General features: G+C 40.3%; 47 protein-coding genes, 2 pseudogenes and 1 other annotated feature (2 of these 50 running past the window's edge). Of the genes and pseudogenes, 7 read left to right on the top strand and 42 right to left on the bottom strand.

The features are described from left to right. The 5 genes and pseudogenes from AC3WJJ_RS01220 to AC3WJJ_RS01200 all read right to left on the bottom strand — a co-directional run. Positions 1-882, bottom strand: partial view of a hypothetical protein gene (locus AC3WJJ_RS01220; RefSeq protein WP_492537271.1) — the 5' portion only. Its footprint begins 504 nt before the window's first position; the window shows 882 of its 1,386 coding nt (coding positions 1-882); its start codon is at positions 880-882; its stop codon lies beyond the left edge, outside the window. Next, positions 869-1,144, bottom strand: coding sequence for an acyl carrier protein (locus AC3WJJ_RS01215; protein WP_422656769.1), 276 nt, complete (start codon positions 1,142-1,144; stop codon positions 869-871). The genes AC3WJJ_RS01220 and AC3WJJ_RS01215 overlap by 14 nt, the downstream gene beginning before the upstream one ends. Positions 1,145-1,441: 297 nt before the next feature. Continuing rightward, positions 1,442-1,804 (bottom strand): VOC family protein, encoded by a 363-nt coding sequence (locus AC3WJJ_RS01210; RefSeq protein WP_422656770.1) that lies wholly within the window; start codon positions 1,802-1,804, stop codon positions 1,442-1,444. A gap of 63 nt (positions 1,805-1,867) precedes the next feature. Then, positions 1,868-2,206, bottom strand: a complete 339-nt coding sequence (locus tag AC3WJJ_RS01205; protein WP_492537269.1) for a hypothetical protein — start codon at positions 2,204-2,206, stop codon at positions 1,868-1,870. 60 nt (positions 2,207-2,266) lie between these two features. Beyond that, positions 2,267-2,326 (bottom strand): annotated as a pseudogene (locus AC3WJJ_RS01200) (hypothetical protein); the annotation flags it as partial. A gap of 398 nt (positions 2,327-2,724) precedes the next feature. On the opposite strand from AC3WJJ_RS01200, the gene AC3WJJ_RS01195 reads away from it, so the two are divergent. Continuing rightward, entirely contained in the window at positions 2,725-3,066 is a 342-nt protein-coding gene (locus tag AC3WJJ_RS01195; RefSeq protein ID WP_492537267.1) for a nitrous oxide-stimulated promoter family protein, read from the top strand. A gap of 21 nt (positions 3,067-3,087) precedes the next feature. On the opposite strand, the gene AC3WJJ_RS01190 is transcribed toward AC3WJJ_RS01195, so the two are convergent. From AC3WJJ_RS01190 to AC3WJJ_RS01170, 5 genes and pseudogenes are all read right to left on the bottom strand, one after another. Then, positions 3,088-3,789 (bottom strand): thioesterase domain-containing protein, encoded by a 702-nt coding sequence (locus AC3WJJ_RS01190; RefSeq protein WP_492537265.1) that lies wholly within the window; start codon positions 3,787-3,789, stop codon positions 3,088-3,090. Between the two features lie 155 nt (positions 3,790-3,944). After that, a complete protein-coding gene (locus AC3WJJ_RS01185) occupies positions 3,945-6,035 on the bottom strand; it encodes a CAP and S-layer homology domain-containing protein (protein ID WP_492537263.1) in 2,091 nt (696 codons plus the stop codon). A 139-nt stretch (positions 6,036-6,174) separates the two neighbouring features. Then, positions 6,175-8,919 carry an endo-beta-N-acetylglucosaminidase gene (locus AC3WJJ_RS01180; protein WP_492537262.1) on the bottom strand — a complete coding sequence of 915 codons (2,745 nt, stop codon included), beginning with the start codon at positions 8,917-8,919 and terminating at the stop codon, positions 6,175-6,177. 197 nt (positions 8,920-9,116) lie between these two features. Then, the gene (locus AC3WJJ_RS01175) at positions 9,117-11,561 is read right to left on the bottom strand and encodes a glycoside hydrolase family 38 N-terminal domain-containing protein (RefSeq protein ID WP_492537261.1); all 2,445 of its coding nucleotides are present in this window, start codon (positions 11,559-11,561) and stop codon (positions 9,117-9,119) included. Positions 11,562-11,890: 329 nt separating this feature from the next. Then, positions 11,891-12,138, bottom strand: a pseudogene (locus tag AC3WJJ_RS01170) (GNAT family N-acetyltransferase); the annotation flags it as partial. A gap of 95 nt (positions 12,139-12,233) precedes the next feature. Here AC3WJJ_RS01170 and AC3WJJ_RS01165 point away from each other — a divergent pair. Continuing rightward, on the top strand, positions 12,234-12,788 hold the full coding sequence (locus AC3WJJ_RS01165; RefSeq protein ID WP_492537259.1) for a nucleotidyltransferase family protein: 555 nt from the start codon (positions 12,234-12,236) through the stop codon (positions 12,786-12,788). Here AC3WJJ_RS01165 and AC3WJJ_RS01160 read toward each other — a convergent pair whose 3' ends face one another. Continuing rightward, complete coding sequence (locus AC3WJJ_RS01160; RefSeq protein ID WP_492537257.1) at positions 12,789-13,394, bottom strand: pentapeptide repeat-containing protein; 606 nt, start codon at positions 13,392-13,394, stop codon at positions 12,789-12,791. 159 nt (positions 13,395-13,553) lie between these two features. Continuing rightward, positions 13,554-13,788, top strand: a binding site (T-box leader). A gap of 100 nt (positions 13,789-13,888) precedes the next feature. Between AC3WJJ_RS01160 and AC3WJJ_RS01155 the strand changes: the two genes are divergently transcribed. Continuing rightward, positions 13,889-15,238: an amino acid permease gene (locus tag AC3WJJ_RS01155; protein WP_492537255.1), complete on the top strand. Its 1,350-nt coding sequence runs from the start codon at positions 13,889-13,891 to the stop codon at positions 15,236-15,238. A 392-nt stretch (positions 15,239-15,630) separates the two neighbouring features. On the opposite strand, the gene AC3WJJ_RS01150 is transcribed toward AC3WJJ_RS01155, so the two are convergent. The 5 genes from AC3WJJ_RS01150 to AC3WJJ_RS01130 form a co-directional block, all read right to left on the bottom strand. Further along, positions 15,631-15,777, bottom strand: coding sequence for a hypothetical protein (locus tag AC3WJJ_RS01150; protein WP_492537253.1), 147 nt, complete (start codon positions 15,775-15,777; stop codon positions 15,631-15,633). 14 nt (positions 15,778-15,791) lie between these two features. Continuing rightward, on the bottom strand, positions 15,792-16,271 hold the full coding sequence (locus AC3WJJ_RS01145; RefSeq protein ID WP_492537251.1) for an arsenate-mycothiol transferase ArsC: 480 nt from the start codon (positions 16,269-16,271) through the stop codon (positions 15,792-15,794). A gap of 140 nt (positions 16,272-16,411) precedes the next feature. After that, complete coding sequence (locus tag AC3WJJ_RS01140; protein WP_492537249.1) at positions 16,412-16,711, bottom strand: hypothetical protein; 300 nt, start codon at positions 16,709-16,711, stop codon at positions 16,412-16,414. Positions 16,712-16,847: 136 nt separating this feature from the next. Continuing rightward, positions 16,848-17,411 (bottom strand): hypothetical protein, encoded by a 564-nt coding sequence (locus AC3WJJ_RS01135; RefSeq protein WP_492537247.1) that lies wholly within the window; start codon positions 17,409-17,411, stop codon positions 16,848-16,850. Between the two features lie 105 nt (positions 17,412-17,516). Then, positions 17,517-17,990: an NUDIX domain-containing protein gene (locus AC3WJJ_RS01130; RefSeq protein ID WP_492539533.1), complete on the bottom strand. Its 474-nt coding sequence runs from the start codon at positions 17,988-17,990 to the stop codon at positions 17,517-17,519. A gap of 174 nt (positions 17,991-18,164) precedes the next feature. Here AC3WJJ_RS01130 and AC3WJJ_RS01125 point away from each other — a divergent pair, with 174 nt between their 5' ends. After that, entirely contained in the window at positions 18,165-22,247 is a 4,083-nt protein-coding gene (locus AC3WJJ_RS01125; RefSeq protein WP_492537245.1) for an S-layer homology domain-containing protein, read from the top strand. Between the two features lie 791 nt (positions 22,248-23,038). On the opposite strand, the gene AC3WJJ_RS01120 is transcribed toward AC3WJJ_RS01125, so the two are convergent. The 17 genes from AC3WJJ_RS01120 to AC3WJJ_RS01040 all read right to left on the bottom strand — a co-directional run bounded on the left by AC3WJJ_RS01120 (position 23,039) and on the right by AC3WJJ_RS01040 (position 42,229). Beyond that, entirely contained in the window at positions 23,039-23,503 is a 465-nt protein-coding gene (locus AC3WJJ_RS01120) for a hypothetical protein (RefSeq protein WP_492537244.1), read from the bottom strand. Positions 23,504-24,029: 526 nt separating this feature from the next. Continuing rightward, on the bottom strand, positions 24,030-26,072 hold the full coding sequence (locus AC3WJJ_RS01115; RefSeq protein ID WP_492537242.1) for a family 16 glycosylhydrolase: 2,043 nt from the start codon (positions 26,070-26,072) through the stop codon (positions 24,030-24,032). A 31-nt stretch (positions 26,073-26,103) separates the two neighbouring features. Continuing rightward, the gene (locus tag AC3WJJ_RS01110) at positions 26,104-26,937 is read right to left on the bottom strand and encodes a carbohydrate ABC transporter permease (RefSeq protein ID WP_492537240.1); all 834 of its coding nucleotides are present in this window, start codon (positions 26,935-26,937) and stop codon (positions 26,104-26,106) included. Further along, complete coding sequence (locus tag AC3WJJ_RS01105) at positions 26,934-27,815, bottom strand: carbohydrate ABC transporter permease (protein WP_492537239.1); 882 nt, start codon at positions 27,813-27,815, stop codon at positions 26,934-26,936. Before AC3WJJ_RS01105 ends, AC3WJJ_RS01110 begins: the two co-directional genes overlap by 4 nt. 99 nt (positions 27,816-27,914) lie before the next feature. Continuing rightward, the gene (locus AC3WJJ_RS01100; RefSeq protein WP_492537237.1) at positions 27,915-29,207 is read right to left on the bottom strand and encodes an ABC transporter substrate-binding protein; all 1,293 of its coding nucleotides are present in this window, start codon (positions 29,205-29,207) and stop codon (positions 27,915-27,917) included. Between the two features lie 305 nt (positions 29,208-29,512). Next, positions 29,513-31,087 (bottom strand): response regulator transcription factor, encoded by a 1,575-nt coding sequence (locus tag AC3WJJ_RS01095; RefSeq protein ID WP_492537235.1) that lies wholly within the window; start codon positions 31,085-31,087, stop codon positions 29,513-29,515. A gap of 1 nt (position 31,088) precedes the next feature. Further along, a complete protein-coding gene (locus tag AC3WJJ_RS01090) occupies positions 31,089-32,858 on the bottom strand; it encodes a sensor histidine kinase (RefSeq protein ID WP_492537233.1) in 1,770 nt (589 codons plus the stop codon). Between the two features lie 85 nt (positions 32,859-32,943). After that, positions 32,944-33,597 carry a M48 family metallopeptidase gene (locus AC3WJJ_RS01085; RefSeq protein ID WP_492537231.1) on the bottom strand — a complete coding sequence of 218 codons (654 nt, stop codon included), beginning with the start codon at positions 33,595-33,597 and terminating at the stop codon, positions 32,944-32,946. A 79-nt stretch (positions 33,598-33,676) separates the two neighbouring features. Beyond that, positions 33,677-34,792, bottom strand: a complete 1,116-nt coding sequence (locus AC3WJJ_RS01080; protein ID WP_492537228.1) for a GerAB/ArcD/ProY family transporter — start codon at positions 34,790-34,792, stop codon at positions 33,677-33,679. 28 nt (positions 34,793-34,820) lie between these two features. Beyond that, positions 34,821-35,054, bottom strand: coding sequence for a hypothetical protein (locus AC3WJJ_RS01075; protein WP_492537226.1), 234 nt, complete (start codon positions 35,052-35,054; stop codon positions 34,821-34,823). Between the two features lie 8 nt (positions 35,055-35,062). After that, positions 35,063-36,265: a Ger(x)C family spore germination protein gene (locus AC3WJJ_RS01070; protein WP_492537225.1), complete on the bottom strand. Its 1,203-nt coding sequence runs from the start codon at positions 36,263-36,265 to the stop codon at positions 35,063-35,065. Between the two features lie 4 nt (positions 36,266-36,269). Then, complete coding sequence (locus AC3WJJ_RS01065; RefSeq protein ID WP_492537223.1) at positions 36,270-37,829, bottom strand: spore germination protein; 1,560 nt, start codon at positions 37,827-37,829, stop codon at positions 36,270-36,272. A gap of 159 nt (positions 37,830-37,988) precedes the next feature. Then, a complete protein-coding gene (locus AC3WJJ_RS01060) occupies positions 37,989-38,849 on the bottom strand; it encodes a methyl-accepting chemotaxis protein (protein ID WP_492537221.1) in 861 nt (286 codons plus the stop codon). A 27-nt stretch (positions 38,850-38,876) separates the two neighbouring features. Then, the gene (gene yfmT, locus AC3WJJ_RS01055) at positions 38,877-40,334 is read right to left on the bottom strand and encodes a benzaldehyde dehydrogenase (protein ID WP_492539531.1); all 1,458 of its coding nucleotides are present in this window, start codon (positions 40,332-40,334) and stop codon (positions 38,877-38,879) included. 155 nt (positions 40,335-40,489) lie between these two features. Continuing rightward, on the bottom strand, positions 40,490-41,191 hold the full coding sequence (locus AC3WJJ_RS01050; RefSeq protein WP_492539529.1) for a Stf0 family sulfotransferase: 702 nt from the start codon (positions 41,189-41,191) through the stop codon (positions 40,490-40,492). A gap of 42 nt (positions 41,192-41,233) precedes the next feature. After that, complete coding sequence (cysC, locus tag AC3WJJ_RS01045) at positions 41,234-41,803, bottom strand: adenylyl-sulfate kinase (protein WP_492539527.1); 570 nt, start codon at positions 41,801-41,803, stop codon at positions 41,234-41,236. 162 nt (positions 41,804-41,965) lie between these two features. Further along, entirely contained in the window at positions 41,966-42,229 is a 264-nt protein-coding gene (locus AC3WJJ_RS01040) for a CD3324 family protein (RefSeq protein ID WP_492537219.1), read from the bottom strand. 382 nt (positions 42,230-42,611) lie between these two features. On the opposite strand from AC3WJJ_RS01040, the gene AC3WJJ_RS01035 reads away from it, so the two are divergent. Together AC3WJJ_RS01035 and AC3WJJ_RS01030 are read left to right on the top strand one after the other, a co-directional pair. Beyond that, complete coding sequence (locus AC3WJJ_RS01035; RefSeq protein WP_492537217.1) at positions 42,612-44,348, top strand: ABC transporter ATP-binding protein; 1,737 nt, start codon at positions 42,612-42,614, stop codon at positions 44,346-44,348. After that, the gene (locus AC3WJJ_RS01030) at positions 44,341-46,185 is read left to right on the top strand and encodes an ABC transporter ATP-binding protein (protein ID WP_492537215.1); all 1,845 of its coding nucleotides are present in this window, start codon (positions 44,341-44,343) and stop codon (positions 46,183-46,185) included. Before AC3WJJ_RS01035 ends, AC3WJJ_RS01030 begins: the two co-directional genes overlap by 8 nt. Positions 46,186-46,288: 103 nt before the next feature. On the opposite strand, the gene AC3WJJ_RS01025 is transcribed toward AC3WJJ_RS01030, so the two are convergent. The 6 genes from AC3WJJ_RS01025 to thrS all read right to left on the bottom strand — a co-directional run bounded on the left by AC3WJJ_RS01025 (position 46,289) and on the right by thrS (position 52,980). Further along, positions 46,289-47,539: an MFS transporter gene (locus AC3WJJ_RS01025; RefSeq protein ID WP_492537213.1), complete on the bottom strand. Its 1,251-nt coding sequence runs from the start codon at positions 47,537-47,539 to the stop codon at positions 46,289-46,291. 243 nt (positions 47,540-47,782) lie between these two features. Then, on the bottom strand, positions 47,783-48,538 hold the full coding sequence (locus AC3WJJ_RS01020; RefSeq protein ID WP_492537211.1) for a hypothetical protein: 756 nt from the start codon (positions 48,536-48,538) through the stop codon (positions 47,783-47,785). Between the two features lie 100 nt (positions 48,539-48,638). Further along, positions 48,639-49,613 (bottom strand): hypothetical protein, encoded by a 975-nt coding sequence (locus AC3WJJ_RS01015; RefSeq protein WP_492537209.1) that lies wholly within the window; start codon positions 49,611-49,613, stop codon positions 48,639-48,641. Then, on the bottom strand, positions 49,574-50,155 hold the full coding sequence (locus AC3WJJ_RS01010; RefSeq protein ID WP_492537207.1) for an RNA polymerase sigma factor: 582 nt from the start codon (positions 50,153-50,155) through the stop codon (positions 49,574-49,576). The genes AC3WJJ_RS01015 and AC3WJJ_RS01010 overlap by 40 nt, the downstream gene beginning before the upstream one ends. Positions 50,156-50,325: 170 nt before the next feature. Further along, positions 50,326-50,769 (bottom strand): SMI1/KNR4 family protein, encoded by a 444-nt coding sequence (locus tag AC3WJJ_RS01005; protein WP_492537205.1) that lies wholly within the window; start codon positions 50,767-50,769, stop codon positions 50,326-50,328. 297 nt (positions 50,770-51,066) lie between these two features. Beyond that, positions 51,067-52,980 carry a threonine--tRNA ligase gene (thrS, locus tag AC3WJJ_RS01000; RefSeq protein ID WP_492537203.1) on the bottom strand — a complete coding sequence of 638 codons (1,914 nt, stop codon included), beginning with the start codon at positions 52,978-52,980 and terminating at the stop codon, positions 51,067-51,069. A gap of 544 nt (positions 52,981-53,524) precedes the next feature. Between thrS and AC3WJJ_RS00995 the strand changes: the two genes are divergently transcribed. Beyond that, positions 53,525-53,698: a hypothetical protein gene (locus tag AC3WJJ_RS00995; RefSeq protein ID WP_492537201.1), complete on the top strand. Its 174-nt coding sequence runs from the start codon at positions 53,525-53,527 to the stop codon at positions 53,696-53,698. Positions 53,699-53,804: 106 nt separating this feature from the next. Here AC3WJJ_RS00995 and AC3WJJ_RS00990 read toward each other — a convergent pair whose 3' ends face one another. The 3 genes from AC3WJJ_RS00990 to treP form a co-directional block, all read right to left on the bottom strand. Next, a complete protein-coding gene (locus AC3WJJ_RS00990) occupies positions 53,805-54,953 on the bottom strand; it encodes an AI-2E family transporter (protein ID WP_492537199.1) in 1,149 nt (382 codons plus the stop codon). 171 nt (positions 54,954-55,124) lie between these two features. Further along, positions 55,125-55,838, bottom strand: coding sequence for a trehalose operon repressor (gene treR, locus AC3WJJ_RS00985; protein WP_492537197.1), 714 nt, complete (start codon positions 55,836-55,838; stop codon positions 55,125-55,127). A gap of 61 nt (positions 55,839-55,899) precedes the next feature. Continuing rightward, positions 55,900-57,671 carry the 3' portion of a PTS system trehalose-specific EIIBC component gene (gene treP, locus AC3WJJ_RS00980; RefSeq protein WP_492537195.1) on the bottom strand. Its footprint extends 268 nt past the window's final position, so only the last 1,772 of its 2,040 coding nucleotides appear in the window; the start codon falls outside the window, past its right edge; it ends in the stop codon at positions 55,900-55,902.

The following is a 57,671-nucleotide window of genomic DNA, read 5'->3' as shown; positions in this document are numbered from 1 at the left end:
CTTGCTAGATAATTCAGCTCTAAAAGCCTCATCTGCATGAATAGATCCACCGTAGTTTTGAAGATGATTCATCATGAATTGAACGGAAATAAGCTCTTTATCTCCGTTTTTCTGAATGATCCAGTGTGAACTGAAATCCGTTTTTTTGGCTAGCAGAGGCTCTAGCAGGAATAGAGATCGGAGTCCTCTATCCTCCTGAGTATGTATGTGCCTAGCAATTCTTTGCTGCATAGCCTCACTATCAATGAGTAGATTACCCTTACCAGAAACACCATAAGGATCTTTCAGAAGATATGGCCCCTGCATAAGAAGGGTGTTACCGATCGCCACCATTTCTTCTGCGCTCTTCACCTCAGTGCCATAGCTTTTCTGATTGATACTGTCCAACAGGCGATTAGAATAAATCTTGGAGTTTACACGTACCGCCGTCTCTAGATCTGGCAAAACACTTGATAAACTCATAACTTGTAGATACTCCTCTGTACCTGCCGTAATCGCAAAAGGAGAGAGAGCCTTAGCTTTATAGTTAACAAGTTGGTTTGCATTAGCAGTTGCCAGCTTAAAGATGCATCGATTAAATAAATTTATTTCGGGCAACGGCTCCTTCTCATCGTTCAAGTCATAACGATATTGAGCCTGAAAGGAGAAGCCTAGCCCGCTAAGATAATCATGTAATGCTTGATTGATCTTGCAACGTGTATATAAGACATCTCTATACTCGCAAAATGGAAAAAGCAACTCATCCATGCAGAGTACAATTGATTCCCGCTCCTTGTCAGGTACAGATGGCAGCCTTGTTAGATCCAAGTCCCGCCAACTTGTTTCGGGATCGAAGTTACCCATCACGATTTTGGAAACCTCATAAGGTTCAAGGGTTGACATTTTCGTACATTGGCAGCTCTTGCTGCTGACAGTGATTTAGGAAAGTGATAAAGGTTTGGATGGATTGGAGATGTTCGTAATCGAAGTTATCATAGTCAATGATCAAGTTTAATTGTTCTTCAACTTTGAGCATAAATTGAATCATTTGGAGAGAATCGAGGCCGATATCGTTATTCAGATCGGTTTCGAGAGATAGCGATTGACGGAGTTCTGGTTGATCTTCTTTGATAGAGCACAAAATGTCTACGAGTTTATCGTACATAACTACACTCCTTTAAAATATTTGATGATGAGTGGTTCACAGAATCCGTATGATATTTATTCTATCTTTGGCAAACGCCCAACTCCTCCTTATTCCATATTTACAATTATTATCTTTTTATAGTTAAAAAATGTCAATTAAAAATACAATAAAACACTATATTTTAACAAAAACGTGAATTCATAATTAAATAAGTAATAAAAAAAGTCGCTATATGGAATAGCTACATTTCAATGTTAGACACATAATCAACATTGAAACGTACCATTCTTAATGGCGACTTTTTTATATATTCATTCATTTGATAGATTCAGAGATATGCCAGCACACTCCAGCGGGATCAATCAGATTAATCTCCCGTTTTCCCCAGGGATATTGTTTAGGTTCGGTTAACTTAATAGGATATTTCTTCATTGAGTAAACAGATTGTAAGAGCGACCACCATTTATCTAAATCCTCAACTATAAGTTCTACCATGTAATTATCTTGAAACTCTTGATTAAAAAAGTTTTGGAGAAAGAATTCTTGTTCATCCATTTGAAAAATACTTAATCCTTCGTCCGAGTATATCTTCACAAAACCTAGATCTTCAAAAAAACATTGAGCCAGTATATAATCTTCGCCTGATGGTATAAATGGTCTAAGATTAGTAACTTTCATCTCATAATTTCCTCCCAAATGGAATTTATACTTATATATTAACTATGCATGAAGACAGTCTCGTTAGGTATGTTTAGCCGCCTTTATCGATAACCATTGAGGAAGAGCTGCCAAAGGGTTCAGTTGCCAGTCACATAATTTATCAAGCTGTTCTTGTTTATGTATATCGACTGTATGTTCAGATTCATCAACCCAAAATGAGCCATCTTCAGCATACATTTCTTCAAGTTGATGTATGCAAAGACCCGATGATATCATCGCATTCATTAAGTCCTGCATACGCCAAGTATACCTAGATACATTCTCGATCAGAAAAGGACCTATTGAGTTGTAGGGTCTAACAACTGTTAGTTTCTCAATATCATCTCCGAAGGGACGGGTAAAAGGATGTACATCAAACATTAAGTAGCTCCCATTATTTTTAAGAATTCGATAGATGTTTTTATACATCGACTTTAAGTCATCAATCCATATATGAACTCCATTTGAGGTATAAACAAAATCATATTCATTACTTGTTATAGTGCCTAAATACCTTGTATCATCGCATACGAACTCAATATCCCAACTATGTTTATTAGCTATTTCAGCATTACCTCTTCTGTTCTATATTTTTGATACCATGTTTCAGACCAATTATTCCAAATATTCTTCACACTAGAATTATCCATTTCAACCCCCAGTACTATTGATATAAGGAGTGTAACAAGCTCAGGATATTGATAGTAGATAATTTTTTATTTAGATTAATCTTTTACACTCAACAGTAATAATATGAATCTTCATTGCGCTCTCCCTCATTTATTCATATTGTTCGAAATTTCCAAGGTTAACTGTAATCATCATCACCGACATCCGAACAACCTTGTTGTTATAGTATCGGTGTATTGTCTAAATTTCTCGAAAGGGAGCTTTCCACCATGACACTTAAAGCTAAACGCCAATTTAATGATGGTCCCAAAATCCGAAGAGAAAAAGCAATTGTTACTAAGATGATCCATATATATTGTAAAAAGAAACATCATCAAAATGAGTTTTGCAAGGAATGCGAAGACTTACATGATTATGCCCGTAAGAGATTATCCCTCTGCAGATTTGGAGAAGAGAAAACAGCTTGTGCCAAGTGCCCTGTCCATTGTTATAAACAAGACTATCGTCAGAAAATCAAGGAAGTTATGCGATTTTCAGGCCCATGGATGTTACTATATCACCCCATCGAGTCTATTAAGCATATTCCTATAGCCAATAAGTTCAGAAAGTAAAACGGAACCGGTCTTGAAACGTTAGTTCCCTGGGTACAATTCATGGATTTTGTTGATGAGGTCTGCGGAATTGCTATGGAACATTTGGTTCGAATCCGTCCAGACAGACTCCAGAAAATACGATGCATGAAATCTCCACCCTTGATGAATCGGATTAAAATCCATCTGAATTTCACGACACGGCTTTCCTCGGTACTGTCTAGAGCCAGGCATGCGCCAGCTACCAATTCTTGTGATTCTATCTGAATTCTGACCCGTGATGTATGTAAAACGGTCATTGTATGGAATATCCTTCAGGTAGAATTTAGGACATCCTATAGCAAATATTTGAGCCCTTCCAACTCCATATTTCTCTTCTAAAAGAAGTCCCGTTCGATAGGCGATCACACCACCCGCGCTGTGCCCAATAAAGAGTATATTTTCCGCGTCTTCGGTATGTTCGCGGATGATTTGTGTTGCACTAATAACCCGCCGTGATCGGTCGCGAGTTAGGTCATAGCCTACTTGAGAAAGCTGTTTAGTTAACAAACGAAACAACGAAGAACCCTTCTTTCCATTTGCCATTCCATACGGAAAGATCGTAACGATTTTGACATTGGGATATTTTAGAGCAATCTCCCTAGCAGCCGCTTCGAAATTATTCCGATACGTTAGGATCCCAGCAAAAAAGTAAACAACTGTGCGACAATTTACTGTACATGTGCTGCTGGAGGATATAAACATTGTAATCAGATTCCCCCTCCTTCTTCCTAAGAATTGTGCGTTCGATAGCTACTAATACATGATTGTACGCGACATGATTCTTCGAAACAAGAATCAGCGAAAAAGCCTTGACTGCTGGGCAGCCAAGGCTTTTTATAGACAAAATTTAAAATAGATTATAATGAATACTTCTGCATATTAATGGTTCCCCGAGTCACTTCGATGCTGTAATAAGTGTTGATTTTTTTCACTTTAAGGTAAATGACCAGCATCTTTTCCTGATATGGGACAGCTGATTGATAAGAAAACTTACCTTGATCGTCCGCAGTAATCTCAAAGTCTTGAATGGCTTTCATTTTGCCGGTTTCGGGATCTTTTGTTTGGACCATTAATGTATGGGTTTCGCCTACTGAGCTTTGAAATTTCCCTTCTACGTTCAATTTCCCTTCAGCTGTGTACTCTACAATTATCGATTTATCTTCGAGCTTCGCAGGCTTTTGATAATATTCCTGAACAGGCATTTTGGGTAACGCCTCATCTGCTGTTTCAGACTTAGGACGTCCCTTGAGCTCTTTTAATTTAGGCTGAAGATAATGGAGTAATACAGCAGCGTCTGCGCGAGTAAGTATTTTATTGGATTCAAACCCTTGAAGGGATCTTGAAGTCACCCCTCGCATATAATCCATAGCTAGAACATACTGAACCGTAGCATTAAAGTTCTTACCATCTGCGGCTGTAATCATATCTGCGACTTTCTGTCTCGTCATGTTTTGATTTCTTAACTTCACATCTTTAATTCCTGCCAAAGGAATATTCCGGCTCTCAGCGATCTGATAAGCACCATCTGCCCAGTTCGTAGATTTCGCCGGCTTGTAAGCATCATAATGAATGTTTAACATTTTCAAGAACATAACCCAAAACTCTGCCTCACTGACTGTTTGTTGAGGTTTGAAGCTGCCATCCGCATATCCGGTCATGACTCCTGATTGCAGTGCCCATTCAATCGAAGACTTTTGTTCATGCTTTTGAATATCCTCATATTTAGATGCATTTGAGCCCGTATATTTTTTCATGATAAGCTTTTGAAGAACTGAGACTTTAATTTGGGTTTTTGCACCTTTAGGTGTACGAACCGTAACGGTATAGACCCCTGGACTTTTCCCCGTAACCAAACCTCCATCCGTAATACTCAGGCCACTATTCTTACTGCTAGTAAAGATAAGACCTGCAGGGTTTGTCAGCGTTGTTCTATCATCATATCTTCCTTGTATGTACAGCTGTTCCGGACTATTCGTATTGATAATAAGTTCAGGATATAACGTATCTATCGATTGCAGCTGTCTTCCTTTCCCCGTCTTAAACGACCAGGAACGGTTCACCTGTTTACCAGAATCGGCAAGTACGGCTTCTATAGACACTTTATAGGTATGATGACCTTCTAGTATCTCTTTAGGATATAAGAAGATTTTCTTACTCCCATATAATTCATGAAAATGAGGGACAACTCGTCCCTTTTCATCCTTTATAACTGCGTTATACGAGGCTATCTTCTCATTCGCAACTGCCGAAATAATGGTACCTGAAAAGTCAACGTCAAACTGCTGCAAGGGGTTAGGGATCTCATGACCGTAAAACCCAACAACAGAGTCCGTCATTCCATCATACGGATAGACCGTAAGATCATTAGTCACTTGAGGTGTACTTTGATATTCGCTTACTAGATCGACCACTGCCGTACCTTCCACTAAGCCGATCCCAATCTTCTGATAGCTGGAGTCCAGAATGATCACGCGATGGTAGGCAGTGTTAAGCCACTCTTTCATGGCGTCGGTGCTCGTTTTCTTTTGAAAACCCATCACTTCTCCGTATCCAAATCCAAATCGGCTCGGCGATTGATAACCGGCAGTTTTTATGCGATCTGAAGCGCTCTTCCCTGTAAAGCCTGGCTTGCCTTGCACCTGCTGGTGTGCACTCAGAGAAACCTTCTCTTCTTTATTCAGGTTATAGTATTTTGCATGGTCAATTGCTGCTTGCGTAACATGTGGATCCAGCGATACCGGTTTAAGACCGGCTTTGGATCTCACCAAATTCAGATAATCTAGTGCCTCAAGCTGATCCTTGGAGTATGATGTTACTCCTGATTCAGCATATGCTTGATATGTACCCGCTGATGAGATGCCATAAGAACTATGTAGTAGAATGCAGAGTGCTAGTACTCTTCCAATCCACCTTAATCGTGATTTTCTTTTGTCTAATGTTGATGCCACCTTCAAACCTCTCCTCTTTTAAATTATTTCATGTATACAATTGCTTCCAGCTATGTACAGGTACTATATCGGTATTTCAATGTGCTTTTCTTAGAGAAAAAAAGCATAGAAAAAAGCCGCCGTTAAGGCGACTCTCTTTCTACAAAATCGTAATATTACGGGTCTCGGACATATTCCCCTTATAATCCTCCAGTGCAATACTTAGGATTGAACCATTCTCAGGAACTGGTATCCCAATCAAATCATGAAAACCTCGAATGAAATAATCGGTTTCCATATCATTATACTTCTTCGTGGGTTGAAAGACTTCACCATTGATTGTAACGTACATATGCCACCAATCTTTGGAGGAGGGTACATCAATGCCTAGTGTATCTCCGTCAATATAGTAACTGCCATCGAACGGCTCCGAATACATATCTAGCATTTTCCCCGTAAAGCTGACCGTGTCAATGAATGAATCGTCCACTTCAAGACTGGATATATTCAATAGATATCGATCATCGTCTTTAACAGGAACTTCAAATGTGGTAGAACCCAAGTTCATATCAACAATCTGTGTGTAGGTATCTTTCCGACCATCGGTAAAACTTAAATCGAATCGAATTTTGCTACCGTGAGTTTGTTCACCCCATTGAATTAAAAAGCCTTCGCTATTCTCGTTAACGATCACATTCGATAAGAAGTATTCGCGATGAAGAGATATGATCGCTGGGTTACTTTCCGAATGATCAGAACCAACAGCCGTTAATTTAAGAGCTACAGCTTGTTTATCCAGCGATTTCACGTAGAATTGATCACCATATAATCCACCCAAAAACTGCTCTCTGCCATCCATCAGCTGTGCATATAGGTGATATTGCTTCACTATATTGTAATCTTCACGATTCCATATCAGATTGAACTCATTGGTATGGAACCGATTCTTAATCGCAAATCCTTCAGGTGTACTTGGTGTATAATCTTGTCCATCTGTAATTTTAAGTTCACCTATATTCACTTGATAGTTAAATATCGTCTCCCCTTTGGGATTGAAAATTAAACCGATCGCAGCAATCGTACGTTTCGCATAAGCACTTAAATCCAGCTGTGCTGTCTTGTATCCATAGGTTTTAATCCCACTACTTTGTATAGGAATGGCTTCAACATGATTCGGGGCATCTTTGAAGATCAATCCTAACTGAATCTCCGAACAGTCTTCCACTGACGTTTTATTGTATGTAATTAACGCAGTTGATGTACTTTTAACGTCCAGATCTGTTTTATAGAGGCGCAGGAAGTTCTTCGCATCTAAAGTTCCATTCACAACAAGTGAACAACCACCATTATAGGCGCCAATACGTTGATAGTTGAATTTATCGCCATTTTCTACAGCGTCCCCATAATCAAAATCGACTTGTAGCTTCGTTCCATCTGTATCAATCCACCACTGCCAAGTGGGAAGAATATCTTGTAAATTGATGTTGGACCATTTCTCATCATTCGAAACGGCTGCATTCACATAATATTTCATGCCATGACCCGTATTAAAGTTCGTTACGAAGGTACTTCCGTGAATGACTGAGCGTTCCGTAATATACCTGGATATCCCATTCCATTCAGAGGCATCTTCCACACCAATATCTGGCCTTGCATATCCAGGCTGTTTTTCTGTATTGGTTGGGTCCATCTTAACACCTGTGTACCACATGCGCTCACGCTCAGCAATTTTCCACTGATTATGATCATCTCTATTATTCTCAAGCGCAGACTGAACGAAATTCCCTCCTAGTGTAGCGATAGAAGTCAATGGATTACCTGTCTTTGGATCTAGAATTACGTCCATATTTCGTGTTGAGTTATGAGAACCACCAAATCCCCCCATACCTGCCTCAACACCGGAAAAGACAGTTTTTACAGGATCAATTCCTCTACGATGCGCTTCTTCTACGGTCTTCATAATGTAAGATTGATCTGTACTTGGTCCATTATTCCAACCATCTGGCGAATTCCAATTGTAGTTCATAAAGATAGAATGACACATAACCCCACCCATTTCTTCATCTCGAACAAATGAGCTATGAGAAGGAATCAATGAAGGCTGATAGGTCAGCTTGCCATGCTCATCATCCACCGTGTCATACCACTGCGTATATAAACCTGCATCAACTAAGGTTTTTGTAAAAGCCTTATAAATCTTAATATGTTCAGGCTTAATGGAGGTTTCCTGATTGATGAAATACCCGTCAAAGCCGAAGTACTCTTTCATTTCAATGAGCTTCTCTGCTACGGGGAATGTTCCATCTTCTCGCTGTTTTAACAATAGATCATAAGGCTGTCCACCACGGGGGATAAAAATACAACCTACGGATTTCACTCCATTCTTATGTGCAGCATTTGTATAAGCTGGATTAGGTAAATCTACAATTCCAAATTCAAATATTTTCTCCTCTCCGGTTTCCGAAGGGTCATATAAGTTTGGAGGTACATCTTCTGTTACCGTTCCATGCCATCCGCCATAATAATCCGTATATTGCCAAAAATTAAACAAGTAGTTCGAGAATTCGTTATTATAAGGCGTAGCACCTAGGAAATAAAAATCATAATCCCCTGTTAAGTTATATAACTCGGTATCAGGACTAAGTTTGGGATTGGCCTGCGTTGCTGCGAATGCATCATTTCTTTTTTGCAATGGTACAAAAGCTCTTAGGCGCTCAGCATTCGGATCCGTCTCTGGATTCCAATGCTCAATATCCACAGCTCGATATCCATGAGTAACCGGTTGATTCTCCCCGAAGATCACCTCTCTTGTTGGTCCTTTGTTATCTTCTGTCATCTCTTCTAACGCCAGGTTTGAAAGCGCACTCAAAACTGAGTTTGAAACTACTGAGTCTCTATGTTCCATGGATCGTTCCTCCTATTAAAGTCGATTTAATTGAGTCTAACCCCTAACCTTCCTCAATGACTATCAAACTCATATTCAACGTTAACCGCTTAAATCCTCTTCATTTGTTATGAAAGATCTATCCTAATAAAAAATGGCGGCCTCGTGGGCCGCCGTTTAAAAGTAAATTACGTCATCTCATCTACCACATTAATCAATCAGGATTCTTTAATCCGCCAAGCTAGAATACCAGCGTTCATACTGCGGCATGTTTCAAGCGCAGATACAGGTTGTGATAAATCTTCCCCCCAAGAAACAAAATACCGAAATTCGTAGAAACCACCCAGCGTGGCACGGAAATTTGTTTCCCAATAGTTATTCATCGGCCAAGCGTACAGATGTGCTGGGTCATCCTGCATACCTTCATCATCTTGCAGCATACGGAATTCATGCTTCAAGGAACCCAATTGAATAAGTGGTGTATCCGGCATTGCAATAGCAACCCCTTGATTCGCTTCGGTATAGACCGCCCCTTCACCCAAGCAATAGTAGTCTATTAAACTGCCCGGTAGTTGGTCGATACGCAGCCGAGTGGGTGCTTGAAGTTTATCTACCCAAAGTTCCTGTTGCCCCTCTTCGATCGGTCCACCGAATGGAATCGAAATATACATATTTTCTGGATCCCATACACTATTCTTATGCATACGCACCGCAACATCCATACGAGGTTTATCCGCATATGCAGTCACGAGCAGCGAGTAATGTTGACATCCGTCTACTTCATAAGTCAGTCTTACACTTGTGTATAGCTGACCTTTGTCTGCGACTTCTGCTTTTAGCAGTTTGCCAACAGAGACCCATGCATCTGGACTTTTACGATTGCGACCCATCTTGCGCCTGATATCATTCATTTCCTCCACTTTAGCCGCTTTTGTAACGTCGTAAACGGGGCTAAATGCATGATGATTTCGGTCTGCACGCAGCATCTCTTTACCTGTTTTCTTGTCCATCCATGAAACAATACCGTCTCCGAGGCGCCATTCCATCCGTACAAACGGTGTCTCAAGCGTTGTGTAAGTGACTTTGATAGCAGAAGTATCATTCGGGTCCGCAATGTCCGTTACTCGGTCTGATCCAAGTAAATCGGAACCGAATGCCGTGCGGTCTGCAGGTATCTGCGCGGCACGAATACGCAACGTGCGTTCTTCGCCAGGCTGCAATTTAACCGGAACCGTAACGATTGCACCTCGGTGTGCTACGCGAAGCTGGGCTGGATAAATATCACCCCTGACTTCATCGTATACTTCGAATCCATCACGGATTTCATCCAAATGCCAAAACTCCATAATAAAATGAGCGTAATCTTCTTGTACAAAGGAATACGGATTGTGAACACGGAAGCGCATTGGACGATTTGGTGCCAGCAGAGCATCACCTTTCGCCTCAAGTATGTCGTAGAGTGCTGTATGTGCCAGCGTACTTGCATTCGCTGCAAATGCATCTTTACGAACGCCAAGCTCCTGTACGAACGGATTCCACGGTTCCGAAACGGAGGAGTGATATCCCCAAGTATGCTCAGCGAACAGCATCAATTCATTCTCCATTTCCTTCATGGTCGTCTCCGATACAATTTCGCATGCAGGGTCTAAGCGTCTCACTTTCTCGTAAGCGCGCTGGGCCTCGCGGAATACTTGAACATGCATCGGTGTCGATCCCGTTCCGTCCGTCCACCAGTCTGGCCAGTCACCACGATAAACTGGAATATCATCCGAATACTTTCGAACCTCTTCAAAGAAATCATCCAGCGTTGCAGGCTGAATACAAATTTGGTCACCATGTTTCTCGTTCCACTTGTTTACAAAGTCCATCATTTCCGCATTTGGCGAACTGTTATCTGTAGGTAGCCCAGATAGCATGACTGGAATGAACGGGTATGGAAAACCATCCTTCTTCAGCCGCTCAAGATAACGATTGATTCGAATCTCTGCCATCTCAAACGTTACGCCGCCTTTAGAAGTGTCCATCTCGTCACGAATTGTATAATTACCACCAAGCCCCGGCTGGATACCGAGGTCATTACCGAACACGTAATGCTCGCCATTCCAGATCAGAATGCGATCACCTTTCGGTGTCTCCCACCAAAAAGGTGTCTGCTTCTTACGTAGAGGGAACATGGAGTGATGCGTATGAATACAAGTAATCATGTTGCGAATCCCCATGTCATGCAGTGATTGACCGTAGCCCCAGCTAAAGCCTGTAATATCTGCTGTCATTGCAGATTCTAGCTTCACATTAATTGATTTCGCATAGCTTCGAATTCGGCCAAGCATCGAGTCGAGTAATTCTTTACCAACCAACTCACTCATATTCAGGTAGGTTCCAGATAGACCGAAATCGCCTCTACGGAAAGCTTCTGCCAGCTCCTCGCGTTCTGTCTCGGTCGCTTTCTCCAAGAAGGTTTCAATCGGCCAAAACGTTTCACAAACCCATTTATATCCCTTCCAGTCTGGTCGATTACCAGATCGTATTTCTCGAATAATCCCAAGGGCTTGACGTATAAAATCAACATGATACTGACGTATCTTCTCTTGGCGCTCGGTGTAGCCTACATCTGTATGTGAGTGCTGTATCGCGTAGATCGTCCATTTAGCAGATTGTGTCATATGAAAAATCTCCTCTTATATAAGTATGGTTTACTATTTTTTCAGCTGTTGTCATCCTGGCAAGGAGATCATTCACTCGTTCTACTGTAGGCAATGATGCATTGCGATATAGATAATCCGTCACAGCTCGCCCTCCAATGTAATCCATAATTTTAATAGTTATCATACATTGTACTGAACTAGCTGGTACCATTCTTTAAAAAGATACGCCATTTTTTTGTACAATAAGGACATAATTATACGGAACATTGATATGCAGGATTAACACAAGAAATTAAAAGAGCTACCCATTTGCAGGCAGCTCATTCTTCGTGAATATTTATTGATCCTTATTTAGTAGTGATCGCATACAAACAGTGATCTTCCCGTACACCATTGATCTTTAAATAGTTGTGTGCAAGTCCTTCGTATCTAAAGCCTGATTTTTCTAGTACGCGAATCGACCTTTGCCATTGTGCTGCTCGTCTATGAAATACCCCAGGTACGCATTTTGGAAAGGACCTCTAACGATGCCCGTGAGTGCAATTCTTCCTATCAGTTCATCTCTCTCTTTCGTGAAGATTCCGTATGTATAGCCCGAATCCTGTAATCTGTTGTTCATTTCATATCATTCCATTCAAAGGTGAGTATAATATTCTATATATACAGTGTGATTAAGGAAGGAGTTTTAATGTGACTAATTACGAAACCCAATTGATCGACATTATTAATAGAGATAAATACATATTTTCAGTACTCGAAGCCGTTGAGGCACTAAATCTAAACGATGCCTGGGTTGCTGCTGGAATCCTTAGAAATAAAGTGTGGGATGTATTACACAATATACATACACCTATAAACGACATTGATGTTATATACTTCGATAGCACAGATACCTCATGGGAAACTGAAAAGGAATTGGAACAAAAATTAGAGACATTAATACCAAATCAACCTTGGTCTGTAAAAAATCAAGCACGTATGCATTTGAAAAATGGATTCGACCCTTTCAAGTCATCCATTGACGGAGTTGCTCATTTCACTGAAATCCCTACCGCAATTGCTGCCAAAAAGTGCAATAATGAGATGATAATTATGGCACCCTATGGACTTGAGGATCTATTTAGAAAGAAGGTTAAACCTACCCCATATTATCAAAAGAATAGCCAATTGCATTCAATTTATATAGAACGCATGCAAGAGAAAAAATGGAATGAAATTTGGGTTGATCTATCAATAGAAGTGTAATTAACCTACCTTCGCCCCATATGAAAGTGCAAACAATACAGCCTGCTCCCTGTCCATTTTCATACCATTCACCGAGAATGTTTTAAAATCCACACCTTCCATCTTCGCTCCTCTTACATCAGCACTCTGCAGCTTAGCTTTTGTTAGGACCGCCATGGTTAGGTCACAGTCTCTTAGATCAGCTTTTTCCAGATTGGCTCCCGATAAATCCGCTTCATAAAACTTAACCCCTCGTAAATCCTGTCTTACTAATCGGGTATGTCTCAAATTGGTGTATGACCAGTCTCCTTGAACGATGGACAGGCCATCCATATTAGCTTCTGTAAAGTCTGAGCCAGTCGTTTTACACACCTCGAATTTGGATACAAACAGATTGGCACCATTGAAAATGCAATTCTCAAATGCCGTTTCTTTATGAATAGAGCCATTTAATGTTGCTCCACGAAAGTCACATTCAACAAACCTACAATTGCTAGACGTGATTTCATCAAGTGATCCGTTAACGAATGAGCAATTCTTAAATGTACAACTTATGAGATCACCATATCTTAAGTCTTGTGTTCCAAAGTCGATACCTGAATACTGCTGATTACTATATTGAAACATTTGTTGCCTCCTAGAAAAGGTTAGTCATTCATCACTTATGATGGCTCTTCTTACTATACCATACGACTAAAAATGTACCTTAACGTAAAATTATCATTGACTTTATAAATACAAATTCGTATAGTACTAAATATTATAAAGATGATAAGAACTCATATAGATAACACAAAGATAGGGAATAGTAAGAGTGAATTATTAGGTAAAGAGAGCTGCGATTGGTGTGAAGCAGTCCAATAATACTCTGAACTCGCCCAGGAGTGGTAAGACAAAAAGAATAGGTCAACTATTCTCTATGTTTTAACGAGTAACCTTCGTTACAAGGTTTAAGAGCTGGGTTCATTCGTGAACCAACAAGAGTGGTACTGCGGTTTGCTTAAGGCATATCGTCTCTTCTTTCATAGAAGTATGAAGGAAGAGACGATATGCCTTTTTCTAATGCAATACGAAGAACATTTTAATTTATAGTTAAGATTATGATTGTTGGAGGAATTGTTATGGAGAGAGACAACCAGAAATTACAGCGGACAATGACTTCTCGTCATATTATGATGATGGCTTTAGGCGGAGCTATTGGAGCTGGCCTTTTTAAAGGAAGTAGTTCAGCTATTGATATGGCAGGTCCTTCCGTCATTATCGCTTATTTAATAGGAGGAATCATTCTACTATTCGTTTTACAGGGTCTCGCCGAAATGGCTGTACGTAATAGTAATGCTAGAACATTTAGAGATCTAGTAGAGTCAATCCTAGGAAGGTACCCCGCTTATTTTTTGGACTGGATCTATTGGAAAATGTGGGTGCTTAATATTACAGCCGAAGCCATCGTTGCAGCTATTTTTATACAGTACTGGTTACCAGAATATCCGATTTGGATTCTCGCTCTAGTTGTATCCATCATCGTAACTGCAATTAACTTATTATCCGTTAAAGTGTTTGCTGAAACAGAGTATTGGCTGGCTTTAATTAAAATAACGGTTATTGTTGTATTTATTATTGCAGGTTTTATTCTTTTACTCGTCAGCTTCGGTAATCATACAGCTGTTGGTTTTTCTAATTTAACAAATCATGGAGGATTCTTTCCGAATGGTCCTAGCGGTATTATTACAGCAATGCTTGTTGTCATTTACTCCTACGGAGGTACAGAAATCATAGGTGTTACTCTCGCAGAAACGAAGAACCCTGAAAAAGTTGTGCCTAAAGCGGTTCGTAATACGTTATTCCGGATCATTTCCTTCTATATTATTCCGTTCTTCATCATTGTCAGTCTAATCCCATGGACAGAAGTGAATGGCGTACCGGAAAGTCCGTTTGTGATGGTGTTTAACATGATAGGAATTCCTGGTGCGGATCACATTATGAATGCTGTTATCCTGCTCGCCATTATTTCATCGATGAATTCCGGTCTGTATGGTGCATCCCGTGTACTCTACACTCAAGCCATGGATGGACTGATCCCATCAATCTTTTCGCGTCTATCTAACAAGAAGGTCCCTGTGTACGCCATTTTAATATGTACTTCTTTTTTATATATTGGTGTGATCATTTCCTTATTTGCAGGTAGTAAGACATTCGACTATTTAATGGGGTCCCTTGGGTATACCGTGTTATTTATCTGGTTAATCATAGCGATTGCTCATCTGAAATCACGTAAGAAAATGCCTGGACATACTAGTGGCTATAAAGTGAAATTCTTTCCGTATACAACTTGGATCGCCATTATCGCTTTATGTGCTATTCTAATCGGTATTGTGTGTACGACATCGATCATTGTAACCAGTATTACGCTAGCCATTTACATCATCATTACGCTAACTTATATTTTCAAAGGACGCTTTCACAATATTTAGAGAAATGTGTCTCTCAGGTAATGTAGAATAAGGCAGTCACTCCCTCAAATCCGGGAGCGCTGCCTTATTTCATTGAGTGGACTTTACTTAAATTTAGAAGACCTAGTACGAGGAAGCACATACTGACGGCCCATACTATGCCAATCCATGCAAATGATAACGAGTTATACCATGAGCTAGTTTGTGCCCTTGTCTCGAGTATCCTTATACTTGCCAGTGCGCAAATACTGAATAGAACGAAGTGAGCAAGAATCCACCCATATCCCCTTTTCTTATGCTTCATCATTAAAGTAGTAACCACTATGATTGTAGGGACCATAACAATGAACAACCCAAGTCTTAAGAATAATAAGACCTCTTCTTCCAATAACAATTCTTTCACCTCATATTTCTTATCTATTCTTGGTTGATATCTTAATTGCTATGTACAATAGAAGCCCAAAGGTAGCTCCTCCAAGTAACACTATACCAATCTCACCTAAGAATAAAAGAATAAATGCAATACCCATGCCCATAATAATAAACCATAATATCTCCATCCAAAATTCCCTCCTTAATTAAGTCTTTTAACGTGAGTTCTATTTTCCTCTATGTTCCGAATCATTTGGGGCGTTGCTTCATAAAAGAAATGGACCAGCTTGTTCATTTGTTCCAAAAAATCTTTACTATCGGGCGGTCCTATATTCACTGAGGTTTTTTGACCGTTATATATTTCATTAAATAAAGGAACATCACGATTGTATTGCTCTTTAATATAAGTACGATGCAAATCACTCATAGCAATGATTACGTCATATTCATTAAAAAACCTACCATCAAACATTGTCCTGGTGAAACCAGTGGTGTCTATATTCAGTTCATTCATTATCTTAAAATGAATATTCGAATACTTGCTAATATCATTATTTGCTTGTATACCCGCAGAATTGACCTTTATTGAAGTATTACTACTTCTGCGAAGAAAATCCTTCATACAAAATTCAGCTATTACACTTCGAGTAAAATTATCAGTACACACAAACATAATATTCATTGAATGCAACTCCATTCTACTAATAAGTCTAATTAACAAGAATTTCAATCGGATCCATAGTTAATGTTCCATTCTGTAAACTACTAAACCCATCAAAATTCACAGATAGATCGTGTTTACCTTTTTTCGTGGCTATAAATTCATCTGCCACCTCCACGATTTGACCCCGTTAAGTACCCCTTATTCGTATAATTACGCTCTTCGTTACTACCTGAGAAGTAAAAGCGAATGATTGACTCTCCGTGAGTAACTTTTACGGGTTTAACACCCGTATAGGTTAGAGTTCCTTTCACTTCTAATACATCGCCAGTAGCTATAACTGTTGACGTTGTTACTTCGAGAACAAAATCAGATACTTCTATACGTTGAGTTATAGTATGTTCCGTTTTATCTGTTGAAGAACATCCTGCAAATACGGTGGAAACACCTATTACCAACATCAAGATGTAACTCCTAATATTCGCCACATATATCACCTCTCATTCTACAATGAATAATAGCTACCATGCATGATGGTAGCTATTTATATTGACTATGCATCCTTATGAGTCGAAGAATCATATTTTTCATTGCTAACTAATTATGTTCTATTAAATTTCCTTCGTTATCGTAATATTTATAATCAAATGCATAGCTTCCATCTTTTGAGTCAGGCAAATCGATCCAAGCAACTGATTTCTCATGGATATTAAAATTCTGCAGTATTTCTTGTTCATTTACTTGTAAGCGCATTTTAGCAATATCATTCGCTGGATTTGTAACTATCATGAAAGACATCGACTTGGATATATCTTTCGATTGCAGCACTAAAAAAGAAGCAAATGATTGATTCGAATTTTTCTCAATGTGTTTCCATTCGTAATTACCTTTTTGATTTTTGGTGAATTGAATATATGCAGGATTATTATCTATTAAAAAACCTACAACTCTAATGTCATTTATATCTTTGATCTCTAGTATTTCTATCGAATCATTTTCGTATCCTTCGATCGAGGTTATTACTTTTTTTATGGACTCTTCATCATTTCCATATGGTTTGTTCGACCTGTCCGAAGTGAAGTAAACTAACAACGCTATCAAGATTAGAATCGTCGTAATAAAAATAATACTGTTTGTGTTTTGTTTCCTTGTGAACTGCATGTGTCCCTCCTAGATCTTATATAATAGTAACCTCCACAGAGATTGACTTATTCACATAATAGACGAAGTACTCATGAAATAGTTGCATGATGAATTATTTGAGTATTATTCATACAAAGCCCTGTCGCTATGCAGATCTTTCATAAATAGTTCCTTAGGATATTGAATTGCTATTTCCGGAATTTCTTCTTCTGTAAAAAATCGAAGCTCTACTGCTTCTCCATCAAGTCCATTCAGTTCCCCATCAATAATTGAACATTCAAACACCGTTACAATATATTCAACTTGATGACCATTACGATATGTATACCGGTATTTCTCTCCACCAAAAACACCAAGAATCTGCTCAGTACTCACATGCAATCCCGTCTCTTCATATACTTCTCGCTTCACCGCTATAGACGGTGTTTCGCCCATTTCTATAGCACCCGCAGGTAACCCCCAAGTAACCTCATTTTCCTTACGTATAAATAAGATCTCATTCTTCTCATTTCTTACAACTGCTGCAACAGATGGCATAAACAATAAATCTGGTCCTAATTTATCTCTTAAATTCTTATAGTAATCTGACATTGGCATATTTCCACCCACAATTCTGTTTATTGTATGTTCTAACTTCAATTATAAGATAAAAGTAATTCTGCTGTTGTTAATTTTATACAACTAGTGATCATCCATAATACTCTAATAACAAATCATTGCTATGCTTCTGAAAGAAATACTATATTTTCCAAACTAAAAAGGAGTGTATTCATGTTTAACAAACGATTGAAAAAGGGCACGTCGATGATTCTAGCACTAGCTCTACTACTTGGGCTGGTTGTAATCCCGAAAAGCGCGCCAGTCTTTGCTGAATCATTAGAAGGTTGGGATATCTTACTGGAAAAGAATTCGGAATGGAAATACAATGACCAAGGAAATGACCTTGGCACTGTTTGGCAAGCCACCTACGATGATTCAAGCTGGAGTCAAGGAATGGCCCCCTTCGGCTACAAAGATAATGGCAGTATGATCGCCACAGATAAGTTTGGGCCACTACAAACAACTACCAGTTACGGCAGTGACAAAAAAATGAAGCCACGCACTACATATTTCCGCAAAAATATAAATGTGAATGCGGAGCAGATTCAAAACTATGGACAAATCCTCGGAACCTTTGCAATCGATGATGGTGCAGTCCTTTATGTAAATGGTCAAGAAGTGACTCGTTTCGGAATGCCGGATGGTCCGATCGACTTCTATACAAAAGCTATTTCGAGTAAAGATCTTCCCGTTATTTATTCAGATATCGATCTGACGAATTCTCTTAAAGCTCTACTACGGGATGGAGATAATGAGATCGGAGTAGAAGTTCATCAGCAGAGTGATGGTAGCTCGGATTTGTACTTTGATATGCGTCTGGATGCACATGAAGATGCTCCACCTGTACCTACGACTGAAGTAACAAAAGTTACGGTTACTTTTAAGGGTGACCCTAAGACTGCTAAAGGATTTACATGGTTCACTCCTAAGCAATCGGTAAACAGCGATCTTCAAGTTGTTCCAAAAGGAAGTGATCTACCTGATTTTAATTCCGCCATGAAGTTCGTAGGTAGATCAGAATCAGCAAAATACTCCGATGAAATTTCACATAAGGCAGAAGCTACAGGACTACAACCCAAAACTTCTTATTACTATCGTGTGGGAGACGAAAGCTTAAATATATGGAGTGAAGTCGGAGTATTCACAACGGCACCTGAGAACGGAGCCTTTACTTTTGTCGATCTATCCGATACCCAAGCTCAGAATGAAGAAGAAGCTGCACTATCTGCAGCCACGATCTCTAAAGCTATGCAGACCGTACCTGAGGTACAATTCTTCATGCTAAACGGCGACATTGTTGAACGTGGTTCTAATGAACAAGAATGGGATTGGTTGCTTGGCTTCTCGCAAAATAGCTTACTCAATACAACCATTGCTCCAGCAACAGGAAATCATGAGAAAGAAAAGTATTCTTTCAACCAACATTTCAATATATTATCTCCTCCAGGCTCATCTACTGAAACAGGTGAGTACTATTCGTATGATTACAGTAATGCTCATTTTATCGTACTGAATACGAATGAGAATTCCTCGGATTTTCGTAATTTCTCTCCTGAGCAAGTTGCTTGGCTGAAAGAGGATGTTCGTCAGGCTAAAGCTGCAGGAGCCAAATGGATCATTGTCAATTTACATAAAGGTCCTTATACAACAGCTAGCCATGCGACGGATAGCGATATCATGGGACCGGGTGGAGAACGTACGACGATTGCTCCTTTGATGAATGAGCTTGGTATCGATCTTGTACTTCAAGGACATGATCATATCTACGCAAGGTCTAAGCCGATTCTTGCAGATGGTACCGCTGAGAATGTAGAAAAAATCACCGAAACTTATCAAGGACATACTATTGAATATGCCGTTAAACCTAACGGAACAATCTATTACATTCCTTCTACGGCGGGTGCGAAAGTCTATTCCAAAAATAAAAGCTCTCTCTTGGGAGATAACTACTTCAATTTATTTGAGCGGGCTGAAGAGAACCATGCCTTTAAGAATGGAAGTCTTCAGCGCGGACTGGTTCAGAATTTTGCAAGCATTACAATTGACGGCGATAAACTCAGTGCATTAACCTATGAAATCGATCAAAGTATTAACAATGCGACCCCATTTATTGTAGATCAGTTTGGAATTACCAAACAGGATGAACCGGATTACAGCAATGAGAAGATTAGCAAAATAACTGCTACTTTTTATGGAGATACGAAGTCTTCCAAAGGCTTTACGTGGTATACGTCCACAAAGCTAACGGATTCAACTGTTCAAATCACGAAACAAACGGATTCAGAACCTGACTTTAGCAAAGCAACTATATTTACAGGCTCCTCTGCTCCATCTAGCAATTCCAGAGACGAACTCGTTCATAAAGCAGTGGCCACTGGACTTGAAGCGAATACTACGTATTATTATCGGGTAGGCGATAAAGAACGCGGGGTTTGGAGTGATGTTGGCACCATTCAAACTTCAGCAGCAAGTGGTGCTTTTACATTCATTGATCTTGCAGATACACAAGCTAAAACTTCAGATGAAGCTGAATTATCTGCACAGACACTTGAAAAAGCACTTCAAACCGTCAAGGATGCTCAGTTTGTCGTTCACAATGGAGATTTGGTGGATAAGGGCACTAAAGAAGAACAATGGGACTGGTTGCTTGGCTTCTCTCAAAAGAGTCTATTAAATACGACCTTCGTACCTTCTGCTGGTAATCATGAGGATGAGAATTTTGCTTTCTATGAGCACTTTAATATTAATGAACCTAAAGGTTCCGCTACGGAAACTGGAGCTTACTATTCCTATGATTACAACAATGCTCATTTTATCGTACTGAATTCTAACGAAGATTCAGAAAAATATGCAAACTTCTCCGAAGAACAAGTCGAATGGTTAAAGAAAGATGCCATTGCAGCCAAAAAAGCAGGTGCGAAGTGGATATTTGTCAATATTCATAAGGGACCTTATACGACCTCAAACCATGCAACTGACTCTGATATCATGGGGGCTAACGGAGTTCGACAGCAGATTGCACCCCTTATGGCTGAACTGGACATTGACTTTGTTATGCAAGGACATGACCATATTTATGCCCGTACCAAACCGATTACTAAAGATGGTAAAGCAACATCTCCTACAAAAATAAAAGAATCCTTACATGGAGAAACCATCGAATACAGTGTTAATCCAGATGGTAGCATCTATGTCATACCAGCGACAGCTGGACCAAAAGTATACTACAAGAACGCTAGTGATACACTTGGGGAAAGCTATTATAATCTCTTCGACCGAGCCGAGGAGAATCATGCTGCTATCTATGGTCCAGATCCAAGTGATAACCGTAGACCCAAACGGAGCCAGGTTCAAAACTTTATGGGTATTACAGTAGACGGTAACAAGTTTACAGCTGTTACTTATGAAATCGATCAGAATAAAAATGATGCGAAACCATTCATTGTAGATCAATTTGGTATTATCAAAAAAGATTCGGAGCCTTCTACACCGGGCCCTGGAACAGGTACGGACAATGGTAGCAATCCCACTACTCCAGGTTCTGGTTCTAGTGGCGGAAATTCTTCCGGTGGTGGAAGTAACACAGGATCAGGCAATACGAATGGCAACAATACTGGTTCGAATAACAACAATAGTGGAACCAACAGTTCGAACAACGGAAGTACTACTGGAAATGGAAGTAGTTCTACAGGGAATGAGGGAACCGGCACCACTCCGGTTGTACTTAAAGACATTTCAGGACACTGGGCAGAAAGCGCCATTCAAGCCGGTATTACAGCGGGGTACATTTCGGGTTACAGCGACCAATCGTTTAAACCGAACGCAACCATTAACCGCGCGGAATTTATTACGATGCTAGGTCGTGCCTTAGGGATGAATAACCAGATGAATAACCTTACATTTAAAGATGTGAAGAATATCCCAGCTTGGGCTAAGCCTTATGTTTCTTCCGCTATCGAAGCAGGAATTGTTAGTGGTTATGCGGATGGTACATTCAGAGCAGATAAGCAGCTCAATCGTGCAGAGGTAACCACCTGGATGGTTCGTGCTGCAGGACTAAAGGTAAATGCTAATGCATCCCTCTCCTTCTCAGATCGTAAATCTATCCCGGCTTGGGCAGTACCTTATATCGCAACAGCTGTTAAGGAAGGTCTTGTTGGCGGGGTAGGACAGAATCGATTTGCTCCTCAGCAGATTGCTACACGCGGCGAAGCAGCAGCCTTTATCGCGAAACTGTTAAAAGTGAAGAACTAGGCTTAGATCTAATGTAATGCGACAACACCTCCCTCTCAAAGTATAAAGAGGGAGGTGTTGTTCTTCTCCCCAAACATTCATTAAATCCTGGTGTATCTTTTATATATTTAGAAAAAAAAGCGTGAAAGGAATAATTTTATGTTTGGATTATGTGAAAAAAGACCCTATCAGCACTTTGGTCAACCCGAGAGGTATAGTCAACGCTCGCCCACGCGGAATTGGATTATATCCATTTGTCGATAACCATATTTTCCTTCGTAGCGTTTGTACACTATACAGATCAGCCGTTTGTCTTCGGCATTCCGGTCATTCACTTTTCGCTTCCAATAGCCATGGTATCCACTTGCAGAACTGGAAAAGTTCAGTTATTTGCCCTGGTTTCGCAGCTTCTTCGTAATTGTGAAGTGCTGTTTCTTATCTCGATCTTTATCTTGAATGTTGAAATGCTTGTTAATTCGCCCTATTCCAGTTTTCCTAAACATGCAGGCGAATCTCCTCTTTTTTACTTCTTCTGAAAATAATTTATACCTTTGACCGTCTGCTACATAAAAATGCACCCCCTATAATTCATCGGAATAACCTAGGGGTTTTTCCAATGTCTTATTCTAAGGGGTGCACTTCACTCGTCCATAAATTCCATTAAGGAATGGTTCATTTGGACGCCAAAGAGGTTCGTATTAAAATATTCGATTAGACCGAAGTAAGACTTCGAAAAGGTTCGTCATGAAGCGTTTATTGCAGCATCGAACTAATAAATAGGGTTAGTTTCTAAAGCAAATGGAAGAGTTTAATTAAAGCTCCCCTTGTGTAGTCGCCAATTTGACCGACAACAAGCCTGAAAGTGCTACACTGTTTGCTGTGGAGACTGCAACATAAAAATCTCCAGTTGACCAAGCAGCAGTTCCAATTAAGTACCCTTGACTATTAGCTGCTACTTTAAAATTCATCTTTTCCGTTCCCGTAAGACTGCCTTGAGTAACTCGGACAGTCATTTCCGCATTAGTATTATTTTGAACCCAGACTTTCACCCATCCATAGCCCTTTGGGATAGTGAATTTTGGTTTTACCCCATCTTTAAGTTGATTGTTATAAATCACATTTGAAGTATCATAAGGTGTGATTTCTGTTGAATCTATCAAACTTAGACTAGGGATTGGTGCAGGAGAAGCATTTTCGTTAGCAAATACAGAGGAACCGCTCACCAACAAAGTAGCAGCCATTGTAGCAGTTGTTGCAAATTTCATCATTCGATTCATCGTCTTATTATTCCCCTTTATCAAATAATTTTAGGTATGATTGGGATGTTTACCAAATCATTCCTTATAATTAAAAATATAACATCATATTTAATATTTTACAAAGCTTATTTTCTTTCATAGCAATTTCAATTTCGTTATTACGGTCTAATAGTAACAGCGCATAATGAAGACTTTTTAAGAATTACAAAGTATGAGGTATGGGGATGCCACTATTTTTATAGAAGGGATTATTTATCCATTCGTTTTAATCAAATCATACTAATCAAATTAGACACTATATATGTGTTTGAAGATTTCTGCTCCTTCACTTTTTAATCAATAAAAAAACCATCTCAAAATGTGATGGTACTAAATTTCTTAATATATTGTTTTTAGTGGGGATTCTAATTCGGATTGTCTTTAATAATATTCTTTCCAAGCAATCAGCTCCTACTGAAATCAATACATTGATTATAAACGTTAAAAAACCCAAAGTGGATCCTTTTCTCAAAGAATCCACTTTGGCTCTACGTTTCAAATTCATTTATTCTACAAATGCAATCTCACGCATTACGATTTTGTTCTCCCATTTCGTATTGACGGATTTGATATTGATTTTGATAGCAGAACTTGTTAATGGCTGTTGTAGATTAACCCTTACCGTTTCACCTGCTTCACGATCACCAACACTTGTCCAAGGGATTGTATACTCTACGCCTTGGTCTATCCAGCTACTGGTCTGCGCATTCCACGATGAAAGTGTGAACGAACGAATGCCCTGTCCATTCCCGTAATTGGCTGAGAATAACATAGATGATATCGTCTTTTGACTACCGAAATGATAAGAGATGAAAGCGTTGGCTGGGAGTGGATTCATAACAGCCGTCCAAGCCGACGAATTCGAAGTGGTATCGCCATCAAATAAGAGATCTAACTTGTTTGGATTTAGATTCGTATCCCAAGAGGTAGGGTTTATTGTCAACGTCGGTGTGCTCAATCCTTGCGTATTGGAAGGAATATTCGGGAGCACTCCATTCTTAATAATACTCTCTCCTCTAGCTAATTTCTCCAAATCCTGAGCTGAGATTGGATCCCATCGTACAAACTCTTGAGTGACGACTCCATCATTATAAGTAACATTCGTGTATGACTTCGTGCCAGGTAAATTCGGTTCTGTAAAAGTCTGTCCTTCTTGTCCAACCACGGCAGAGATATAAGATTTTGGTGTGGATGAAGGAGGTACTGACATCGTAACATTCGCTATATTAGTAATAGCAAGTTGTTCGGGCGGCAGTGCTACATGACCTTGAGGAATCGGCTTGTATACACGTACATAATCTAGACGGAATGTATTAGGGTATGGTTTACTCACCCATGGTCCTGTCCATCCCCCCGCTCTCTTCTCATATAATGAGAAAAGTTGAATCATTGGATAGCTAATATTCACGTTTCTTTCGCCTGTCTTTACACCATCAACGTAAAACTCCATTTTGTCAGGCTGGTTTCCACTCCCTGCACCCTCAACCCAATTAAAGCCGTACGTATGAAATTCATTATGAAAATCCTTATTGTTATTCGTGTAAGTAAAGCCATTGCCCTGAGGCGCATCAGGATCACCCCAGCGATGAAATGCAACTGGCACTTGATGAGCATTCAAACCCAAAATTTCAAAAATATCAACTTCTGCAGATTCTTTCGGTGTATCTTCAAATCCTAGAAGCCACCAAGCAACATGTCGTGATGAGCCAGGCTGTCCCATCGCACGGATCTCATAATAACCATATTTATTAATATGCGTTAACTCAGTCTCCAATGGATTTCTAACAACATTGTTTCCATTCCAATTATGAAGACCATTCCTGTTTCCTGTTGTAAAGCCTGATACTACGGTTTGTCCATCAAACTCAGGTGCCCATGGTTGGGTATTAGCCATGATTTGCAACTTCATGAGACCATTCTCCATCACGTATGTCGGCTGAGCCCACTGTGGGGTCTTCGTCCATGAAGATAGATACTTGTCTACCCACTTCTGTTCATCTAAGGTGTTCCCCTCAAATTCCTCCTGAAATATCAGCCGGTAACCCGGCTTCTCTATTGGAGACGGAGATGATTCACGAAACGTAATATAATCAAGACCAGGGCCATTCTGTCCCGTAGGAGCAAAGAATTTAATCGTGTTTTCCTGTCCCGCCGTAAGTTTCACTGGAAGTGTCTCAGTCGTAAATGTACCCCATCCGCCACTATTCAGAGAGGATATATGCTGCGGAGCCTGTTGATTAACAGAGAACATTAAATTTCGAATCTCTCCTGATCGGTAACGAATGCTCATGTCAAAAGTTGTACCTTGTGGAGGCGTGACTCGAACAGTTAGACTATTCGCTTCTCCGTTATCAATAAAACTAACGGTTTTCCCCGAATTCCCTATTACAACTTCCTCTTTTACTGTACCTGTCTTTGATCCACTTTCGGCTTCAACTTGCTGGGACCATTCAGTAGCTCCGTGGGCTAATGTTGCAGGAATCAATCCTGCTAATAATGCTAGCGACACTGGAACTCTGAGTACATTTCTTACCGATCTCCATGACATTTAACTTCCTCCTTAGACGAGTTTAAATATATTATCCTTTTACTGCACCAGCCACTACACCATCAATAATGCTCTTTTGCATGATGAGGAAGAAGATGACCAGTGGTAAAGTGGACAACACCAACATGGGGAAAAACGATGTCCAATCCGTAGAGAATGGACCGACATTTTTGTAAACCTCTTGAAGCAAGACCGCTTTATTCGGATCCTGTAAAAACAAGAGTGGTGTTAAGAAATCGTTCCATATGGCTAATGCATCCAAAATCGCCACAGTAGAAACAATCGGTTTCAGAAGCGGGAATATAATGCTCCAGAAGGTTCTAAATGTACCGTATCCGTCAATGCCTGCTGCTTCTTCGAGCTCGATCGGAACCGTATTAATAAAACCTCGAAACAAAAATATAGATAAGGGAAGATTGATACAAAACACATCAATTAATATGACACCAGGAAGTGTATTCATTAAATGTAAACCCGCAATGATTTTATAAAGCGGGATGATCGCAATTTGAAAAGGGATAATGAGTCCAACCATAAAGATGGCGAACATCCATTTAAAGATGCGCTTGTTGCTTCTTGCAATAACATAGGCTGCCATTGAAGAAATCAGCACAAGTACAACAACGGCAATACCTGTAATCAAAAGGTTGTTCATAAAGGCCCGTGGATAATTCATGGCATTAAACGCTTCGATATAGTTGCCTAAACTTAAGCTTTTAGGTATTCCAAGCGGACTTTCCGTCGCCTCAGCAGGTGTCTTAAATGTGGTTACGAGCAAGTAATAGATAGGGAGCAGCATGACCGCACCAATGACTGCAAAAAGAAGGTTCATGCCCATAGATTGTAATTTTCTCGTTTGGCTCATGCTATTTTCTCCTCCCATTTGTTTAAGAAGAAGGTGATTAATTGGGTCAGGACGAAGACGATCACGAAGAAGACAACGGCAAAAGCCGAAGCATACGCGGTACGTCCTGAATTAAATCCTTCCCGGATCAGCGTGGTCATGATGGTTTCGGTTGCATACCCCGGACCACCTTTTGTCATCGCGAATACGACGTCAAACACTTTCAGACCACCGATTAGGCTCATAAGAATATTGAATGATGCCGCCGGATATAACAATGGAAGCGTAATTCTACGAAAAGTCTGAATTTTACTAGCGCCATCAATGTCTGCAGCTTCATAAAGTGAAGAGTCGATGCTTTTTAGATTGGCGATATAGATAACCATGCTCCATCCTGTCCACTGCCATACTTGAGTGGCCAATACGGAATATAGTGCAATCTTTCCATTTCCAAGCCAGTTGACAGGTGTACCCCCGAAAAACTGGATGATATTATTTAAAAGTCCGTAATCGGCAGAAGTCATAATATATTGGAACAGAAAACCTACAACGAGAATACTGAGTACTGCCGGTAAGAAGAAAATCGACTTAACCATGTTAGCCATGATCCCTTTTCGATTAAGCAGTACTGCAAATACGATAGCAAGACCATTTTGGATGACTGTAATGACTAAAGCATACGTGACTGAGTGTTTAATCGCCGCAATATTCTTCGTGTCATTAAATAAACTTACGTAGTTATCCAAACCTACAAAATTATAATTCGGTTTATATACAGACCAGTTGGTTACGCTGTATCCAAAACTCATGACCGTCGGTAAAATGAATAACATTAAAAAGCCGATGAAGGCCGGGAGTATCATGAATAGGAAAACTCTGTCTCTTCGTTTAGCATTCACTGGTGTCTCTCCTCTCCTATTTAAGCCAGAGAGAAATAAAAACCGGGTAGCTCTGATTCAAGCAGCCGGTTTCTATTTCGCACAAGGCCCGTTCTCTCTTTATTTGAGCGACTCGCGCATGGTCTGATTGATATTATCAGCATCTTCAAGTGCTTGTTTCACCGTTTTGACGCCGGCTACAACCTCTTGAAGTGACTTTCCATAACCTTCTACCACAGGGTTACCTGAATCCCATGCTGCTGTCCATGGAGCATATACATTGCCCGCTTTAAAGGCTTCTTCACAATCAGCATAAATCTCACCTAAATCTACTTCTACACCTTTCAAGAAAGAGCTACCTGCATTGTCTTTAATAAGTGCTTGCTGTGCTTCTGGTGTTGCTGTTAAATCTAGAATTTGAAGTACCTCTTCTTTATGCTCTGTATTTGCATTTACTGCAAAAGCAGATCCAGGTCCTCCTACAAGCCAGCCGGGTCCTTCTTCAGAGCCAGGGATTGGGAACATACCTAGTTCGAAATCTGGACTTTTCTCCATAATCGTTCCGACAGCCCAAGGACCACTTTCCCACATTGCTGCTTTTCCTGTTGCAAATTCATCTAGTGCTTGGTCATAACTTAATCCGAGCATATCCGGTTTCAGAATACCTTCCGTGATTAACTGAGACCATTTCTCTACAGCAGGAAGCCATGCGTCTGCAAGTTTAGCTTCTCCCTTATTGAATTTCTTGTCAAAGTCTTTGTTATCTGGGTTAGAATAAAAATCATTGTTTACAAGGCCAATACTTTGTTTCATCATTGGTTCCCAAGATTGTGCGCCCATCGTCTGTGGTTTAATTCCTTTATCCGCTAACTGCTTATGGATTTGAATGAACTCATCAAAGGTTTTAGGTACTTCGATTCCATATTCTTGGAACATCTTTTTGTTATAGAAGATACCTTCATACCAACTTTGAAGCGGAGTAGCATACACTTTTCCATCTAGCGAGTAGGGTGCTAAACCAGCATCCGCATATTTCGATGTAAAGCCTTCGTTCGTCAGGTCCATAAGGAATCCTGCGTTAGCTAGCAACCTAGTCTCGCCACCTACTTCAATAATGTCAGGACCTTGACCAGCTTGAAGCTGAGAATTCAAGACGTTGTTGAAATTATCGAGTGCGACAAATTCAAATACAATCTTAATGTTAGGCAGCTTCTCATCTAGCATTTTTAAATAAGTCGCTCGGGAAGATTCCGCATTGTATCCCATGATCCGAATCTCAACCGGTTCCTTCACTTCCTTATCCTTTCCATCCCCGCTGGATGATTCGCCTTTTGGTGTGCCACTTCCACAACCAGCAATCAGAGCTGGAATCATGGTCAAGACAAGTAGCATAGATAACCATTTTTTCTTCATGTGTTGTATCCCCCTTTTATGTGCAAACCGTGTTTCTTGTTATATCATACCAGTGACACATTGATGTTCGAATAAACTGTATTCCGTTTGTATAGCATTAAATTAATGTGTTTTTGCAAATTATAAGTTGTTTTCGAGCGAGAAATGAAAGCGATTGCAGAATATTACGCCTCCTTTATCGTTTCTATCACTTTATTACGATCTGATTCAAATCACAGAAAAGGCTTACCCCGAGGTCAAAAGCTTAGATTACCGGAGGGTAAGCCTTCATAGGATTATATATTAAATGTTTCAGTAGCACTCCATTACGTTTCTGCAGCCCGGTATTCATTCGGTGTCTGCCCGGTGCTTTTCTTAAATAACTTCGAAAAATAACTAGGATTGTCATATCCGACCATATAGGCGATCTCATAACTTTTGTAATCGGTTGTTCGCAGCAACTCTTTGGATTTCGTTAACCGAATTTCAGTCAGATACGCCCACAGATTCCAGCCAGTCTCACGTTTGAATAAATAGCTGAAGTAATTTTTACTTACAGAAAGCTCTGAGCATATCTCCTCTAAAGAAAGATTACGATCAAAATTATCATTCAGATAATGAATACCTGCTTCCACCAAGTCACTATACTGTGGCCGGATTGTCTGCGAAGTCTCGCTCGAAAGAAGCTGTAATATTCGGTTCATGAACCGGCTCATTTCATCTGCTGTAGATATATCCGATATATCCTGATAGCTCATATTAAGGATGTACTGTTGCTGCTCTTTTAATCGATTTCCCTTAATAAGTCTCTCTCGTATCGCACAAAAAGCATTGTAGTAAAAATCAATAAATAAATGAAGAGAGGCAGGGTCCGATTTACAGGATAGTAACAAGACCTCTTCGATGATGCGTGCAGCTTCTCCCGCTTCGTTCTGATTCAGATATTCGCCCAACTGCTTCGTATAAGCTAAAAAATCTACCTGCTGAAATGTTGTTTCGACGATATTGTAGCCGTACCCGAGAACTTGCTCTTCTCCAATATATGCACTATATCGGTTTAGATCTTCTAAACGTTTATATACCTCAGGAAGTTCACTCAGCCGAAATCCATGAGAACTAAAGCACACTCGAATGTCCATACGAATATCCTCAGCGAAGAATGCTATCATCTTCGTAGCACATTCAGCGAGCCATTCATGGGAGTACTCACCGGTAAGAATTGCTGACCAAGCATAATCCTTGTAATCAAACACAATAGATGGACCGAAATTATCCATAACGTTGGACATCCGATCCATGATGAATCCCATCTGTGCGTCCAGCTGCAATCCGTTCTCGATGTAGTCGTTCATTGATTGGTCTGTAAGATTAAAGCTAAATAACGTGTACGATTTCATATCTAAATTGAGGCTACTCACGCTTTTTCCTGCGGCAAGCAGGTTGGCTCCGTTGGTCATAAATCGCTGTATGACTTGTCTGTCATGTTCCATACGATTCTTCACCGCGTTCTTCTCCGCTGTTTTCTTGTCACTGATCTTGGCAATGATCTTCTTTAAGGTCTGCTCTAACTCAAGTTCATCGATCGGCTTCAAAATGTAATTCGTACATCCGAGCTCAATTGCCTTTTTCACATAATCAAAATCCGCATAAGCACTGATTAGAACAAATTCTGCCTCGGGATTTGTAACTCTAGCTTTTTTAATAAATTCCAGTCCATTTAGATTAGGCATTTGAATATCCGTAATGATAATGTTCGGGTCATTCAAGTGACATAGATTGAGCGCTTCTAATCCATTCTGGGCTGTACCTACGATACGGATGCCAAGACTCTCCCAATCCAGAATATTCTCCATCATTTTAATCGATAAAATTTCATCATCTGCAATGATCGCTGATAGCATTTTAATCCTTCTTTCGCTTCGGTATTGTAATGACAATACTTGTATTCATGCCCTCTCTGGACAGCATTTTGACTCCAGCTTGCATACCAAAACAGCTTTTCAATCGTTGATTAAGATTAAGTAGGCCGATACTCTTGTTCTGTTTGTATGTATCCTGACTTGCTAAAACATTGTTGATTCGTTCTACTTCAGCTGAATCCACAACGGATCCATCATTAGTGACAGCTATATAAATCTCATTGCCTGCATCTTCTACCACGATCGATAGATTACCCTCCTGACGATCCTTAAAGCCATGCTCAATAGCATTCTCAACTAAAGGTTGAATCATCAGTTTTGGAACCGGATAATGGTCGAGATCATCATCACAACTCAAGCTGTAAATAATCATGCCATTAAATCGAATATTCTGAAGGGCTATATAATTTTCTGTATAACTCAATTCCTGTTTCAGTTCCACAAGATCATATGGATTGTATACGGAATACGATAATATTTTCCCGAGTAAAGTTGTTGCCTTTGAGATTGATTCGGTATCGCCGCTTATCGCCATGGATTTAATGGATTGTAGTACATTATTCAAAAAATGAGGATTGATCTGATGCTGAAGCACCTTGAGTTGCTCACTTGCCAGACGTTTCTGCTCCTCAACAATATCGTCAGTTAATTGATTAATGTTCTTAAGCATATGTTCAGCTGTTTCAGATATTAGGTTAATCTCCATACTCTTTGACTCTTTGAAGGAAATGTCCCTTCTTCCAGAAGCAATCTGATTGAAGCGCTGAAGCAGACGCTGCATAGGGTTTAGTATAGATTTTGATATAAGTCCAGACAACATAATGACCAATATGCAAGCGATTACAATCATAATGATAACAAAGGTCGTATTGGTAGATTTCATATCCTCTATTTCCGTAAGCGGCATAATACCTAGAATCGTCCAGCCTGACACTTGTGAAGTTTCGTTAACGACTAGATATGATACCGGATGTACATCACTCTTGGCAACTGTAAAAGACTTATCTCCATTAGCTAGCCCCTCACTGATTCTCTCTTTCTGCACGGTTGAAAGACTACTGTTGTTTGAAAAATAGACCGGATTTATTCCATCATAGATCGCGATTTGCATATCTCCTTGTCCACTTTTATCCGAAATAATAGGGTCAATATTAAAATCACTCATTAAAAAGGCACGACCCGCTGCATAATACTGATTCGCATTTATAATCGGTGTAATAACGGAAACGGTATTTCGATTGTTATGATCCAAGAGGTAATCTGCTGGGTGAAAATTCGTAAACCGTATATATTTCGTATCAATATAATTGGCGTCATTGAACCATTCTTGTTGATCAAAACGGTACCCACGAACAGGTGAACTTCCATAGTAGTATAAATACTCATAATCATTACCTATGATCAATGCGTTCGTTATATTGCCTAGTACATCAAGCTGCTTAATCTTGGATGAAACTTCTCGTTGATTATAGAGTTCAACAGCATAATCTACTTCCTGCACACTGTTGCGATAGGTTACTGCTTTTATGATGTCCTGGTCGTTAGCCACAATTTTGGACACCGTTATAAGCTGATCCAAGTAATTATCAATTAAGGAGATATTTGCTTTAACTACTTTGTTGATCGAATCATAACTCTGTTTCTGGTAACTCGATATATTATAGTTCAAAATTAAACTACCAAAAATCACAATCAAAACGATAAATACGGCAGAAAAGCTGATAATCATCTGCTGACGTAATGATACTTTCACTCTATGCCTCCCCCTCATATGCAACATAAGAAATAGAAGGCAGATTCCTGCCTCCTTATCCATTTTAAAAACAGGCTATTGAAAATTATAATGTCATCGCTTGACCATACCTAGCCAGATATTCTTCTTTTGATTTATAATCCTTCATTAGACTTCCAACAAGGCGCCAGAAAGAACGATCGTGATTCATATGTAATAGGTGACAGAGCTCATGAATGACCACGTAGTCAATGACTTCTAAAGGGGCCATGGCCAGACGATAGTTAAACGTAAGGTGCTTAGCTGAGTTACAACTTCCCCACTTCGTCCTAGACTCCTCAATTACGAAAGATTTAGGAGTAACTTTCAGTTGTTTTTGATAGATTTTGATGCGTTCCCCAATAATCTTCTTACAGCTTGCGAAGTAAAATTTCTTCAGATCTCGTTGAAGCTCTTCTATACTCCGATCGCTCGTTTCGATCAATTCATGAAGGGCATAGTACTTTCCTAAATGAAGGAATTTCCCTTCTGACTCGTATTCTTTTATTAGTGTAACTGTGCGAGCAGCTTCTAAAGCTTGTAATTGCTTCAAAATCTTATCTGCATGTTGTCTTACTGCATTCATTATCACTTCATCAGCTGTTCGAGTTGGCGCTTTCACCGTAACCCAGCCATTAGGATCGATATGAATGGATAATTTTTTTCGAGAGCCGTACTCTACATGAAATTGTATTTCTTGTTGTCCTATATTTATTTTCATGATCAACATCGTTTCTATAAGGATTTTCTTCTATTGTAGCAGAATTAAGAGAATTGTCCTTATTAGATGTTACCAATGGTTAAACAGATTTGTTTTTCTTCTTTTGGTGTCGATCTTTCAGAAGTTTTACAACCAGCAGAAATAACGGAAGAATTATGCCTACACAAGTGATTGATGCAATCCAATCCGAAGAGTTGAATTTAGCTTCATAAATTGAATTAGGGAATATATCGACCGATATAATCAATAAAATAAACCCCAAGGGCAGAAGCACAGCACGATCACTCTTCAATTTAGCGATATGGACAAAACCGGAGACAGAGGCGAAAAAATAGAGAGACAGTTTTACAAACGTCGTGATAAGCCACATTATAGCTACGATGGCCTCGACCCTTTCTAGAAATTTTCCAACGCTAATCTTTTGTGCAAGATAGTACACCGGAAATTGTTGTATAGAAGTTATGTTATATCCTAGGACCAATATCGTTAACGCTACGACAACGAATGTAATTCCTCCACCCATGAGCACAGCTCGATAGAAACCTTTGCGCCCTGACTTTGGCTTCTTCAGATATCTCGGGATAACAACTAAAAAAACTACCAGTGGTGTATATGTAATACTAATGACCAGTAAAATAGAGTAGATTAAATGATTGGTTTCAAAGTTAAAGAAGGGTTGGGCTTTCTGAAAATCAATCTGAGGCGACAGAAATACAACCATTAGGACGAAGAACAGTACAAACATGGGGAAGAGCAATTCCACCATGCGAGCAAATATATTCAGACCGCTTCGTATGGCAGTGACGACAAGTATTGCAAACAATAAATTGATAAATAAAATGGGGGTTTCCGGCATAATAACTGTCGTAATAAATCTTCCTACATCGTATAGTACCATGGCTGAAGCAAGAAAGAAGAATCCACTCACAAGAAAGGTAACTACTCCTCCGATCCACTTTCCTAATACCGATTCACATAATTCGAATAGCGTTACTCCAGGAGCTGCCTTGTTAATTCGATTATATAAAAACACAATGAGTAGCCCGGGTACCAATGCAATCAATGGAGCAAGCCAAGCATTTTCTTTCAACTCTGTGGCTAGTGCTGCAGGCATAATTAGAATCGTTGTACCTACGGTATATAAAACAACCAGAATTTGAAACTGGCGGAAACTGAGTGGTGATGGTTGTTGCATACAAAGACTCCTTTCTTTGAATTTCTTATTACTGAAGCATTCGTATCAGATCACTGATGGGTTTAAACAACCCGCTAATCATGTACAGTGGGGTTGTATGATACACCTTGAAAATTTTGGCCAATCCTAAGACTATAGCTAACGTCAGTAAGCTTAAAAATATGACGATATCCTTCTTTTTTCTTGTGTTTCGAAGACCAGGCATTTCAATCCAATATAAGAATCCTGCAGCCACAATAAATCCAATCACTTTAATTGTCATGATACGCCTCACTCTTTTATCTTCTCTAAGAAGGAGCCATCTGTCTTACCTGTATTACTTAATTTAACAGAAGCTTTAACCGTAATTGGAATTGAACTCAGTCTTTCTCCCCAGCCCTCTTTATATCTCTTCCAAGTGCTAGGACTGGCGCGATTAATATCCATACCCAAGCCGATAAAATCAGACTTAAGTGCGTTCACTTTGGCAAGTGCTTTATTCACCTTTTCTTCGATTGCCTTTTCGGTGAGATCCTCTAGTTGTGTAATTGTATCTGCCTCCGTAAGATCAATACGCCGACACAATACTTCTCCAACATTTCCTTCTGCCTCCACTTTGATGTGGATTTGAAGGGATTCATCTTTGTGTTCTACTTGAACCTTACTTTTAGTTCGAACAAGCTCTATGGACAGTTCCCCTTCCTCTTCTGGACATGAGATCGCTTTTACTGTCCCCTTTGATTTACCAGTAATATAGTTATATCCTTTGCTCTCATCTTCATCGAGCCATCCAACTAATTTATCCCCGCGGAAGACGGCAATCCCCTTGTACTCTAGCTGAGCATAAGGCTCAGTCACCTCTAAATTTTCCTTTTTATTTGCTTTCTCTTTGTCTCCAATATATTGAATACCTGTGATGGCTGGAGATTTCCCCTCTGTCACAAGATCGGATACCAGATCATCTATTTTATACGTTTCAGTGGCAGCGAAGAAACGACTGGACATTTCAAGGGAAGTAAATAATTTGTGAGCTGGAATATTCTCAATCGTCGTTAGCCCCTCTAATATTTCCTTGGCCGTGCTATGCCTAGCGATCGCAATAAAATAATCAGCTCTTAACTCATGATCACGATATAAAAATTCCGTCACATTAGCGATACCCTCTGTTTTTGCTGTTTCTTCTCCGACAATAAACATCCTTAAATGTGAGAAATAAATTTTGCGCGCTGCCACCGTCGTCATCTTCCTTAGAGCTGCGAAAATAGTCTCTCCCGTCTCTGAATAGATCGTTACAGGTGCATGACCACTTCCTTTTTTCGCAGTAATTTCACCTGGATCTACGACTTGTACCGTAACCAAATACCCTTCATCTACTTTATCTACCCCCATTCCCGAGGCAATCAGTAAATCATTGACTTCTCTTCGATTCCAACAACCTGTTAAAAGAAGCAGTACACAAATGGATATGAAGATACTTCGGATTCGTTTAGACATCTCCTTATCTCCTATTAAATTTCTTACCGATGGATTGCGACTGCATCCGAAGACCTACTTTAGGCAGCCTAAATAAACTATCCTTTTGATCTTCTAGATTAAAAGGCGCAAACGGAGCCATGTATGGCATACCAAACGACTTGAGACCACACAAATGGATGAGCATTAAACCAATTCCAATAAAAATCCCATATAAACCGACAGCTGCCGCTAACGCCATTAGCGGAAACCTTAAAATCCTTACAGCAATCCCAAAATTATAAGAAGGCATTGCGAAAGAAGAAATAGCCGTAATTGCAACAACGATAACCATTTCAGGGGATATTAATCCCGCTTCTACAGCTGCTTGTCCGATGACAAGTGCCCCTACAATCGATACGGTCTGTCCGATGGCTCTAGGCATCCTTACACCTGCTTCTCTTAAGATTTCAAATATCGTTTCCATAAGCAGCGCTTCAATAAATGCTGGAAATGGTACTCCTTCTCTACCTGCAGCAATGCTGATAATTAGAGGTGAAGGAAGCATCTCCTGATGAAAAGTAGTTATTGCAATATAGAGGGATGGCCCAAGCAAGGCTATACAGAAGCACAACGCGCGAAGCAATCGAAGTAAACCAAAGTCAGCACGTTGATAATAGTCTTCGGCTGCTTGAAAATATTGTATAAACAGAGCTGGAACTAACAGAACAAACGGAGTTCCATCCACTAGGATAGCTACCCGTCCTTCCATCAGTCCTGCAGCGATAACATCTGGGCGCTCCGTATTGTATATCGTCGGAAAAGGCGTTAGGGTTCGGTCTTCTATCAATTCCTCGATATTACCGCTCTCCAAGATCCCGTTAATATGGATATCGTCCAATCTTCGAGTGACTTCTTCCACCACTTTGTCCTCTGCGATCCCTTTGATATACATAATGGATACACTTGTTTGAGATATCGTTCCAATATTTTTAGTTTGTAACCATAAGTTTGGATTTTTGATTTTTCGTCTAAGTAAAGCTGTATTTGTTCTTAGGCTTTCAGTAAAGGCGTCTCTCGGCCCTCGAACAACGGTCTGATCTTCCGGTGCTTCTACACCACGTCCTTCAAATCCTAATGTCCCAGCTGAAATTCCAAGGTTATATTGATCGATAAGAATGACTGTATTTCCATTTAATAAAGAAGATAATAAATCATTGAATGTCGTCAATTCTTTAATTTCTGCTATCGAAACCGCATGATTTTTCATTTTCATATAGAGATCTTGAGCATCTGAGACATCTTGATTCTCACCCATAACGTCCTTACTGGTAAGTGTGCGAATAATAAACTCTTGTATCATCGTTGTGTCTGCTAATCCATCAATAAATAAAATGGCTGCTTGGTGTTCTGAGCCTTGGATTCCCACATTGAATATTCTTGTAATAAGATCTGTGCTATTTCCTAAAGACTCCTTAACAAATTGTAAGTTTACTTCAAGATTTTCAGAGAATTGTTCACTTTGCTTCATGTTGCTGCAATAGTCAGAGTAGTTGGAAGGTTTTGCTTTTGTTTTGTTCTTCCTATTTTTTGTGAATAATCTCAATGAAAATCCCTCCTGTTTACCTTTCAGTATTTCCTTCAGTCATGAAACTATGCGAAATTATTCCATTGTTCAATTAGAACTTGATAAAAAAAAGAGCCGCAAGCATGCGGCTCTTAAATAACAATTAGATGAAACTTCGATTAAAATGTAATCCTTACATTAACTCCTTGTATCTTCCGTATATAAAGTTTCTTCTGCTACTTGCGCGAGTTCTTCCGCTTTAAGACTGATTTCCTCTATTGTCGACGAGAATTCCTGAATCGCTCTTGATTGATTACCAGTTAATGTATGGATATCGGAAAAAGCATTATTCAGGCGGAGTAACAGCTCCTGAATATTTTTAGTGATACCATTAATTTGATCGACATTATCTTTAGAACTCGTCGCAAGCTTCCTAATCTCATCCGCTACGACAGAAAACCCTCTTCCAACTTCCCCCGCTCTAGCTGCTTCAATAGCAGCGTTAAGACCTAGCATATTACTCTGATCAGATATCTCTTTAACGACAGTAGAGATCTTGCCGATCTGTTGCGCACTGGTGCTTACATCGTTCATTTGATTGGTTACATCCGTAACACAGTTTGTCAGATGAGATACAGACTGACTAATCTCCTCAATGGAAGCCGTTGTTTGTTCAACAATTGCAGAAAAGCTCTCAGCCATTTCAAATAGCTTGTTTGCTTTCTCAAGGCTCGTCCCCATACCTACGCCGCCAATCACATTGCCTTGCTCATCGTGCAAAGGAATAGCTCGCGCTGCCAGCGGAAATCCGAACAATTCTTTCGGAACCACCGCAGTCAGCGAAGTATTGTTTCGAATAGCATTCGTAACAATATCACCCTCCACTAAAGGGTCTCCTGGTGTCACATTCAGTGAGAATGTTTTGCCTGGTATATTGATGATTAATTTCTCCGTGTCATAGATGCCAATTGTAATATCATCATTCGTGAGGTTATTAAGCAGTGGTGCTATTTGTACAAATGCTTTAATAAGGTCATGCTGTGTTTGTTCTTCGGTCATATCAATCACTGCTTCCTCTCCATTCTATTAGTACGGAAGTTGTCTCTGTCCGTAGTTTACTGAAATCCATTTCATCGTAGTGAATTCATCAAGACTCCAAGATCCATTCAACCGGCCTAGACCTGACTGCTTCTCTCCACCGAAAGCAACAATCGGTTCGTCATTAATAGTTACATCATTCACATGGATCATACCTGTCTGAACTTTTTTGGCCATCTCTACACCACGCTCAACATTAGATGTATGGATCGCTCCACTTAGACCGAAGCGCGTATCATTCGCGATATCGATAGCTTCTTCCTCTGTTTCGAATGGGATAATGCATACAACCGGACCGAATAATTCTTCCTGTGCCACAGTCATTTCGGGCTTAACATTCACGAGAACGGTTGGTTCGACCAATCTGCCACTGATTTTACCTTTAACTAGAGGAACAGCTCCTTCCTCAATTCCTTGGGCGATCAGTTTCTCCAAGGTATCTGCTTGACGGTGGTTAATAACGGGTCCAATAATCGTTTGCGGATCACTTGGATCACCCGTAGTAAGTGTCAACACCTTCTCCTTAAATCTATCTACAAAATCCTCGTAAATCGTCTTCTGAACGAGAATCCGATTAGCAGACATGCAAATTTGCCCCTGATGTGTAAATCTACTAAATGTTGCTGCTTGAACGGCGTAATCAAGATCGGCATCATCCATAATAATAAAAGCACTGTTTCCACCTAGTTCAAGTAGTGGCTTCTTAAAGTTTTTGACCGCCAGTTGACCAATATAACTTCCCACCTTTGTTGAACCTGTGAAGGAAATAATTCTCGGGATCGGATGCTCGACGAACGCATCACCTATCTCCTTAATATCAGTTACCACAATATTCAATAGACCTTTTGGAATCCCCGCTTCTTCAAAAATTTTACCAATCAATGTTCCGCCTGTGATCGGTGAATCCTCATGCGGCTTTAACACGACCCCATTACCAGCACCTAGAGCAGGAGCTACGGATTTCATAGACAGGAAGAAAGGGAAGTTAAATGGACTGATGACCCCAACAACACCTGCAGGGAATCGATATAAGCGGTTCTCTTTACCATTCTCCGTGGACGGCAATATTTTACCTTCCATTCGGAGTGGGAACGTGGCTGCTTCTTTAATCATATTCTTAACAAGGCCTATTTCAAAAGCTGCCTTAAGATAAGTACCACCTAGCTCCTGAACAATAATAGATGAAATTTCTGACTCATGAGCTTCAATATATTTCACAGCGTTCTCAAGGATATCCCTCTTCTGATAAGGATTAACCCGGTCCCACGCAAGCTTTGCTTGTTGAGCAGCCTTATAGGCATCATCGATGTCCTCGACATTTGCAATTTGAAATTCTGTAATGACTTCATCATTATAAGGATTGATATCAACCATTCTGGTGGCGCTTCTCCCATCTCTCCATTCTCCACCAATAAATTGCTGACCAAGTTTTGAGTAATCCATTATATAACCCTCCTATGTAAGTAAAAACTTATGTTCATTCCTACTATTATTTATCGACTATCTACCAAATTTTATGAAGTGAATTCCTAAAACAGTATGTAATATAAAAGACAATTGACAAAAAACCGCCATAAAGGCGGTCTTCTATTATGAGTATTTTACCAACGTTCATTTTCCCATTGTTGCTGGCTATCCCTGCGAAATCGCTGCACCCATTCTTCGGCTACATCATCTGCCAGTTTATCTAAAGCCGGTGGGGCAACGCTGACACAATCGGATGGAATATTGAGAAATTGGAGCGCTTTCATGACCGTACTCTCGTAATCCTGAATGAAATCCTCGTATACGATTGTCAGCGGAATAATACCCGACTCCGTTAAAAAATCCTCGATTGCTGCTTCGCGCATCATGCTCTCGTTGGCCAAATGACGGATCGCTTCGTAATTGTACTGACCAGATATGTCATGTTCCTTAGGTATATCTCCACACTCTCGATGCCATTCACCGGAGACAATTGCACGCCACCATGAAACGGCTAATCTGACTTTGTTACGGCGTGTCATATAAATATGCTTACAATTCGGAAATGCTGTACTCCACACTTCTGCACGTGATGTATGTGCTGGAAGTTCGAACATCGTGCGAAAGGTATCGATCCATTTCTGCTCAAAGCTCATCTTTAAACCGAATACACCATTCAATGTGGTTCCACTTTCCCATATTTGTCTAAGATCATCGATTTTTAAAGTATCGGGGCTTTTATGCTCAAAATGTAGCCATTCACTGGGGTTTCCTGCCACTCCTGTTGAGGCTAGTGCCTTATTCAAAAGTGTACTTCCAGTCCGCTGTGAGAACCAGATCGTATAGCTTAATTTTGGTTGTGTAATATTATTCCTCCTTTCTCAGACATTATGAATGGCGAACTTATTAATAATGAATGCAGTAAGTTCAGTTGCACATACATTGATAGATTTATGTTCCGTGTCTATGGTCAATTCAGACCGCGTGGGCACTTCATAAATAGCGTCAATACCTGTGAAATGTCGTATTTCACCCCGTCTTGCTTTATGATAAAGTCCTTTGGGATCACGTCTTTCACATGCTGTTAATGAGCATTTCACATAGATTTCCACATAATCTTTTGGTTGATATCGAAGTCTAATCTTCTCTCTTACTTCTCTTGAAGGTGAAATCAAGGGAAGAAGAACGATAAAACCAACACGCAAGAACATTTCAGCCACTTCGGCAGCTCGGCGTAGATTTTCTTCTCGATCTGCCTCCGAAAAGCCAAGGTCTCGATTTAATCCAGCTCTTAAGTGATCTCCATCGATAACAACACATTTAAATCCTTGGTCGATTAAGTTCTTCTCAACATTTTGACTAAGTGTTGTTTTACCAGAACCAGACAAGCCGGTGAACCACACGATCCCTCCTCTATGTCCGTTCAGGTGTTCATGCACTGATCTCTCTATTTCAATTCCCCCCTAGATTAGAAGACATCTCACTCACATCTGATCAAATAAATTCTAATATCATTCATCGCTCTAATATATGTAATGAACTTTTAGGAATCATTCTTCACATAAAAAAGGGCCACATTTGGATTCATATCCAATGTGACCTTCACAACATTATTATGATTTAGAATATACAATTTTCTTAATGCTATCATTAGAAAGAAAAAATCTTTCCGTGAGCTGATCTATCGTAATACCTTGTGCAAATTGTTGACGAATTTCTTGATTTCGTTGATTTATGTGTATTCTGCTGCCTGAATTTACGCCCCATCCCTTACGCTCTCCATCAGGTTTAGGAATATATATGGTGACTCCCTGAATATATTTCTGAACTTCCCTTAGCAGTTCCTCTGGTAGTATATCAGCCTTTACATATTTCATGATTACTCTACCCCTTAAATAATGAATTCTAAGGTAGCAAAGTCTTCATATAAACTGATCTTCCCATTGAAGGACTCCGGCGGCTTAATATATAGCTTTATGCAAACAACCGCCGTTGTTTATAATACAGACTCTGCATAAAGCTTATACTCTTTCTCGTCCAACATGCCTATTCTCCTCCTTCACCTAAAGTAGTGATTCAAGTATAGCACGATGTCTGTTCCATAAAAATCCTTTTAAAACAATGACTACAACAATTACTTATTCAATAACTTCTCTAAGATAGGCTCTGTTATCTCATTATTTCTTTGACAACTCCTTCAATCTTGGATTAACTTGGTATTTAGCTAAAATTAATTATCAAAGAAGGTGTTATGGACTCTTGCTTAAGCTATTTTCTTATTTACGCCCCCACTGGGCTGCTGCTCTACTTGCCCCGCTCTTAATGCTACTGGAAGTCGCCATGGATTTATTACAACCCATATTGATGGCAAGCATTATAGATAAAGGTGTTATGCAAAATGATCTTTCACATATTCAAACTATAGGCCTTATGATGGTCTGTGCAGCAATGATTGGGCTCATCGGCGGTGTCGGATGTACGGTATTTTCCTCTATCGCTTCACAACGCTTTGGTGCTGATCTCAGGCATGATCTGTTCCGTAAAGTCCAGACATTATCATTTCGCAATCTGGACGAATTGTCGACGGGCTCACTAATTACTAGACTCACTAATGATATTGTACAGATTCAAACAATGATCCAGATGCTCTTACGTGTTTTTGTACGTTCACCGTTCCTAGCCATCGGAAGTATTATCATGGCAATTATTATTAGTCCAAAGCTGGCCATTATCCTAGCCTTGGCAGTTCCTTTATTGTTTATTGTCATGTTCTTACTCATCCGAGCTACACTACCGTTATTTTCAGTCATTCAGCAAAAGTTAGATAAAGTAAACTCCGTACTTAAAGAGAACTTAGCGGGCATTCGTGTTTCCAAAGCTTTTGTGAGAAGAGATTACGAGAATAGACGTTTTAACAACGCTAATGAAGACTTCACTCAAGTGTCTGTTAAAACCCAACGGATCGTGGCCATCAATATGCCGATTCTAACGATGATTTTAAATATAAGTATTGTTGCTGTACTCTGGTTTGGAGGTAAGGATGCTATAGACGGTTCTTTCGAAGTAGGAAATCTGATAGCATTTATTAACTATGTAACTCAGGTTCTCTTCTCCGTATCTTCCGTTGCAATGATGCTAGTTCGGATTTCAACAGCTAAAGTTTCAGCGGACCGGATCCAAGAGGTGTTATCGACAGAGTCCGAGATCAAGACACCTATCTATCCTGAGAAGGATACTTATCATCATGGTGAGGTCACATTCGATCAAGTTACATTTTCCTATCAGCCGGGTGTCCTTGAGCCCGTTCTCCGCAATCTTAATTTTACAGCTCGGCCAGGTCAGACGATAGCTATTATGGGTGCAACTGGAGCAGGGAAATCATCACTCGTTTCTCTGATCCCTCGTCTATACGACGTGAGTGAAGGTCACATCCTGATCGACGGTACGGATGTTCGCAGCTATGATCTGTCCGCACTCCGAGGTTTGATAGGAATTGTACTTCAAGAATCCATCCTCTTCTCCGGCACGATTGCGGAAAATATCCGCTACGGTAAACCCGAAGCGTCCGATGAAGAAGTGATTGAAGCCGCTAAAGCCGCGCAGGCCCATGATTTTATCACCGAGATGTCGGATGGCTATGAAACAAAGCTGGGACAGCGTGGTATCAATCTTTCTGGTGGTCAGAAGCAGCGGATCGCGATTGCTCGGGCATTGCTACTGCGTCCCTCCATTCTGATTCTTGATGACAGCACAAGCGCTATCGATATGGGAACGGAATTTAAGTTGCAGAAAGAATTGGCTCAGCTTATGCATGGACGGACCTGCTTTTTGATCGCTCAACGAATATCTTCCGTTATCGATGCGGACAAAATCTTGATTCTAGATGAGGGCTATATCGTGGCAGAAGGAACTCACCAAGAGCTACTTGATTCTTGTGAAATCTATCAGGATATATATGAGTCCCAGTTCAGCAAGGAGGTGCCTTCTTATGGCTAAACCGGAAGAACAGCGACAATCAACAAACAGTGAGACACCGGATCTTAGCTTGAGAGGCGGCGGCCCGATGCGAGGGGTGACTGTAGGCAAAGCTAAGCCGAAAAACACGTTGCAAACATTGAAGCGGATTTGGGGATACATTCGTCCTCACCGTAAAGGTATGATCGCAGTATTTCTGTTTACCTTGATTACTACAATCCTATCCCTTACCGCCCCTTATCTTCTTGGAAAAGCGGTAGACGATTATATTATTCCTGGTAATTATAAGGGATTAATTGGCTTGTGTGCTTTTCTCCTTGCCGTTTATACAGGTACTGCTCTTACAGCCTGGCTTCAGCAGCATATGATGGTGAAAGTGTCACAAATGTCCGTTCAGCAAATGAGGCGAGATATTTTTACTAGACTGCAGCTGCTTCCCCTACGTTTCTTCGATACGAAGACTCATGGCGAGCTTATGAGCCGCACAACCAATGACATTGAGAATGTTTCAGGTACGCTTAATTCAAGTGTAACCCAGCTTATCTCCAGTGTGCTATCACTTATCGGGGCTATATCCATCATGCTGTATCTAAACATATGGCTAACAATATTAAGTATGGTGACCATTCCTTTTGTCATGCTGTTTACTAAGACTGTTTCAAGTCGTACACGAAAGCACTTTTCTAAACAGCAATCACACCTTGGAGAGCTTAATGGTTTTATTGAGGAGACGGTTTCTGGACAAAAGGTAGTTCAGATATATCGTAGGGAAAAATATGCTGCTGAGCAGTTTGATGAGATGAATACAAAGCTTACGAATGCCAGTATTGGGGCTCAGATCTATTCGGGGACGGTTGGTCCTGTAATGAACGTATTGAATAACTTAAGCTTCGCTCTCATCGCTGCCGTGGGCGGATATATGTCATTCAAAGGCTTTACAAGTGTTGGTGTGGTTGTGGCATTTCTGAACTACTCTAAGCAATTCCAGCGTCCGCTAAACGATTTAGCGAATCAGTTCAACTTGGTTCAATCCGCAGTTGCAGGAGCTGAACGGGTATTTGAAGTGATCGATACAGAGACGGAATATTCGGCTAACGGTGAAACGTTAAAATCCGGTGAAATCCGTGGTAACGTACAGTTCAACCGAGTGTCCTTCAGTTACAAGGAAGGAGTACCTATTCTAAATGAAATCTCGCTTACCGCAAGTCCGGGACAGACCATTGCGCTTGTCGGCCCAACAGGTGCAGGAAAAACAACCATCATTAATCTGCTTACACGTTTCTATGAGATCGAATCAGGTACAGTTACAATCGATGGTATCGATATAAGGCACATGAATAAAGACCACCTTCGCAGCAAGCTCGGAATCGTTCTTCAGGATGCTTATGTGTTCTCGGACACCATTCGAGAAAATATAAAATATGGACGCCTTGATGCTACGAATGAGGAGATTGAAACAGCAGCAAGACTAGCCAATGCACATGATTTCATCATGAAGTTACCTCAGGGCTATGATACACTCATTACCTCTGGCGGTGGTAACTTGAGTCAAGGGCAAAGACAATTAATTACCATTGCACGAGCTGTACTTGCGGATCCCGCTATTCTCATCCTCGACGAAGCAACAAGTAGTATTGATACACGAACAGAGATGCATATTCAAGCAGCAATGAAGACACTTATGGAGGGCCGTACTAGCTTTGTCATCGCTCACCGTCTCAGCACAATTAGAGAAGCTGATCAAATCTTAGTTATCAATGGAGGCGGTATTTCCGAACGCGGTACGCATGAGGAACTTCTCGCTAAGAAGAGTTTTTACCATAATCTGTATAACAGCCAGTTTAAGATATCTGGTTAGTTAGTAGATGTAGGTAACGTGATATAGATAGACAAAAAGACCCCGTGCTTAACGGGGTCTTTTTGTCTGGTTTACTTTCAATTTTTTAAAAATCCTGTCTTTGTTATTCAGCAGCGTGTACCTGTTCAATAGGCTTTCCAGCTTCAACTAATTTTTTGTTGGAGTAGAACAACAGGGTCAGCACAAGAATAATGATCCCTGTTCCGATCAACAGCCACTCGATGTCGATGACATCTGCGAGCGGCCCGAATATCAACATCCCGATTGGCATCATTGACGTTGAGATCATACTAAATACTCCGAAAATGCGTCCTAAATAATTAGCATCTACTTTTTCTTGGATCAGTACGGTTGTTGGAGTATTGAATATAGGCATCGCAATACCGAAGGCAGCCATTACAGCTAAATAGATCCAAAAGACTGGAACAATACCAAGTGCAACGGTACATACGCCCATAATTAGACTGGCGAAAGTCATCGTATACACTTTATTTTTAAAACCACCCCAGGATGCAATAATTCCCCCGCCTGCCATCATGCCAACGGAGAATGCAATTTCGATAGCGGTTAGTCTCCAGACGTCGTCCCCAAAAGTGCGTGTCACTTGAAGGGGTGTCAAGAAAGCCGCAGGCGCCATAAATATGAAGAAGAAGCCGAAGAAGATAAAAAAGGTTTTTAAAAAGGCATGTTGTCCTATATAGACTAGGCCCTGTTTGAAATCATCCAAGTAGCCTGTTGTTTGCGTAGCAGTAGCTTTTTGGTGTAATGGAATTTTGAGAAAAAAGAACAAAGTTAGAATCGCTATCGCCGCTGTGATGACATCAATAAATAATATCATTTCGATGGACGCCATCGATAGTATGGCGGCACTGACAATAGGTGCTACGAACATCATGAGCGCTTGCAGGCTGCCATTAATTCCGTTTACTTTAGTCAATTGTTCTTGCGGTACAATCTGCGGAAGAATGGCACCCACTGCAGGCGTCTGAATGCCTGCTCCAAGTGCACGTACCGCAGCTATGACGAACAGCAGCCACATGGCTTCGTATCCCATCATAAACGTAATTGCTAGAATCAGTGTAACGATTGCAATCATCGCATCCGATAGCATTATAAGGGTTTTACGGTTAAATCGATCCGCCCAAACACCAGCAAAAGGCGACAGTAAGAAGGTCGGGATGAATCCGCATATAATGTACAGCGTCATCATGATCCCTGACTGTGTTGTTAAGGTTATGTGCCACATGATGGCATATTGAACCAAGGCAGAACCAAACAACGAAAGAGTCTGGCTGCTTAAAAAGAGAATGATGTTTCTTTTCCAAAACCTCTGTTCGTTCTCATACTGAGACATTGCATTAATCCTTTCTTATTCAATCATTCATACATACTTATTCAACGATTATAACCAAATATTACTTACTTATATAACCATTGCGATGGTCATTCCCCCGTTCTTTTGTCATTAATAAAATAACTTTACCATACAAATCGGTTCTTCATTTCTTTTTAATTGCTCATGTTCGTTCTTAGCTCTCTCTTTATCCATATGAAGGAAAAGGCCCTCACCCATTACAGGAGAGAGCCATGATTCTATTTAATCTTCAAGTATTAATTTAGCGAAACGGAGAACGTCCGATTTTGCACTCTCCGCCCAGATCGTATAGCGAGTCTGATTATCCTCGTCATACCAGCTCAAACTATCCTTACCTTTCGAGTCAGTTGTGTACGTGCATTCTACACCGTTAATTTGTATGGTTTCTGCGGTTAGATTGGGCAGCACTGGCGTTCCATCAATTAGTTTTGATGGTTCCATGTAAGTAGCAACTAAGTCCACTTCTGTTTTACCTTTTACATATTGAAGAACAACACTTAAAGATTCGGTAACTTTAACCGATTTGGTGTAAATCTGTTTACTTCCTTTTGTCGCCTGTGCCTTTAATTCTTGCTCCAGCGATTTGTACAATGTGGATGATTCACTTGGATCCTTCAAGTAAACGATTCCGCTCTTGAATTGATAACCTTTTGGAGGATTTGATGGCATGGTTAGAGCTGGAGCATTAAGCTTCTGCGCATTCGTGATGTGGGATTTATACTCTTTCGCGACGTAGCCTTTCCCAGCAAATGATATGCGGCCCAGCGGATTAAACTTTTTATCCGGAACATAATAGGCTATCATTTGACCAGGCTTTAGATTGTTTTGCAACTTGTTAATTTCCTCTTGAATCGAGGATGCTTTCTTCTCAGAACTAATCTGAGCTGTTGATGAATTTGCTGCATATGCGTTCGTTGTTCCAACGACCATCATCGCTACAATAAGAGATAACACCATTTTCCTCTTTACTCTAATCATATAATTCGTGCTCCCTTCGCCTCTTCGGCTTCTCATTTTTTAAATTCACATCGTATAACAATGAACTCAAGTAAAAAGGGACGATTTTTCAGGGATTCTTTCAATCTCTTATTAATCCTTCAGCGATTTTTACGAATTCATTGTTCGTTAACGGTTCCTTAGGATCATCTGTGATGGTGAATAACACAGTTTCATCATGATTTAGCCAAGTTAATCTGCGATTTAGATACTGTTGGGCCGGATCGGATGATAAAATCAGTTCAGTTCCTTTTACTGATAGCTTTTCTGCTGAATCTGTAAGAACTTGTGCTGGCGAACCCGGCGTTCGTACAAAAGCAATAATCTTTAACTGGCGATCTCCTTTGTGATACTTGACCACTGTAGAGACTGCTTTCGAAGGAGGGACCATTTTATAGAACAATGCCTGATCGTCGTTAGACTCCGCTGCTCTATCCTTCAATTCCTTCAGGACAAGCTCGTATTCTGGAGTATGGGGAGCAGGCTCACTTGTTACTTGAATAAGACCAGATTCGAAGATGTATCCATCCGGAACAAATCCATCAAGATTATGTATCATAGGTGCTTTCAAACGTTGTATTTCTTTAGTAAGGTCATCATAAGTGGAGCTCACAACCGGTTCATAATAATAATGTAGAAGATTATACTGATCTGCTTCATTCATCTGTTCATCCTTCAGATAGAAAATGGCACTCTCTCCCGGTTTCAAGTTTTTCTTCAATTCCGCTTTATATTCATCTAATCGATTACCGTAACTTTCTGAGCGAGAGCTGCTCTGTTGCGGTCTTGTTTCAAGAATGATCTTACCCTCTTTGTTCTTAATCTGTATCCAGTGGGTGCTCGCATACACTGTCATGCTAGAGAGAATCAGAAGTGCGGATAGTGAGGCAATCAGTACTTTTCTGCGCCGTTTAACTGGATGATTTCTACTATTTCTCTGATGGATTCCCCTTACTTTCTGCATGATGGAGGAAGTCATGTCGAAATCTTCAGGGTTAGAGTTAATTTCCATGCTTCTCAAAATTTTATCTTTATCGGACTCATCTCGTTCCCACATTGCTCTTCACCTTCCTTCTCTCCGATCCATTTGATCGTTTTCTGTTTGATCCGCATATATTTTTTCTTAACAGCATCCGTATTCTTATCCAAAATCATAGCAATTTCAGCGAATGGCTTCTCTTCAAAAACCCTCAACACTAGTAAATTTCGTTCATCAGCTGAGAGCTTTGACATCGCATATTCGAGAGGCGCACTGAACCATTGTCGATCGAGCTTTTGCTCAGGACTCTCTGTAATACCTGAGGTTCTAAGGAGACGATGTACTCGCTGACGTATTACACGCTTACGCAGCAAGTTGAGACAGTGATGATACGCGATTTTATACAGCCAAGCTGAGAATGACACTTTCGGTTCATATGTAAACAGCTTTGTATATGCTTTGATGAATATATCCTGAACGGCGTCCTGTGCATCGTGTTTACAACCGAGCATACGGCAGCAATATACATAAATCTGTTTTTGATACATTTCGACGATGGACTGAAAATCCTCCACTTCACCAGCCTTTACACTTTTTACATACTCATCTATAGAATTCAACGCTAAGTCTCACCTCTACTTCTCTTTGTTTATGAGGTATAACACTTCATCTTTCGGAAAAGGGACACTTCACACAATAAATAGCCATAAAAAAAACTCACACCAAATGGTGAGTCTTTTTTATGACTTTTCACAAGTCTCGAAGATGAGGGCGTAGTTACGAACTTACCTTACCATTCGTAGAAATTCTCCTCGAGCAAATCTTCAAATGATTCCGCCAATAACCTAATCTCCCCTGTATCATGATACCCAATGTACACATGTCCTGACGGATTAATAAAGATCGGATCACCTGATCCATCCATCGATATGACATAACTGATATCTAAGATCTCAGCAAAGGGATGATCCTTGAACTGTTCTCGGAACGATCTTGTCAAATCAATGACCGTCTCCTTACCAAGGCTAGAACCATTGGAGAATCCGTGTACGGGAAGACCTGCGTAAGCGCCTCCAAACATCCGAAGAAACTGTACATAATCCTTATGAAAGCTTACATTTAACAGTTGTTCAGCATGATTGATTTCATCTTGGCTCGCTGGATGCCCAACGAGGGTAAGATTATCCTCTCGAAGAAGCATTAGCTTTAATCTCTCAATTAACGACTCTTTCATAGTAGTACCACCTTTCTCCGGAAGAATAGTAACGCTTCATCTAACTCCTTTCATCTTACACTTTTATCCATTTTATTTCTAGTTATCATATTTCATGTCGAATAAATTCCGGCCCCACCCCCAACAAGACAGACGAGCCATTAAATAGCCCGTCTGTCTTGAAACTGTATGTTATTCTGATTGTTCGCTAAACTCTTTTAAGATGATATCGCAGAATAAACATCCCAAGTATTAAAGCAAGAATCGGAACTATAGTAAGCCAATAATGTCCTGTAACTGCAATCAACACTATTCCTCTTACCGTTTATGACGAATCTCCTCTTGTATCAGCTCGGTAATCTCTTGCAAACTTTTTAAACCAAGATCACCCTCACCTCTTCTTCTTACTGAGACCTGATCCGAATTTTTCTCCTTCTCACCGAGGACAAATATATAAGGTGCTTTTTCAAGCTGTGCTTCACGAATCTTGTATCCAAGTTTTTCATTCCGCACATCTACCTCAGTACGAATCCCGCTCTCCTCTAGCCACTTCTTCACTTGAAACGCATAATCGAGGTAATTCTCGGATACAGGTAATAACTTCACTTGCACGGGTGATAACCAAATCGGAAAAGCTCCAGCAAAATGCTCAGTAAGAATACCAATAAATCGATCTATTGAACCATAAACAGCACGGTGGATCACAACTGGGCGATGCTTCTGATTATCTTCACCGATGTACGAAAGATCAAAGTTTTCAGGCATTTGGAAATCCAGTTGTATCGTTCCACATTGCCAACTCCGTTTAAGTGCATCCAATATATGAAAGTCAATCTTGGGACCGTAGAATGCCCCATCTCCTTCATTCACTCGGTATTCTATACCACGCTTATCTAGCACATTCCGTAACGAATCTTCTGCCTTCTGCCACAGTTCTTCTGAACCCATATAATCTTCTGGCCTTGTAGACAGTTCTATTTTATATTCAAAACCAAATACTTGATAAATATGACCAATCAGCTCAATAACTCGAGCGATCTCATCCTCAATCTGGTCTGGTAATACAAATAGATGAGCGTCATCTTGACAGAAAGTACGTACTCTCATCATCCCGTTTAACGCTCCTGAGAATTCATGACGGTGTACCTGACCAAACTCCGATATTCGAATCGGCAATTCTCGATAGGAATGCAAACTGTTTTTGAAAATCAACATATGTCCCGGGCAGTTCATTGGTTTAAGGGCAAACTTTGTTTCATCTACATTAGTAAAATACATATTGTCTTTATAGTGGTCCCAATGACCCGATTGCTCCCACAATCGATTATTCATCATAAGAGGTGTACGAACTTCATCGTAATCCCGCTGTCGTTGCAACTCGCGCGCATAGTTTTCAAGTTCTGTACGAATTGTCATCCCCTTGGGGAGATAGAAAGGCATACCGGGGGCTTCTTCAGAGAACATAAACAACTCAAGTTCTTTGCCAAGCTTACGATGATCTCGTTTCTTGGCTTCTTCTAATACATGGAGATGTCTCTCAAGATGCGCTTTTTTTAAAAAAGAAGTCCCATAAATTCTTTGTAGCATTTTATTGCTCGAATCTCCACGCCAGTAGGCTCCTGCTACATTCATCAGCTTGAAAGCTTTAATCCGTCCTGTTGAGGGAAGATGGGGGCCTCGGCATAGATCAAAAAATTCACCTTGATCGTAGATGCTAATGACAGCATCCTCCGGTAAATCGCGAATTAACTCCAATTTAAATGGTTCTCCAAGCTCTTCATAGATGGTTTTGGCTTCGGAACGGCTTACGACACGCCGGACGATGGGTAAGTTCTCTTGGATAATTCTTGTCATCTCTTCTTCAATTGTGGAAAGATCATCGATGGATAACGGTTTCTCTATATCCAGATCATAATAGAACCCATCTTCAATGACCGGTCCAATGCCGAGCCTTACATTCTTTTCTCCATAAATACGCTTTATAGCTTGTGCCAACACATGCGCTGTACTATGTCTATATATATCCAGACCATCCGAGCTATCAAGCGTAACTATTTCGATTAGACTATCCTGTTCGATCGGCTGCTGAAGATCAACAAGCTTACCGTTTATCTTTCCGGCGATGGCGTTCTTTTTCAGACTGGCACTAATAGACTCTGCCACTTGTTTTATCGTCGTTCCTTGCGAATACCCCTTCTTTGTTCCATCTGGCAAAATAACATTGATCTCCATGATTAGCCTCCATTTCTGTCTTTATCGTAATATTTGAACGCAAAAAAACGCCTCTCTCCCAAGCAAGGGACGAGTGCGTTCAGCTCGTGGTTCCACCCTGATTTGACCTATAACGCTACATGCACTGCGATTCAGCAAAGCATGAAAACGTAAGGTCCTCATTTGGGATCCGGTAACGGGGATCATTCGGTGACGATTACAGCCGTGAATACAGATCAACGGGTTCAACGCCGCAGCTACAAAGGGGTAATTTCACTACCGGTTACTGAAGAAGCTTGCAGCTTACACTTCTCTCTCTGGACAGTTCGTGAAGGAAATCATGTCTTTGGTCCATGCCTCATTTGTATTTCTTGGAATGAATCTTACATGAATACTTTCAAGAAAGTCAAGTAATAATTTTTTTATGATCAAATGTCGTTAAATGATAAGAACATCTGAAAATGACCATGGTAACGATAAAATAGGCACTATAAAAGGCTGTAATATAAACATAATCAGCGTCTTTTTCATACATTAGGATTAAACTGACTTTTGGGGTGAAATGATGGCCAAACCCAGAAAGAAAAGTAATGCTACTCTTGAAGATTTATCATCCATCGAATTAGCCAAGATTGGGCTTACTTTAGCGGCAATTGGAGATGTTATTGGTTATCTCTCCATTGTTAAAGCCGAAGAAGAGGAGCGACTCCGTGCAGCGGAGAACAATTCAAGAACTTAGGTGTATTTAAACACAAAAGAACCCCCGTCTTTTAGACTGTTCAGCCAATGGACGAGGGTCTACTTACATATACACTTTCTTTTAACCAACATGAATATTGTTATTACTACTGGTTATTGTTCGGTGGATCATATAAACCGGAAGTGTCTTTAAACCACTCAAAAATATGTGATACACAAACCTTCAGCACTGCATATCCAGGAACAGCCAGCAGAATACCTACCACACCAAATAAATTTCCTGAGGTAAGTATTACAAAAATAATGGTGATGGGGTGTATTTTGAGTGTTTTGCCCATGATTTGTGGTGATATGAATTTCCCTTCAATCAACTGTACAATAGTCCAAACCGCTACCATCTTCAATAACATGACCGGAGATGTAACTATGGCCACAATGAGCGCAGGCGTAATTGCAATTGCGGGTCCAAGATACGGAACAATGCTAGTGAACGAAGCAATAATAGCAAGGATTAAGGCATAGTCCAATCCAATAATCATATAACCGATATACAGTAGAATACCAATACAGAAACTGACGATAATCTGACCACGGATGAATGAACTGATCTGATGGTTTATGTCATGAAGTACATGCAATATTCCAGTGCGACTCTTCGTTGGCAAGAAAGAAAGAATCTTGTATGGCAGTTTCTTTCCGTCCTTCAGCATATAAAACAAAATAAAAGGTACCGTCACAATAGACAACACAATTTCTGTGAATGCTCCAAGAAAGCCGCCCACTCTGCTCCATGTCTGGTTAAGCAGTTCTGAAGCCTTCTTAGTAATCGTGCTCCACCAATCTTGCGAGCTAACGCTCACAGCTTCTTGCAATTGGCTAAACAGCTTGCTGCCTGTAAGCTCCTCAAATTGTTGCTTAACATTTTCGCTATATTCTGGGAAACTATCCACCAACCCTGTAATCTGGTTTCGTAGTACAGGTATGACCGCTAAGACAACCACTGTTAAAATACCAGCAATCAAGAGATATAGCATGAGAATAGACCAGCCGCGTTTGATGTTTCTTTTTTCCATAATATCTACAAGAGGATTGAGTAGGTAGTACAGTATACCCGATAAGATAATAGGCAACACGATTGTCTTAATCAGTACTTCAAGTGGATGTAGAACAAACGAAATTTTGCTCAGTACAAGTACATTAAGTCCCACCAAAAGCAGGATGAGCAATAGGAGCACAAACTTGTTGTTAAGAAAAAATCTTTTGAATCGATCCGGCCAGATGCGGGGTTGTTCCATAAATGTCCTCCCTCAGTTATGTATCCTTAATATTAAATAAATTAATATGGATATTCTTCGATATTCAATCAACGGATGAACATGCGCCTACTCCATTATACTGTCCTACAATCAAGAAAAGAAGACACCCTCATCAAGGATGTCTTCTTAGCTAGAATACGACAACTGTCACTAAATCCGTCTTGCAAAATCGACAAATTGAAACTTGTCTAATCGATGCCTTGACTCTGTGAATTGAAAGAGCGTTGTATCCTCCAAATGAACATATCCCCTGACGACTACGACATGTGTATCATTGTTTATATCCATGTATTCACGATCCATATCTGTAGCTCGTTCTACCGATATGATCTTCTCTGCATAACTTATCTTGAAATGCAGCTCCTGTTCGAGATACTCATAAATCGAATCTTCAGCGATATCCTTTGTCATGTTGGCAACGATATCGGCTACGAAGTAATCGATATCTAGAATGATACGTTCACCGTCAATTTCTCTTGCACGAATGACCTTCCATACGTATTGATCTGAACGAATATGAAGTTCATTTGCGATCAGATCACCTGCCAGAACACGTTCCGTTACATAAACAAGGGTTCGACTCTTTTTACCTAATCGTTCAGAAACCTCTTTGTAACTAACGAGTCCCGTGATCGGGAAATTCATCCTCCCCGTGTCCAGAACAAAGGAGCCTTTCCCTTTCACTTTGTTAATATAACCATTCTGGGCAAGCAGATTAAGACCCTTACGCACCGTTTCTCTGGACGTGTTGTAAGTAACGGTTAGTTCATTCTCAGAAGGAAGCTTACTTCCAGGTTTTAAAAGTCCTGCATCGATCTGTTCCGCATAATCCTTGTAAAGTGTTAAGAATATATTGTTTGTCATCTCATAATCACCATCGATATTGTACCATGATTTGATGTAATTTCATTCATTCTTATCGATGCTATTGTGAATCAAGATCAAGTGTCACTTGAAGAACGGTTGTCACACCGTGCGTGGCTTCACCTATATTTTCAATGACTTCTTGAATACCATCCTGACCGTCAGGAACAAGAATCGGCGTAATGATAGGGAGTCCTGCTTGTTTAATACGATCGATATCGAATTCCAAGAGAAGCTGTCCTTTTTTAATGCTCGCACCTGTCTCCACATGGGCTGTAAACCCTTCACCTTTTAAAGACACGGTGTTAATTCCGACATGAATCAAAACTTGGAGCCCGTTTGAATCGGTTAGTATAACTGCATGTTTACTCTTCTTAATCAGGTGCGCCACAGTCCCGTCGAATGGTGCGTATACCTTCCCGTCGGATGGAATAATGGCAACGCCTTGCCCCATTTGTTTCTCTGCAAAAGCAGGGTCAGGTACTTCAGATAGAGGTACTACTTCACCATTCATTGGAGCTGTAATATCTACTGTAAACTTCTGAGAATTGCCTGTTACTGTATCTGTTTCTGTAGACTTCATGGTGTTAACATGATCAGCAGGGCTCTCAGTATCGACTTCGGTCGTGGCTGCATATTCATTCGTTACGGATTGTAGCTTACTTTCTTGCGTCACTCCATTTGATTGTCTGGATATCATATATTTTCCATAAAGCAGAGTCCCTGTGAATGGAACCACCAGAACTACAGCCATTCCAAGGAAGAACACGCCCCATTGGTTCGGGAAGATGGACAAGAATCCTGGTATACCACCCACTCCAATAGAGGATGCAAGTACATTTTTCAGTGCCAGAATTACACCCGCAATACCCGAGCCGATCATACCAAAGATGAACGGATATTTATGACGTACGTTCACACCAAAAATAGCGGGCTCAGTAACACCCAGAAATGCAGAGATGGACGAAGTTACAGCAAGCCCTTTCGCTTTCTGTTCTCTTAGGATGAACATCATCGCTAGTGCTGCTGCACCTTGAGCAATATTAGACAAGGCGAGCATTGGCCATAGGAATGTCCCACCTTCACTACCGATCAACTGAATATCTACAGCAAGGAAGGTATGGTGCATTCCTGTAATCACGAGTAATGCGTACAATCCACCGTATATCAAACCGCCGAGAGCAGCAAAAGAGTCAAATATACTAACAAGTCCAGAGGTAAGAACGTTACCAATTGCAAATGTAATAGGTCCTACAACAATAAATGCAAGGAACCCAGTCACCAATAGAGCCACGGGAGCTACAACTAGCAATTTAATCGAATCGTGCACTCGTTTATTTAGGAACATCTCGATCTTCGCCAAAATGAAAGCGGACACGAGTACAGGTAACACTTGACCTTGATATCCGATCTTCTCTATCTCAAACCCGAACAAATTCCATACCGGTACGGTGCCTTCTAGTTTAGCATCCGCATATTGATACGCGCTCATGAGGTCCGGATTCACTAGAATCAGACCTAGCACAATCCCAAGCAGTGGATTTCCTCCAAATTGACGCACAGCAGACCAGCCGATTAAGACCGGTAAGAAGGTAAAGGCCGTACTAGCAATCAAATTAATGATCGAGGCTACGTCTGCCCACTGAGGATGGACGTCAATAAGTGACTTGCCGTCATAAAAGATCCCTGGACCTGTTAGGATATTATTTATTCCGAGCAGAAGACCTGCCATAACGATCGCCGGGAGAATCGGAATAAAGATATCAGCAAGTGTTTTAATGGCTCGTTGCAGCGGATTTTGTTTTTTACTAGCGAGTGCTTTCACATCATCTT

This window comes from Paenibacillus sp. FW507-14B1B, from assembly GCF_058781425.1.
The sequence above is the reverse complement of the archived record's forward strand: the minus strand, read 5'-3'. Positions and strand labels throughout refer to the sequence as shown.

Coding starts and splice junctions, on each gene's coding strand:
- AC3WJJ_RS01140 (WP_492537249.1), bottom strand. CDS start 16,711: ATGTTGGTAATAGGTGTTTCCACCGTATTTGCAGGATGTTCTTCAACA.
- AC3WJJ_RS01120 (WP_492537244.1), bottom strand. CDS start 23,503: ATGAATCGAATGATGAAATTTGCAACAACTGCTACAATGGCTGCTACT.
- AC3WJJ_RS01135 (WP_492537247.1), bottom strand. CDS start 17,411: ATGCAGTTCACAAGGAAACAAAACACAAACAGTATTATTTTTATTACG.
- AC3WJJ_RS01180 (WP_492537262.1), bottom strand. CDS start 8,919: ATGGAACATAGAGACTCAGTAGTTTCAAACTCAGTTTTGAGTGCGCTT.
- AC3WJJ_RS00995 (WP_492537201.1), top strand. CDS start 53,525: ATGGCCAAACCCAGAAAGAAAAGTAATGCTACTCTTGAAGATTTATCA.
- AC3WJJ_RS01085 (WP_492537231.1), bottom strand. CDS start 33,597: ATGAAAATAAATATAGGACAACAAGAAATACAATTTCATGTAGAGTAC.
- AC3WJJ_RS01040 (WP_492537219.1), bottom strand. CDS start 42,229: ATGAAATATGTAAAGGCTGATATACTACCAGAGGAACTGCTAAGGGAA.
- AC3WJJ_RS01210 (WP_422656770.1), bottom strand. CDS start 1,804: ATGAAAGTTACTAATCTTAGACCATTTATACCATCAGGCGAAGATTAT.
- thrS (WP_492537203.1), bottom strand. CDS start 52,980: ATGGAGATCAATGTTATTTTGCCAGATGGAACAAAGAAGGGGTATTCG.
- AC3WJJ_RS01080 (WP_492537228.1), bottom strand. CDS start 34,792: ATGCAACAACCATCACCACTCAGTTTCCGCCAGTTTCAAATTCTGGTT.
- AC3WJJ_RS01125 (WP_492537245.1), top strand. CDS start 18,165: ATGTTTAACAAACGATTGAAAAAGGGCACGTCGATGATTCTAGCACTA.
- AC3WJJ_RS01070 (WP_492537225.1), bottom strand. CDS start 36,265: ATGTCTAAACGAATCCGAAGTATCTTCATATCCATTTGTGTACTGCTT.
- AC3WJJ_RS01005 (WP_492537205.1), bottom strand. CDS start 50,769: ATGAAAGAGTCGTTAATTGAGAGATTAAAGCTAATGCTTCTTCGAGAG.
- AC3WJJ_RS01130 (WP_492539533.1), bottom strand. CDS start 17,990: ATGCCAATGTCAGATTACTATAAGAATTTAAGAGATAAATTAGGACCA.
- AC3WJJ_RS01030 (WP_492537215.1), top strand. CDS start 44,341: ATGGCTAAACCGGAAGAACAGCGACAATCAACAAACAGTGAGACACCG.
- AC3WJJ_RS01025 (WP_492537213.1), bottom strand. CDS start 47,539: ATGTCTCAGTATGAGAACGAACAGAGGTTTTGGAAAAGAAACATCATT.
- AC3WJJ_RS01060 (WP_492537221.1), bottom strand. CDS start 38,849: ATGACCGAAGAACAAACACAGCATGACCTTATTAAAGCATTTGTACAA.
- AC3WJJ_RS01215 (WP_422656769.1), bottom strand. CDS start 1,144: ATGTACGATAAACTCGTAGACATTTTGTGCTCTATCAAAGAAGATCAA.
- AC3WJJ_RS01150 (WP_492537253.1), bottom strand. CDS start 15,777: ATGGAGATATTATGGTTTATTATTATGGGCATGGGTATTGCATTTATT.
- AC3WJJ_RS00990 (WP_492537199.1), bottom strand. CDS start 54,953: ATGGAACAACCCCGCATCTGGCCGGATCGATTCAAAAGATTTTTTCTT.
- AC3WJJ_RS01145 (WP_492537251.1), bottom strand. CDS start 16,271: ATGAATATTATGTTTGTGTGTACTGATAATTTTACTCGAAGTGTAATA.
- AC3WJJ_RS01110 (WP_492537240.1), bottom strand. CDS start 26,937: ATGAGCCAAACGAGAAAATTACAATCTATGGGCATGAACCTTCTTTTT.
- AC3WJJ_RS01155 (WP_492537255.1), top strand. CDS start 13,889: ATGGAGAGAGACAACCAGAAATTACAGCGGACAATGACTTCTCGTCAT.
- AC3WJJ_RS01095 (WP_492537235.1), bottom strand. CDS start 31,087: ATGCTATCAGCGATCATTGCAGATGATGAAATTTTATCGATTAAAATG.
- AC3WJJ_RS01190 (WP_492537265.1), bottom strand. CDS start 3,789: ATGTTTATATCCTCCAGCAGCACATGTACAGTAAATTGTCGCACAGTT.
- AC3WJJ_RS01100 (WP_492537237.1), bottom strand. CDS start 29,207: ATGAAGAAAAAATGGTTATCTATGCTACTTGTCTTGACCATGATTCCA.
- AC3WJJ_RS01115 (WP_492537242.1), bottom strand. CDS start 26,072: ATGTCATGGAGATCGGTAAGAAATGTACTCAGAGTTCCAGTGTCGCTA.
- AC3WJJ_RS01160 (WP_492537257.1), bottom strand. CDS start 13,394: ATGTTTCAATATAGTAATCAGCAGTATTCAGGTATCGACTTTGGAACA.
- AC3WJJ_RS01020 (WP_492537211.1), bottom strand. CDS start 48,538: ATGATTAGAGTAAAGAGGAAAATGGTGTTATCTCTTATTGTAGCGATG.
- AC3WJJ_RS01205 (WP_492537269.1), bottom strand. CDS start 2,206: ATGTTTGATGTACATCCTTTTACCCGTCCCTTCGGAGATGATATTGAG.
- AC3WJJ_RS01075 (WP_492537226.1), bottom strand. CDS start 35,054: ATGACAATTAAAGTGATTGGATTTATTGTGGCTGCAGGATTCTTATAT.
- AC3WJJ_RS01015 (WP_492537209.1), bottom strand. CDS start 49,613: ATGTGGGAACGAGATGAGTCCGATAAAGATAAAATTTTGAGAAGCATG.
- AC3WJJ_RS01195 (WP_492537267.1), top strand. CDS start 2,725: ATGACACTTAAAGCTAAACGCCAATTTAATGATGGTCCCAAAATCCGA.
- treR (WP_492537197.1), bottom strand. CDS start 55,838: ATGACAAACAATATATTCTTAACACTTTACAAGGATTATGCGGAACAG.
- AC3WJJ_RS01175 (WP_492537261.1), bottom strand. CDS start 11,561: ATGACACAATCTGCTAAATGGACGATCTACGCGATACAGCACTCACAT.